The 47,277-nt window shown below is 70.1% G+C and carries 40 protein-coding genes, 2 pseudogenes and 1 riboswitch; of the genes and pseudogenes, 18 read left to right on the top strand and 24 right to left on the bottom strand.

The features are described from left to right. Positions 1 to 289: 289 nt before the first annotated feature. The 7 genes from FPZ41_RS15495 to FPZ41_RS15465 all read right to left on the bottom strand — a co-directional run bounded on the left by FPZ41_RS15495 (position 290) and on the right by FPZ41_RS15465 (position 8,472). Entirely contained in the window at positions 290 to 991 is a 702-nt protein-coding gene (locus FPZ41_RS15495; protein ID WP_152862996.1) for a response regulator, read from the bottom strand. Continuing rightward, positions 988 to 2,907 carry a PAS domain S-box protein gene (locus FPZ41_RS15490; RefSeq protein WP_152862994.1) on the bottom strand — a complete coding sequence of 640 codons (1,920 nt, stop codon included), beginning with the start codon at positions 2,905 to 2,907 and terminating at the stop codon, positions 988 to 990. The genes FPZ41_RS15495 and FPZ41_RS15490 overlap by 4 nt, the downstream gene beginning before the upstream one ends. Then, complete coding sequence (locus FPZ41_RS15485; protein WP_131566038.1) at positions 2,904 to 3,341, bottom strand: hypothetical protein; 438 nt, start codon at positions 3,339 to 3,341, stop codon at positions 2,904 to 2,906. Before FPZ41_RS15485 ends, FPZ41_RS15490 begins: the two co-directional genes overlap by 4 nt. A 113-nt stretch (positions 3,342 to 3,454) precedes the next feature. Beyond that, a complete protein-coding gene (locus FPZ41_RS15480; RefSeq protein WP_194236099.1) occupies positions 3,455 to 5,047 on the bottom strand; it encodes a hypothetical protein in 1,593 nt (530 codons plus the stop codon). A 23-nt stretch (positions 5,048 to 5,070) separates the two neighbouring features. Then, on the bottom strand, positions 5,071 to 6,819 hold the full coding sequence (locus FPZ41_RS15475; protein WP_322620270.1) for a glycosyltransferase family 39 protein: 1,749 nt from the start codon (positions 6,817 to 6,819) through the stop codon (positions 5,071 to 5,073). After that, the gene (locus FPZ41_RS15470; RefSeq protein ID WP_152862992.1) at positions 6,809 to 8,101 is read right to left on the bottom strand and encodes a glycosyltransferase; all 1,293 of its coding nucleotides are present in this window, start codon (positions 8,099 to 8,101) and stop codon (positions 6,809 to 6,811) included. The genes FPZ41_RS15475 and FPZ41_RS15470 overlap by 11 nt, the downstream gene beginning before the upstream one ends. Further along, on the bottom strand, positions 8,098 to 8,472 hold the full coding sequence (locus FPZ41_RS15465) for a GtrA family protein (RefSeq protein WP_228022752.1): 375 nt from the start codon (positions 8,470 to 8,472) through the stop codon (positions 8,098 to 8,100). The genes FPZ41_RS15470 and FPZ41_RS15465 overlap by 4 nt, the downstream gene beginning before the upstream one ends. A gap of 653 nt (positions 8,473 to 9,125) precedes the next feature. On the opposite strand from FPZ41_RS15465, the gene FPZ41_RS15460 reads away from it, so the two are divergent. From FPZ41_RS15460 to FPZ41_RS15445, 4 genes are all read left to right on the top strand, one after another. Further along, positions 9,126 to 10,241, top strand: a complete 1,116-nt coding sequence (locus tag FPZ41_RS15460; protein WP_152862988.1) for a S8 family serine peptidase — start codon at positions 9,126 to 9,128, stop codon at positions 10,239 to 10,241. Positions 10,242 to 10,254: 13 nt separating this feature from the next. After that, positions 10,255 to 11,322, top strand: coding sequence for a glycoside hydrolase family 6 protein (locus FPZ41_RS15455; RefSeq protein WP_228022751.1), 1,068 nt, complete (start codon positions 10,255 to 10,257; stop codon positions 11,320 to 11,322). A 271-nt stretch (positions 11,323 to 11,593) separates the two neighbouring features. Continuing rightward, on the top strand, positions 11,594 to 11,956 hold the full coding sequence (locus tag FPZ41_RS15450; RefSeq protein WP_322620269.1) for a response regulator transcription factor: 363 nt from the start codon (positions 11,594 to 11,596) through the stop codon (positions 11,954 to 11,956). 140 nt (positions 11,957 to 12,096) lie between these two features. Next, a complete protein-coding gene (locus tag FPZ41_RS15445) occupies positions 12,097 to 13,218 on the top strand; it encodes a glycoside hydrolase family 5 protein (RefSeq protein WP_228022750.1) in 1,122 nt (373 codons plus the stop codon). A 130-nt stretch (positions 13,219 to 13,348) separates the two neighbouring features. Here the strand turns inward: FPZ41_RS15445 and FPZ41_RS15440 are convergent, their stop codons facing one another. Then, positions 13,349 to 15,259 (bottom strand): glycoside hydrolase family 15 protein, encoded by a 1,911-nt coding sequence (locus FPZ41_RS15440; RefSeq protein ID WP_152863007.1) that lies wholly within the window; start codon positions 15,257 to 15,259, stop codon positions 13,349 to 13,351. Positions 15,260 to 15,594: 335 nt separating this feature from the next. Here FPZ41_RS15440 and FPZ41_RS15435 point away from each other — a divergent pair, with 335 nt between their 5' ends. Further along, positions 15,595 to 16,443, top strand: a complete 849-nt coding sequence (locus tag FPZ41_RS15435; protein ID WP_152862984.1) for a polyprenyl synthetase family protein — start codon at positions 15,595 to 15,597, stop codon at positions 16,441 to 16,443. Positions 16,444 to 16,558: 115 nt separating this feature from the next. On the opposite strand, the gene FPZ41_RS15430 is transcribed toward FPZ41_RS15435, so the two are convergent. From FPZ41_RS15430 to FPZ41_RS15395, 7 genes are all read right to left on the bottom strand, one after another. Continuing rightward, complete coding sequence (locus FPZ41_RS15430; RefSeq protein ID WP_131566059.1) at positions 16,559 to 17,239, bottom strand: response regulator; 681 nt, start codon at positions 17,237 to 17,239, stop codon at positions 16,559 to 16,561. A 170-nt stretch (positions 17,240 to 17,409) separates the two neighbouring features. Beyond that, positions 17,410 to 18,261: a phosphatase PAP2 family protein gene (locus FPZ41_RS15425; protein WP_322620268.1), complete on the bottom strand. Its 852-nt coding sequence runs from the start codon at positions 18,259 to 18,261 to the stop codon at positions 17,410 to 17,412. A gap of 286 nt (positions 18,262 to 18,547) precedes the next feature. Continuing rightward, positions 18,548 to 19,204 (bottom strand): pentapeptide repeat-containing protein, encoded by a 657-nt coding sequence (locus FPZ41_RS15420; protein WP_322620267.1) that lies wholly within the window; start codon positions 19,202 to 19,204, stop codon positions 18,548 to 18,550. A gap of 82 nt (positions 19,205 to 19,286) precedes the next feature. Then, the gene (locus tag FPZ41_RS15415; RefSeq protein WP_131566065.1) at positions 19,287 to 19,838 is read right to left on the bottom strand and encodes an RNA polymerase sigma factor; all 552 of its coding nucleotides are present in this window, start codon (positions 19,836 to 19,838) and stop codon (positions 19,287 to 19,289) included. 446 nt (positions 19,839 to 20,284) lie between these two features. Beyond that, positions 20,285 to 20,545, bottom strand: a complete 261-nt coding sequence (locus FPZ41_RS15405; RefSeq protein WP_152862975.1) for an anti-sigma factor family protein — start codon at positions 20,543 to 20,545, stop codon at positions 20,285 to 20,287. A gap of 234 nt (positions 20,546 to 20,779) precedes the next feature. Then, positions 20,780 to 21,043, bottom strand: coding sequence for an anti-sigma factor family protein (locus tag FPZ41_RS15400; protein ID WP_131566074.1), 264 nt, complete (start codon positions 21,041 to 21,043; stop codon positions 20,780 to 20,782). A 38-nt stretch (positions 21,044 to 21,081) separates the two neighbouring features. Next, complete coding sequence (locus tag FPZ41_RS15395; RefSeq protein WP_152862973.1) at positions 21,082 to 21,642, bottom strand: RNA polymerase sigma factor; 561 nt, start codon at positions 21,640 to 21,642, stop codon at positions 21,082 to 21,084. Between the two features lie 246 nt (positions 21,643 to 21,888). On the opposite strand from FPZ41_RS15395, the gene FPZ41_RS15390 reads away from it, so the two are divergent. Next, positions 21,889 to 22,443 carry a glycoside hydrolase family 25 protein gene (locus tag FPZ41_RS15390; protein WP_152862971.1) on the top strand — a complete coding sequence of 185 codons (555 nt, stop codon included), beginning with the start codon at positions 21,889 to 21,891 and terminating at the stop codon, positions 22,441 to 22,443. Between the two features lie 88 nt (positions 22,444 to 22,531). On the opposite strand, the gene FPZ41_RS15385 is transcribed toward FPZ41_RS15390, so the two are convergent. Then, a complete protein-coding gene (locus tag FPZ41_RS15385) occupies positions 22,532 to 22,744 on the bottom strand; it encodes an EF-hand domain-containing protein (protein ID WP_322620266.1) in 213 nt (70 codons plus the stop codon). A 63-nt stretch (positions 22,745 to 22,807) separates the two neighbouring features. Further along, a complete protein-coding gene (locus FPZ41_RS15380) occupies positions 22,808 to 23,722 on the bottom strand; it encodes a helix-turn-helix domain-containing protein (RefSeq protein WP_152862969.1) in 915 nt (304 codons plus the stop codon). A 107-nt stretch (positions 23,723 to 23,829) separates the two neighbouring features. Here FPZ41_RS15380 and FPZ41_RS15375 point away from each other — a divergent pair, with 107 nt between their 5' ends. Then, positions 23,830 to 24,468: a GNAT family N-acetyltransferase gene (locus FPZ41_RS15375; protein WP_152862967.1), complete on the top strand. Its 639-nt coding sequence runs from the start codon at positions 23,830 to 23,832 to the stop codon at positions 24,466 to 24,468. A 212-nt stretch (positions 24,469 to 24,680) separates the two neighbouring features. Here FPZ41_RS15375 and FPZ41_RS15370 read toward each other — a convergent pair whose 3' ends face one another. From FPZ41_RS15370 to FPZ41_RS15355, 4 genes are all read right to left on the bottom strand, one after another. Continuing rightward, positions 24,681 to 25,184, bottom strand: coding sequence for an ATP-binding protein (locus FPZ41_RS15370; RefSeq protein ID WP_131561189.1), 504 nt, complete (start codon positions 25,182 to 25,184; stop codon positions 24,681 to 24,683). Between the two features lie 322 nt (positions 25,185 to 25,506). Beyond that, positions 25,507 to 26,274, bottom strand: coding sequence for an enoyl-CoA hydratase/isomerase family protein (locus FPZ41_RS15365; protein ID WP_152862965.1), 768 nt, complete (start codon positions 26,272 to 26,274; stop codon positions 25,507 to 25,509). Positions 26,275 to 26,371: 97 nt separating this feature from the next. Beyond that, a complete protein-coding gene (locus tag FPZ41_RS15360) occupies positions 26,372 to 27,628 on the bottom strand; it encodes a L,D-transpeptidase (RefSeq protein ID WP_322620265.1) in 1,257 nt (418 codons plus the stop codon). 189 nt (positions 27,629 to 27,817) lie between these two features. After that, complete coding sequence (locus tag FPZ41_RS15355; RefSeq protein ID WP_322620264.1) at positions 27,818 to 29,044, bottom strand: L,D-transpeptidase; 1,227 nt, start codon at positions 29,042 to 29,044, stop codon at positions 27,818 to 27,820. A gap of 224 nt (positions 29,045 to 29,268) precedes the next feature. Here FPZ41_RS15355 and glgX point away from each other — a divergent pair, with 224 nt between their 5' ends. From glgX to FPZ41_RS50560, 8 genes and pseudogenes are all read left to right on the top strand, one after another. Continuing rightward, on the top strand, positions 29,269 to 31,545 hold the full coding sequence (gene glgX, locus FPZ41_RS15350) for a glycogen debranching protein GlgX (RefSeq protein WP_322620263.1): 2,277 nt from the start codon (positions 29,269 to 29,271) through the stop codon (positions 31,543 to 31,545). A 151-nt stretch (positions 31,546 to 31,696) separates the two neighbouring features. Beyond that, on the top strand, positions 31,697 to 33,532 hold the full coding sequence (locus tag FPZ41_RS15345; RefSeq protein ID WP_152862961.1) for an ABC transporter ATP-binding protein: 1,836 nt from the start codon (positions 31,697 to 31,699) through the stop codon (positions 33,530 to 33,532). After that, positions 33,529 to 35,391 (top strand): ABC transporter ATP-binding protein, encoded by a 1,863-nt coding sequence (locus FPZ41_RS15340; protein ID WP_152862959.1) that lies wholly within the window; start codon positions 33,529 to 33,531, stop codon positions 35,389 to 35,391. The genes FPZ41_RS15345 and FPZ41_RS15340 overlap by 4 nt, the downstream gene beginning before the upstream one ends. Before the next feature lie 44 nt (positions 35,392 to 35,435). After that, positions 35,436 to 37,163 carry an ABC transporter transmembrane domain-containing protein gene (locus FPZ41_RS15335; RefSeq protein WP_152862957.1) on the top strand — a complete coding sequence of 576 codons (1,728 nt, stop codon included), beginning with the start codon at positions 35,436 to 35,438 and terminating at the stop codon, positions 37,161 to 37,163. After that, positions 37,160 to 38,914, top strand: coding sequence for an ABC transporter ATP-binding protein (locus FPZ41_RS15330; protein ID WP_322620262.1), 1,755 nt, complete (start codon positions 37,160 to 37,162; stop codon positions 38,912 to 38,914). Before FPZ41_RS15335 ends, FPZ41_RS15330 begins: the two co-directional genes overlap by 4 nt. Next, positions 38,877 to 39,334, top strand: a pseudogene (locus tag FPZ41_RS15325) (proprotein convertase P-domain-containing protein); the annotation flags it as partial. The gene FPZ41_RS15330 and the pseudogene FPZ41_RS15325, both read left to right, overlap by 38 nt. A 71-nt stretch (positions 39,335 to 39,405) precedes the next feature. Continuing rightward, a complete protein-coding gene (locus tag FPZ41_RS15320) occupies positions 39,406 to 39,909 on the top strand; it encodes a GNAT family N-acetyltransferase (protein ID WP_152862955.1) in 504 nt (167 codons plus the stop codon). 271 nt (positions 39,910 to 40,180) lie between these two features. Beyond that, positions 40,181 to 40,300, top strand: a pseudogene (locus FPZ41_RS50560) (transposase); the annotation flags it as partial. A 337-nt stretch (positions 40,301 to 40,637) separates the two neighbouring features. Here the strand turns inward: FPZ41_RS50560 and FPZ41_RS15305 are convergent. Together FPZ41_RS15305 and FPZ41_RS48265 are read right to left on the bottom strand one after the other, a co-directional pair. Beyond that, entirely contained in the window at positions 40,638 to 42,389 is a 1,752-nt protein-coding gene (locus FPZ41_RS15305; RefSeq protein ID WP_228022749.1) for a zinc ribbon domain-containing protein, read from the bottom strand. After that, on the bottom strand, positions 42,331 to 42,648 hold the full coding sequence (locus FPZ41_RS48265; RefSeq protein ID WP_228022748.1) for a hypothetical protein: 318 nt from the start codon (positions 42,646 to 42,648) through the stop codon (positions 42,331 to 42,333). The genes FPZ41_RS15305 and FPZ41_RS48265 overlap by 59 nt, the downstream gene beginning before the upstream one ends. A gap of 517 nt (positions 42,649 to 43,165) precedes the next feature. On the opposite strand from FPZ41_RS48265, the gene FPZ41_RS15300 reads away from it, so the two are divergent. Further along, entirely contained in the window at positions 43,166 to 44,812 is a 1,647-nt protein-coding gene (locus FPZ41_RS15300; RefSeq protein ID WP_322620261.1) for a M4 family metallopeptidase, read from the top strand. A 75-nt stretch (positions 44,813 to 44,887) separates the two neighbouring features. Next, complete coding sequence (locus tag FPZ41_RS15295; RefSeq protein WP_152862951.1) at positions 44,888 to 45,433, top strand: DUF1990 family protein; 546 nt, start codon at positions 44,888 to 44,890, stop codon at positions 45,431 to 45,433. Between the two features lie 68 nt (positions 45,434 to 45,501). On the opposite strand, the gene FPZ41_RS15290 is transcribed toward FPZ41_RS15295, so the two are convergent. Then, the gene (locus FPZ41_RS15290; RefSeq protein WP_152862949.1) at positions 45,502 to 46,707 is read right to left on the bottom strand and encodes a cytochrome P450 family protein; all 1,206 of its coding nucleotides are present in this window, start codon (positions 46,705 to 46,707) and stop codon (positions 45,502 to 45,504) included. Positions 46,708 to 46,844: 137 nt separating this feature from the next. Then, a riboswitch (guanidine-III (ykkC-III) riboswitch) is annotated at positions 46,845 to 46,906 on the top strand. A gap of 9 nt (positions 46,907 to 46,915) precedes the next feature. Here FPZ41_RS15290 and FPZ41_RS15285 point away from each other — a divergent pair. After that, positions 46,916 to 47,230, top strand: a complete 315-nt coding sequence (locus FPZ41_RS15285; RefSeq protein ID WP_152862947.1) for a DMT family transporter — start codon at positions 46,916 to 46,918, stop codon at positions 47,228 to 47,230. The last annotated feature ends 47 nt before the right edge of the window (positions 47,231 to 47,277 follow it).

The following is a 47,277-nucleotide window of genomic DNA, read 5'->3' as shown; positions in this document are numbered from 1 at the left end:
CGGATAGGGGCCACAGGCGCCGATCGGCAGCAACGGCTCGACCAACGCCCACTCGTCGTCGCTGAGTTCACGCCTCGCCACACGAGAGTTGTACCAGCAGGTGATCACGACTCCGTACAGGCCCTAGGCCCTGTCGTCAAACTCCCGCCGTCCGCCCGAAGGGCGGGCCCCGCGGCGTCTGGTGCGTGCGATCGCAAGGCGCCGGAAAGTCCTCGTAGCGGAGCTACTAGGGCTTTCTGGTAACGCGGCGAGCGTGCGGGGCGGGCCGGCGGTGCCTCGGGCCCGGCCGTCAGGATTCGTTCGTCTCCGCCGTCGGGTCGGGCTGCGCCGGGCGGAAGCCCCACTCGGCGGCCTTGGCGACCGCCTCCAGCTGGGATCGTGCGTCCAGCTTCTCCAGGATTCCGCGTACGTGGGTACGTACGGTGGCGTAGCTGATGGTCAGACGGTCGGCGATGGCACGGTTGTCGACGCCCTGGGTCATCAGGGCGAGGATCTCCTGTTCCCGGCTGGTGAGGCTCTCCAGCCGTTCCGTCTGCTGGGCGAAGACCCTGGTGCTCTCGCGGTGCCGGGCGAGGACCTCCATGAGGGTGCGGGCGGGGATGAGGGTTTCGCCCGCGGCTGCCGCGCGGATGGCGGAGGCGATCTCGTCTCCGCCCGCCGACTTGAGCAGGTATCCGCTCGCGCCCGCCTCGACCGCGGCCAGGAGGGCGGCGTCGCTGGTGTCGGCGCTGAGAAAGACGACCGCGACGGTGGGGTCGAGGGCACGGATGCGGTCCGCCGCCTCGGCTCCGGTGCCGTCGGGGAGCCGGTAGTCGATCAGCGCCACCTCCGGGTCCAGCTGCTCCGTCATGGGCACCGCCTCGGCGACCGAGTCGGCCCAGCCGACCACGGTCAGGTCGTCGTACTCGTCGAGCAGGGCCCACAGCCCCTCCGCCACCACCCGGTGGTCCTCGACGAGCAGCACCTTGGTGAGGTCGGGCGCGCTCTTCATGGCTCGGTGTGCCGTTCCGGGGGGCCGCTGTTCTCGTCCCGACAGAATTCCGTGGGAGGCAACGGAGCCTCGGCGAGCGGCACCCAGAACTCGACGGTCGTACCGGCCCCCGGCTGGCTCTCCACGCGGCTCCAGCCACCCGCCATCTGCGCCCGCTCATGGATGAGGGTGAGGCCCAGGTGGCCGGGACGGGACTCCACCTCCATCGGGTCGTAGCCCACGCCGTCGTCGACGATCCGCATCAGGCAGCCGTCGTCCACGCCCAGCAACTGCACGCGGACGGTCTTCGCCCGCGCGTGCTTGGTCACGTTCATCAGGGCTTCCTGTGCGGTCCGGTAGATCAGCACCATCGTCTCGACGGGCAGCACGGCCTGCAGCCGGTCCTCGAACTTGTAGTGGGTGCCGGTCTCGGCGCGCATGCGGTCCAGATACGTCTGCAGGGCCGTGGCCAGGCTGCCGTGCTCCAGGCTGGAGGGCCGCAGGTCGAAGATCAGTTGCCGCAGGCGGCTGAGCGACAGTTTCAGGGTCTCGTCCAGCCTGTCCATCACCTGCACGTCCTTGGGGTCCGTCAGCCGCCCGCGCAACTGCTGGAGGCGCAGGCCCACGGCGGTGATGACCTGGATGGTGTCGTCGTGGATGTCGGCGGCTATGCGCCTGCGTTCCTCCTCCTGGGCGTGGATGAGATGGCTGAGCAGGGCCTGCCGGTCCCGGCCGGTTCCCTCCATGAGTTCCAGACTGCGTTCGAGGACGAACTGGGCGCGCTGCACCTCGGTGATGTCCCGGACGGTCAGCACGGTGAACACGCCGTCCGGGGTGCGCAGCGGGCTGACGCTCACATCGGCGGGGAACTGCTTGGTGTCCTGGCGCCGGCCGACCAGTTCCACGCTGTGGCCCGCCCGTTCCTGCCAGGGCTCGGTCCAGTCCCGCAACGAGACGGTCAGCGGCTGGTCGGGCAGCAGCGTCTCGACGAGCATGCCGAGCAACTGCTCCCGGGTGTACCCGAACAGGGTCTCGGCCCGGGGGCTGGCCTGGCGGACACGGCCCTCGGCGTCCAGGAGCAGCATGGCGTCCGGCGAGGAGTCGACGAGCTGGCGCAGCCGGTCCCCGCTCGCGCCGGCCTCGCTGAGGTCCGTCACGTACACCACGTAGCGCGGGCGCCCGTTCCGCAGCCGGCCGCCGACGATCCGCGCGGGAAACTCGGTGCCGTCCCGACGCAGCCCCGGAGTCGCCGACGTGGGTGCGATCAGCTGTCCGGCGGCCGTCGCGGCACCCGGATGCTCGGGCAGCAGGTCACGCAGCCGCTTGCCGCGCATCTCGGCGCCGCTGTAGCCGAACATGTGCCGGGCCTGGGCGTTGGCGAGTTCGACGCGGTCCTGGGCCCCGGTGACGAGCACGCCGCACGGGGCCTGTTCGAGCAGGTCCAGGCACGCCTTCTCGTCGACGCGCGGGGCCGCGGTTCTCACGCCGGGGCCGGACAACGGCCTCGGCTGCCGCTTCAGGGGTTCCAGGCAGGCCTCGACGAGCTTGGCCGACATGCTGAACTGGCCGCGGGCCGCACGGGTGATCGCCTCCAGGATCTCCTCCGCGGGCGCGCCCTTGACCAGGTAGCCGACGGCTCCGGCGGCCAGGACCTGCAGCACGGTCTCGCTGTCCGCGTAGGCGGACAGGGCCAGGATCCTCGTGTCCGGTGCGCGGTCGCGCAGGGTCCGTATGGTGCCCGCGGCGTCGCCCTCGGGCATCTGCACGTCCAGGACCAGGACCCTCGGGCGCGTCCGGCCCACCGCCGACACGGTCTGCTCGTGGTCGGCGGCCAGGCCGACGAGTTCGAAGGCCGGGTACGACCCGATCAGGTCCGCGAGCGCATCCCGGACCTCGGCGTCGTTGTCGGCCACCATGACGGGGATTCGGTGGTTCATGGCCGGCGGCTCCCCCCGAGTACGGCGTCCGGCAGGTGGTGGGTGCCGAGCTGGTCGCGTCGGCACACGCCCAGGAACGGCATGACGGAGGCGACCGGGGCGATCAGGGTGTCGTAGTGGCCGCCGATCCGGTCGCAGACGGCGATCGCCATCACCGCGTCCCAGACCGCCGCCCAGAAGGCCCAGTCGTGCCGTTGGTGGCTCTGTGCCGTGTCCAGGGCGGCCCGGCGGGCCACGGACGCCGCCACGAGGATGCGGTAGCGCTCCTCGTCGGTCGTGGTGTGCCGGACCTCTGCCCATGCCTCGGCACGGGTCTGGCTGGAGGTCTGCCGCCACACGCCGGCCACGCGGTCGATCTCCTGGGGCGACAGGTCCTCGATGTGGGTGAGGAACTGAAGGACTCTTCGGGAATTTGGCCCAAAAATGGTAGTCATGGTGCACTCCATGATGTTTCTACCCACAACTATGGAACACCGGGGTGCCTGACGGGCCGCCTCGGGAGCTTGCAGTTCGGGCATCTCCGGCGAGGCAGCCCACAGGCCCTGGGCTACTGGCCTTGAGTGCCCTGGTCCCCTTGGTTTCCGCCTTGATCCCCGCCTTGGTTTCCGCCCTGGTCTCCGCCTTGGTTTCCGCCCTGATCCCCGCCCTGATCCCCGCCCTGGTCTCCGCCTTGGTCGCCGCCCCCGCCTTGGTCACCGCCCTGGTCTCCGCCGCCCCCGCCGCCGCCCCCGCCGTCGCCCTGGCCCTTGGAGTTGTTGATTCCCGCCTGGGCGGTGCTGCCGCTCTTCAGACCGACGAGCTTGAAGGTCACGCCGCTCTCGTCCGCCGCGGTGAGCCGGTAGGAGCCCGCGGGCCCTGCCTTGCCCCGGCTGTCCACCTGGAAGGTCGCGATCTTCCGTCCGCCGCCGCTTTCGTTGCCACCGACGTACAGGGCCACCTCTTCGTTCGGGGCGAAGCCGCTGACGTAGAAGCTCAGCGTGGTGCCCGCGCGGCCGCCGTAGGTGCTGGGCTCCGCGGACGGGGTGTACGGCATCACGCGGAACGCCGAGTTCGCCTTCGCCCGCGACTGCTCACCGACCAGGAGGAGGCTCTGCTTGCCCTTCAGACCGAACGGCACCTCGAACGCGACATCCTGGATCCGGCCCCGCCCATCGGCGTTGGAGGTGAAGGCCGGGACACCTGAGGCGCTGTTGATGTAGATGAGCACGCGCTCGTCCGGTGCGAACCCCCGCGCGCTCACGGTCAGTTTCTGCGCGGCCTTGACGGCCCACGGCGTGGACTTGACCGTGGGGTACAGCCCCAGCATCTGGAACGGGGCCGTTGCCGTGATCTTGCTCTTCTGGCCGACCAGCACCAGGGTGCTGGGGCCCACCGGGGCCACCCCCACCTTGATGCTCGCCTGGCCTATGCCGCCCGACGAGTCGGCGCGCAGCGTGGTGACGGGTTCGCCGCTGACGCGTCCCCAGTACACCGCGATCGACTCCCCGGCAGTGAAGCCGCGACCGGACAGCGACACCGTGTCGCCCGGCTTGCCGACCGCCTTGTTGATCGCCACGGTTCCGATCCCGCCCCCGCTGACCACCTGCGCCTCGGCCGTCTTCCCGGGCCTCTTGGCGGTGCCGCCGCGCTCCTGGGCGACCACGGTCGTGGGCGCGCTGCCCGAGTTCTGCGGCAGGCGGACCTGCGCTACGAACGCGCCGGACCCGTTGGACTTGACCGTCGCGGCCGGCTTGCCCGCCGCACCGGGCTTCTGGCCGCCCTCCAGCCGGAGGTCCACGGTGGCCATCGCACTGAAGCCCGCGCCCTGGACGGTCACCTTGCCGCCCGGCGCGGCCCGGCCCTGACCGACCACGATGATGGGCTGCTTGCTGCCGAAGTTGACCTCCTTCGTCGGACGGCCCTCGGGCCTCTCGGCCTCGTGGGTCTCGGACTTCTTCGCGCCTCCTCGCTCACCGGTGGTACTGAGAGCACCGCCGAAGCCGCCGGTCCGGACGACCACCTGCGCCAGAGATCCGACGACCGCGAGGATGATGACAGCCATCAGGACCTGCTTCACACCGAAACGCTTCTTCTTGTCGGGACCGCCGGGGACGTTCTTTTCCTCGTTCTCAGGCACGATCCCGTTCTCGTTCTCAGGCACGACCTTCACCTCCCGCCCTGAGGCTATTCCACCCGGTAGATTTCCAGCTTGATATCGCCGCGTTGGATGTACCAGACCCTCTTCGAATTGCGCAGGCCCTGGAGGATCCAGTTCTCCCGGCCATCACCGTTGTTGTCGTCGATGGACTTGCGCATCTTGTTCGACATGATGATGTAGTCGATGTTCTGCCATTTCTTGCGGAACAGTTTGTCCCGCACGGCCGGGTCGGACGCAGCATTCCAGTGGGAATGCGCATACGGATAGAACGGGCGCACATCGTGCAGCATCATCCATATGTCGTCGTCCGTGATGATCCTCGCGTCGGGCGGGATGTGTTTGCGTATCCACTCGACCTGTTGCCCCTGCAGGGCGGTCAGGTTGAGCTTCGGGTCGTACTGGTCCGCAAGTTTCACGCGTCCTTCGGTGTTCGTCGTCATGAGGTATCCCGAGGTCGGTGACATGATCAGCAGGGCGATGACGAAACAGGGCAGCCCGACCCGCAGCCCGCGATAGACCGGGCCACCCTGCTTCAGCATGGGACGCATCCACTTCATCACCCGGTCCGTCGCCATTCCGATGTTGATGGCGAACATCGGAATCAGCGGAGCCACGTAGAAGTCCAGGACCACGCTGCCTCGCAGCAGGTAGAAGAAGTAGCCGAAAGAGAGCGCCCCACTGATCAGGAAACCCAGATCGCGATTACGGTCCTTCAGGCCCCAGAGCAGGCACAGGGCCATGGCGACCACTCCGACGTACAGGAAGAAAGCGTCCCGGAAAAGCCAGCTCTGGTACAGGAGCCCTTCGTGACTGAACAGTTTTCCCTCGGTGCGGTTTACCTGCCACCAGGCGGTGTAGAGGAGCGATACGTGCTCGGTGGGTGGGCTGTTCAGATTGAAGCTGAGTCCGCTCGGCAGGAGCTCGTTCTTGAGCGTCGCGTACATGAGGTACCCGCCGACCGGAATCAGCATCGTGAACGGCCAGAACATCTGCGTGAACCGGAGGTTGGACGTGCCCTTGATCCTGCGGTGCAGGAGATACAGGAAGGCCGGAACGAAGAAGAGAGCGTTCTCCTTGGTGATCAGGCCGATCCCCAGGGCCATCCCGCCCCCGACGGCGTCCTTGATACGGAACTCCGGGCGCAGCAGGGCGAGCAGCCCCAGCAGCACCCAGAACATCATCATGTTGTCCAGCAGGACCTGACGCTGGAAGTAGACGGCCAGCGGAGAGACGTTGTAGAAGAAGGCGGACACCGAGGCGGCCAGCACACTGCCGGACAGCCTGCGGGTGACCTCGAACAGCAGGTAGACGCTGGCGATGTGCACCAGCAGCATCAGGAACCGGCCGGTGTTGATCGCGTTGCCGAAGGTCTCGAACTGCTTCGGCAGCGGATACGCCCACCCGGCGAGGGTGATCCAGCCGCCCGGAGCGTGGTCGTAGGAGTAGGTGTACGGGGAGAGTCTGGTCTCCCGTATCAGCGACCACGCCCGCTGCATGTAGATGCCCTCGTCGGTGAGGTACAGCGGGTACTGGAACAGATGCCAGGCGTGCGTGACGAGCCCGGTGACCATGGCGAAGACCAGCGACATCCTGCCCTTCCGCCCCAGCGGGGGGAAGCGGCCTTTCGCCACGGACAGGTTCTCGTCCGGGCGCTGCTCGGCCTGCGCGGTGGTCTCGGGTGACGCGGCGGTCTCGGCCGGTGCCGTGGCCCCGTCCGGCGCCCCGGCCTTCTCGTGGACCACACTGAGCCGCGGTTTCTGCTGATCATGCGACACGGGACTCAGCTCCCTCGGCCTGGGCCCGGTGGGCGCCTACGTGCGCTGTCTTCTCCCAGTCGTGCCGCCCCTGCATCTGCCTCCGCATGGCGCGCATCGCGGCGTAGCACAGGACCAGTTGGTACGGGTACCAGGCGAGGGCCATGCGGAACACGGTGCTCGACGTCGCCTGCAGCCCGTGGGCTTCGGCGAACTCGTACAGTCCGACCACCGCGGTCAGGAAGTGCGCCACGAGCATCAGCACGGGCAGGTACGAGATGAGCGCGACCAGCACCGGCACCTTGAAGAGGAGGATCATGCCGAGGGAGAACAGCAGATACACGCCCAGCAGCGCCTGCCCGTGCGGGAAGGCCAGCACATAGAAGGCGAGCCAGCGCTGTTTGCGGGTGGGCATCTGTTTCCAGGTGCCCTTGCGCAGGGTCTGCATGAAGCCCTGGCTCCACCGGGTGCGCTGGCGGATGAAGTGGCCGAGCGTGGGCGGGGTTTCCTCCTTGGTCACGTAGCGGTCGTCGTAGACGACCCGCACCCGTTCCCCCGCGGCGGAGACCCTCAGGCCCAGGTCGGCGTCCTCGGTGAGGTTGTGCTCGTCCCAGCCGCCGAGGCGCACCATCAACTCCCGTGTGAAGAACACCGTGTTGCCGCCGAGCGGGATGGACCCCCAGCGGGCGTGGTAGTGCAGACGGCTCTTGAACCAGAAGAAGTACTCCAGGACGTTCAGCGCGGAGTACCAGGTGGACTGATAGTTCATCAACTGCACGCCGGCCTGGACGACATTGACCTCGTCCTGGATCATCACGGTGTTGACCAGGTCGAAGATCGCGGGGTGGATGTCGTCCTCGGCGTCGAAGATGGTCACCACGTCGTGGCTCGTGTGCGGCAGAGCGGCGTTGAGCCCGTGCGGTTTGTTGATCGGCTTGTCGTCGAAGACGATGACCTCGACGTTGTGCAGCCCCTCCCGGCCGAGTTCCTCGATCTTCTCCTCGGCCTTGGCGATGGTTCCGGTGTCGTCGGCCGAGCAGATCACGAAGACCTCCAGCAGATCGTCCGGATAGTCGGCGCGCACCACTCGCTCGATGGTCGTCTGGATGACGTCCTCTTCATGCCGTGCGGGCAGCAGCACGCTGAACGACAGCTGCGGCGGCAGGAAGGTCTCCGGTGCCGCTGCCTTCCGCTCGGCACCGGGCTGGTCCCAGGTGTAGAGCATCAGATAGAGCACATGGGCCGACTGCACGGTGAGCAGGACGGAGATCAGGACCAGTCCTGAGTTCAGGAGGAAGGTCATCGATTCCTCCCCCAGGTCCCGTGCCACACCCAGAGCGCGCTGGAGGTGTAGTTGACCGCGAAGGCGACGCCGATGGCGACCACGTTCGCGAGCACGAGATGGCGTCCGCCGTGCACCAGGGCCCACAGGACCAGCACGTTGACGGCGAGGCCGGCGAGCATGGACGCGTTGAACTTGCCGAACCGCTTCAGTGAGAGGGCTCGCATCCCGAAGGTCCACCGGTCGTTCAGCACGTAGTTGTGGATGACGGCCAGTTCGACGGCCGCGGCCGAGGCAACGACGAGCGGCACGCGCAGCAGACGGTGAAGTGCGTACAGCGCTACCGTGTTCACAACCGCACCCGCGCAACCGACCAGCGCGAACCTCAGCATGCGGCTTGCGGCAAGTCCTCGGAACCTGCCGACGCGCGCCGGGGACTCGGGAGGACTCCCGGAGGATTCTCCGTCTGATGTGCGCGGCACGTCGGCTCGTACGGGTGCCGTCCGAGAGCGGTGCATCAGGTGCATCGCGACTCCTCCAAGCGAAGAGAATGCCCCTCGGTCCCGCGCGGCGAGACCACCGCAGACCAGCGTGCGCTCATGGACGGTCGCGTACATCACGTGAACGGGTGAGGGGTCTTCCCCGCCTTCGGGGGAGGCGTCGGCTCCCCCATTTGGGGGAGAGAGGGCCAGTCGGCCTCAGGTATCGGGCTCACCGGGCCCTCGCGATCCCCCGAAGAGGGGACCAGCTTCTCCCCCATTCGCGGGTGCAATGCCTCGCGCGGGCCCCGGACCATGGGCGGGCAGGCGAGTTCCCGCCGGGTGCTCCGGTCGGGAGCCCGGGCCGGAACGGCCGGGGCCGCCCCATCACCGCGGCCCGGCCCCACATCCACCAGCACCAGGGAGCTTCTGACGGATCTCCGTGGAAGAAGGAGCGGCGTTCGGTGCGTGCTCTCGGCGCTCGGCGCGGAGGGCGTGCCGGGCGTCGCGACGCCGCGGAGATCCGTCAGAAGCCCCCTGGGGGTAGCAGGGGTAGGTGCTTCGCCATGACAGGACGTACAACCTCGGGCTCCGCGCTCGCCGGACGCGCCCTGGCCGCCGTCGCGGCGCTGGCGCTCACTCTCGCCATGCCGGGTAAGGCGGCTCCGGCGGTCTCCGGGGCGCTCCGCGACTCCGAGTGGGCTCTGACCTCGCTCAAGGCCGAACAGGCATGGAAGATCACCAAAGGTGAGGGCGTGACGGTCGCGGTGATCGGCACCGGGGTCGACGCGTCCCATCCTGACCTCAAGGGCCGCGTCATCAGTGGCTCGGACGTCTACAACACGCGCGACGAGGGCAGCGAGGCGTTCCAGGGCACCTACGCCGCGGGCATCATCGCCGGAACCGGCCGCAACTACCGCGGCGACGGCCTGGTCGGGCTCGCTCCCGAGGCACGCATACTTCCCTTCCGGGTCTTCCTGGACAACACGAGCCCCACCAACGCGACCGCGAAGTCGATCAGGTCGGCCGCGCGTCAGGGAGCCCGGGTCATCGACGTCACTGTGGGCTTCCGCCGTTCGAGCCCCGCCCTGAAGGCGGCGGTCGAGTACGCGGTCCGGCAGGGCGCCCTGGTCGTGGCCGGTGCGGGCGACACCGGCGGGACCGGCAACGCGCAGACCTACCCGGCCGCGTACCCGGAAGTCCTCTCGGTCACCGCCATCGACAAGAAGGGCGCTCTCTGGCCGGACGCCCACCGCGGCAAGCAGGTGGACCTGGCCGCACCGGGCGTCGACATCCTGACCACCGCCCGGAACGACGACTACTGGACCGGTTCCGGTACCGGGTTCGCGGCGTCCTGGGTGTCGGCCTCCGCCGCGCTGGTGCGCGCCCAGCACCCGAAGTGGACCGTGGACCAGGTCACACGGCGGCTGACCGAGACCGCCACCCCCCGGGGCCGGGGCCAGGGCTCCGCGGTCGTCGCCCCCGCGGCGGCGCTGCCGCAGCGGGCGGCCCTGTCCGACTCCGCGTCCACGGTGTCCGCCGACAAGGGCGCCGCTGCCGCCCGCTCCTCGGACACGGGACCGATCATGGTGGTGTCGGCCGCGACGGGCGCGCTGATCGTGCTGGCCGCCCTCTCCTGGTTCCTGATCCGGCGCACTGTGTCGACCACGGACGACGACTGACGGCGGCAGCGGCTTGTACACCTCTGCCTCCGCGTACACGCGCCCCGGAGCACCGGACCCGGGGCGCGCGTATCAGCACGCCTGGCGGGTGCGGATGACGGCTCTGCTGTCCGCTCTCGGCCTGCTGGTGACCTTGGCGACGGCGGCGACCACCGCGCCGTTCTTCTCCGCTCCAAGCATCGGTGCCGCGGCGCCGCTCGTCCTGCCGCCGCCTCGTTTCCCCGCCGACACGCGCCTCTACACCGACCCCGACACTCCGGCCGCCCTCTGGGTGCACGAGAACGCCGGGGACCCCCGGGCGGCCGTCATCGCCAGGCGCATCGCGGACCGGCCGCAGGCGTCCTGGTTCACAGACCCGGACCCGTTGAGGGTGACGGAGCAGGTGCGGACGGTGATCGACGCAACCCGGACCCGGGACACGCTGCCGGTCCTCGTCGCCTACGCGGTGCACCGCCGTGACTGCTCCGGACACAGCAGCGGCGGCACCGGGGACCCCACCGCCTACCGGGAGTGGATCAGTGCCTTCGCCCGGGGAATCGGCCCCGGCCGCGCCGCGGTGATCCTCGAACCGGACGCCCTCGCGCTCGCCGACTGCCTCAGCCCCCGGGACCGGCGGGAACGATACGCGGCCCTGGCCTACGCGGGCCGTGTGCTCCACCGCGAAGCCCCGAACGCCCGGGTGTACTACGACGCGGGCAACTCCGCCTGGCACCCCGCGCGGACCATGGCCGACCGGCTCCGGCGCGCCGACGTGACCCGCTACGGGGACGGCATATCCCTGAACGTGTCGAACTTCAACAGGACGGATGACGAGATCCGCTACGGCCTCGCGGTGATCGGGGACCTGGCCGAAGCCCGGCTGTCCATGGTGATCGACACGAGCCGTAACGGTGCCGGACCGATCCGGGGCCATCACCCCTGCGATCCGCCGGGCCGGCGTCTCGGCCATGTCCCCACCACCGACACCGGTGTCCGTGGGGTCGACGCCTATCTGTGGGTGAAACCGCCGGGCCAGGCCGACGGCTGCGCCGCGGCCCCGGGGACGTTCGACGCGCAGTACGCCTACCTGCTGGCCCGCTGACCCGTTGAGCCGCTGACTCGCTGAGTCGCTGACCTGCGCGCTCCGGGCGGCACAGGGCTGCGTGCAGCACCGCGAACGCCGCCATCACCAACCGATCCACAGCCACATCAAAGAGCTCAAAACGGCCGAATTCGGGCTACCTCAATTGAGGTAGCCCGAATTCGGCCGTTTGGCGTGCGCGGATTTCGATCCGTCGTACGTCGATTCGGGAGGGGCCTCTTTTCTAGCCTTCTGGGCATGGCAGAAAAACGCTCGAAGGAGTTCCCCGCCCGTGAAAAGAGTTCTCGTCGTGGAGCCCCATCCGCAGGTAATGGCTGCTCTCGCAGATCTCGTCACGGAAGCGCCGGGATGTGAACTCATGGGCGCAGTGGCCACCGTCTGTGAGGCAATTTCGCTGGTCAGCGGAGTAAGCCCGGACGTGGTCCTGGTCGACACGGACACGCCGCACTGGCCGTACTGGCCGTCGCATCAACTCGGCAAGGCGCTCGCCGCACTCCTCCCCATGGCCGTTCTCGTCTTCATTTCCACGGCCACGGAGCCGTACACGGAGTGCCCGGAAGCGTCGGCGACCACGCCCCCCATCAGCATTCTCAAAACTGCCGTACCCGAATTCCTCAGGAGTATTACCGCATGAATTCCCCCATGGAAAACCAGGCCGAACCGACCACGACCGCGACCGAAAAGAAGCGAGGTCTCAGCCGCCGCATGATTCTCGGCGCCGCAGGGGCGGCCGTCGCGGTTGCCGCCGTCGGAGGGACCGTCTCCGCGTTTACGATGGATTCCGTGAAGAGCGGCAGCAGCTCCAGCGCCGAGGCCGGGAGCCAGGGCCCGCTGCGCACCTCCGGGGCCAACATCGTGGACTCCAAGGGCAAAACGGTGACCCTGACCGGCGTCAACTGGTTCGGCCTGGAGACCGGCACTTTCGCACCGCACGGCCTGTGGACGCGCAACCTCGACTCCATGTTCCAGCAGATGGTCGACACCGGGTTCAACACGCTCCGGCTGCCTTACTCCAACGAGCTCTTCGACGCCAAGAGCAAGCCCAACGGCATCGACCTCAAGCAGAACCCGGATCTCAAGGGGCTGAACGGGCTCCAGCTCATGGACAAGGTCGTCCAGAGCGCCACCAAGCACGGGCTGATGGTCATTCTCGACCAGCACCGCCCGGACCAGTGGGGTCAGAGCGAGCTCTGGTACACCGACAAGCTCCCCGAGAGCAAGTGGCTGTCCGACTGGAAGATGCTGGCCCAGCGGTACAAGAACAACGACCTGGTCATCGGCGCCGACCTGCACAACGAGCCGCGCGGCCAGGCCACCTGGGGCGACGGCAACCCCAAGACCGACTGGAAGATGGCCGCCGAGAAGGCCGGCAACACGATCCACTCGGTCAACCCCAACTGGCTGATCTTCGTCGAGGGCAACGACAAGTACAAGGACGAGACGACCTGGTGGGGCGGCGAACTGCGCCACGTCAAGGAACACCCGGTGAAGCTCAAGGAAGCCAACAAGGTCGTGTACTCCCCGCACGAGTACGGACCGGGTGTCTACAACCAGAACTGGTTCATGGACAAGGACTTCCCCAACAACATGCCGGCCTTCTGGGACAAGCACTGGGGCTACCTGAAGAAGGACAACACCGCTCCGCTGATGCTCGGTGAGTTCGGCGGCAGGAAGTCCACCGGCAACAGCACCGAGGCCGTCTGGCAGCAGAGCCTGATGAAGTACCTGAAGAAGAACGGCATCAGCTACACCTACTGGTCCTGGAACCCGAACTCGGGCGACACCGGTGGCGTCCTCAAGGACGACTGGAAGACCCTGGACCCGGGCAAGAAGGCGCTGCTCGGGGACTACCAGGCACCGCTGCTGAAGGGTAAGCCGGAGAACTCGTCGAAGTAAGCCGAAGTAACTCGGAGTAAGTCGAAGCAAGTCGGAGCAATCCGACGTACACCCCGGAATGACGTACGCCCGAAGTGACGTGCACCCGGAGTGAGCGGCGAGAGGCCGCGGGCGAGAGGCCCGCGGCCTCTCAGCCGTGTCCGCCCGCTTCTGCCCGGCCGATCGCCCAGGCCGCGTTGACCAGGCCGATGTGACTGAGCGCGTGCGGGAAGTTGCCGCGCAGCTGACCGTCGTCCGGGTCCGCCTCCTCGGCCAGCAGCCCGACGTCATTGGCGCAGGAGGCCGCCCGCTCGAAAACCGCCCGCGCGTCCGCGACCTCGCCCATCAGGGCGAGCGCGTGGGCGAGCCAGAAGGTGCACATGAGGAAGGGACCCTCCCCGCCCGCCGGGCCGTCGCCGAGGCCCTGTACCAGTCCCTCGTCGAAGCGCTGTCCGTCGTCGAGGCGCTGACAGCGGTGGACCAGCCCGCTCGGGCCGGTCAGCCGCTCCCGTACGGCGGCGACCGTGGCCCGCGCCCGCACGTCACCGGGCGATGTGAAGCCGGTGATCGGCAGCATCAGCGCGGAGGCGTCCAGCACGGCGGATCCGAACGCCTGGCTGTACGCCCCCGCCCGGTCGCTCCAGCCGTACGCCTCGATCGCCACGCGGATGCCGGCGCGGGCCGCGGTCCAGGCGCGCACCCGGGCGGTGGCCTGGAGTTCGTCGGCCAGGGCGATGGCGCGGTCGAGCGCGACCCAGCACATGAGCTTGGAGTACAGAAAGTGCTGCGGGTGGCCGCGGAACTCCCAGATGCCGTGATCCGGCTGGGGCCAGTGCACCGCGGCCGCGTCGGCCAGGCTCGTCAGAAACCGCCGTCCGTCCGCGTCGAGCCGGTGCAACCGGCCACGCAGCCGGTACGCGGCGTCCAACAGCTCGCCGTAGATGTCGAGCCGGCGCTGACGCCACGCGTCATTGCCGACGCGCACGGGCCGGCTGCCGCCCCAGCCGGCCAGATGGTCGAGTGTGCGCTCGGTCAGCTCCCGTTCGCCCCCGACCCCGTAGACCGCCTGGAGGGGGTGGCCGTCGGCGGGGCCCTCCGCGGAAGCGGTCCGCGCCATCCAGGCGAAGAACGCCTCCGCCTCCCCCGGACAGGCGGCCACCGACAGCGCGTGCAGGGCGAAGGAGGCTTCCCGCACCCAGGAGAACCGGTGGTCCCAGTTGCGCTCGCCGCCCGCCGCCTCGGGCAGCGATGTCGTGGGTGCCGCGACGACCGCGCCGGTCGGGGCGAACGTGAGCGCCTGGAGCACCTGGCCGCTCCGGCGGACCGCCTCCCGCCACGGTCCCTCGTACCGCTGGTTCCGCGCGGCCCAGGACCGCCAGGCGTCGAGCGTGGTGGCCAGAGCCGCCTCGATCTCGGCCTGGGTCCACAGCCTCCGCCGGGCGCCGGCCGGCACGTACTGCAGGGCGAAACCGGCCCGGTCCCCGGCGTTCAGCGCCAGCTGTCCGCGGGCCGTGGCGGCCCGCCCCTGGAGCCGCACCGGTGAGGACAGCAGAAGCGATCCGGAACCGAACGGGCAGAGCAAACCCCCGTCGGCGGGCGCCAGCAACGGCCGTACGGCGCCGTACTCCGGCCGCGGAACGTACTCCACCGCCATCCTGACCGACCCCCGGGTGCACTCCACCACCCGCAGCAGCGTGTGCGGCACCTCCCGGCCGAGGTCACGGCCACTCGCGCACGCCCCCACCTGCAACGCGTCGGTCACCACGACCGTGCCGGTGTCGGTCCGGAACTCCGTACGCAGCACCATCGACGCGTCCACGTACGCCCGGCGCACGGTGAAGACACCGACCGGACGGATCCACCAGTGACCGGCGGAACGGTCCAGTAACCGGGCGAACACGGACGCGGAGTCGAAGCGGGGAAGGCACAGCCAGTCCACGGACCCGTCACGCGCCACCAGTGCCGCGCCCTGACGGTCCGACAACAGCGCGTAGTCGGCTATCGGCCGCGCCTCCGTTCCGACCGCGGCGGCGGGAGCGGGGTCCCTCGTCCACTCGGACATCTCAGTCACGGCATCTCCATGAACACCAACGAAGCGACACCGGCGAACTAGAAGGAAACCCGCCTCGCAACCGGCGTATTCCACCATCCGGTCCCCGGCGTGAACCCGCGCGTGACGCCCGTACGTATGCAAACCCCTGCAAAATCATGTCAAGCGAGCGCGCACGTGGAATCCGCTGCACGTGCCGCCAGGTTTCCAGCCGGGCCCGGCGCACCGGGCCGGCCCCGGAGCCAGGAGACGTTCACGGTTCACGGCGCGCGACGCACGGCGGAGCAGATCTCGGCCGCCGCCGGCCACCGCCCGTCCCACGCGGCCATGCACAGGCAGGAGCGCCCATGACCATCGCCCACGTCTTCGGCCGGAACCTACGAGACCGCGTCCTTCGGGCCGACCTCCTGGCCGGGGCGGAGGCCGTCGAGGAGGGCCTGCTGGCAGCCGTGAAGAGCGACGTCCCCTTCATCGCCGAGTCCGGCCGGAGCCTTCTGCGCAAGGGAAAAGGGTGGCGGCTGCGCCCCCTGCTGGTACTGCTGGCCGCACGGTTCGGCGACCCGCACGCTCCCGGGGTCGCGCCCGCGGCGGTCGCCGCCGAACTGACGCACCTCGCCGCGCTCGGGCACGACAGCGTGTGCGACGCGGAGGCGGCCGCGCACCCCGGGCCGGGCTCCGGCGTCCTCGGGGCCACCTCGGTCGCGGTTCTCACCGGCGACTTCCTGTTCGCCCGCGCCTCGCAGATCGTGGCCGCCCTCGGCCCCGACGCCGTACGCGCCCAGACGGCCGCATACGGGCGCATGGTCACGGGCCAGATGCTGGCCCGGACGGGCCCGGGTGAGGGATGCGATCCGGTCGCGCACCATGTCGAGGTCGCCGCCGCCCGGACGGGCTCGCTGACCGGCGCCTCGGGGCGGCTCGGCGCCCTCGCGTCGGGTGCCGACGCCCGCGTCTGCGACGCCCTCGCCCGGTACGGCGAGCGGCTCGGCACCGCCCTCGGGCTCACGGACGACGTGCTGGGGGCCGCCACCGTCGACCCGCCGCCCACACACCCGGCGCCGCGGCGGGCCCTGCGGGACGCTCGGCGCCGGGCTCACCATGCACGGTCGGCGCTCAGGGACCTCCCGGACTGCGCGGCCAAGGACACGCTGGCCGAGCTGTGCGACACGGTGACCGCCCGTGGGGCCGGGACGTGACCGGCCGGGGGGTGACTCGCCGTAGAGCGGTCACCGAGCCATTGAGCAGTCACCGGTCCGTAGAGCGGTCACCGGTCCGCAGAACAGTCACCGGCAACCGCAGGACGACGGTCCGTCAGGCGGACCACCGGTATTCCTCGTTCACGACGAGACCACGGGCGAGTTCGCCGGGCGGCACCAGCCCCAGCCGCAGGGCATGCGCGACAGCCTGGGTCCGGCTGTGCACCCCGAGCTTGTCGAAGATGTGGCTGACGTACGTCTTCACGGTCTGCTGCCCGATGTGGAGGTCGCGCGCGATCTCCTTGTTCGCCTTGCCCCGGGCGAGCATGACCAGGACCTCCGACTCGCGCTCGGTGAGACGCGCCGGCCCGGTCGGGCCGCTGACCTGGTCCACCAGACGGGCGACCGCGGCGCTGGAGACGTACGTCCGCCCCGTCGCCGCGGCCTTCACCGCGTGCCGCAGTTCGTCGGCCTCCGCGTTCTTCAGCAGGAAGCCCGTCGCGCCCGCCCGGACGGCCGCCATCACCATGCCACCGTCGAGGACGCCGGTCAGCGCCACGACCCTGACCTCGGGCAGTTCCCGGCGGATCTGTTCTGTGGCCTCGATGCCGTCCATGACGGGCATCATGAGCTCCATCAACACGACGTCAGGACACAGCTCCCGGGCCAGGCGTACGGCCTCCCGCCCGTTCGTCGTCTCACCGGCCACCGCGATGTCGCCGTCAAGGCTCAGAAAGTCTCGCAGGCCCTGTCGGACCACCGCGTGGTCCTCTGCGATCAGAACTTGAACTGCCACTGGTGTTCTCCGTTGTCGAGCACCGGCTCACGGGCCGCCACCACGGTTCTCCCGCGGTACGCGTCCCGCGACCTGCGCGGCCCGCATCGCCCCAGGCGTTCATTCCGCCGGCACCGGACACAGCCGGCACCGGGCACAAGGGAATGACACAAGGGAATGCTGTGGGGAATTCAAGACATATCGGAAACCCGCGGCGGCCCACGCTCATTCCATATCCGGGGATGGAATGCGGCCGTCGCCGCAGCCGGGTTCAGCCACCGCGACGCGAACGCACGGAACGCGGAGGCCGCCCAGCCACCCGGCCCTCTCGGCCCACGAACCGCCCGAACTGCCGGAACTGCCGTACCCACGGCCACCCCTGGGCCCAACCATGACGCCGGGTCAGCACCCAGCCGCGCCCCCAGCCTCCTGACCCGAACCACCACCCACTCGGCGAACGGCTCGCAGCACGGAAGGGCCAGCAGCACGAGCGCGCCGGCCGCCCAGCCGCCCAGCACGTCGCTGAACCAGTGGGTGCCCAGGTAGACGGTGGCCAGGCCGACCACCACGGCGGCCAGAGCGGCCGCCACGGCCGCCGCGGTGCGATGGCGCGTGGCGAGGTGGGCGAGCGTTCCCCAGATGACGAGGCAGTTGGCCGTGTGGCCGGACGGGAAGACATCGCCGCCCCGGAGGAACTCGGTGGAGCCGATGGTGTGCGCGGAGCCGGGCCCCAGGCGCCCGGTCCCCAGCTTGACCGCACCGACGCTCACGTTGAGCAGCACCAGCGCCGCGAGGAAGACCAGCAGCGGGCGCGGGTTCCTGCTGCGCCAGTAGCGCCACCCCAGCCAGGCCAGCGCCGCCGTCATCGTCGGCCCCCGCTGCCCGGCGACGACGAGGATGTCCAGGAGCTCCCGCAACTCGGGCCACTGTCTGTACGGCCGCCACATGGCCAGGCGCCAGTCCAGCCGCAACAGGGGCGACCGGGCGAGCAACGCCACGAAGACGGCCGCGTACACACCGGCCACCAGAGCGAAGAGCGTCACCGCGCGGCGACGACGCAGCCGCCGACCGCGCCCGCGCGGAACGGCGCGGCGCGCAGGAGCGGCTTCGCGTAATCCGGGAAACCGTGCTCGCCCCAGCGGAAGACCCATGATGCCCAAGTCGTCCTCCCGGCCCCTCGGGAACTCCGGCCACGCTCTCCGGCACGGAGTCCGGACACGACGTGACCGAACAGCACTCGGACAGGAAACCCGACCCCCTCCGCGCGACATTCCCTTTTCGTGAAATACGACCTCAAATGTCCGGGAGGGCGGGCCGGGCCCCGGGGCTTCAGGATGCCGGGGTGAAGTGCCCCTTGCAGGAGCGGGTGCCGATGGATTTGGTGCCGTCCGGGCACACGACGTTCTCCCAGCTCGCACCCGACAGATCGGCCCCGTCCAGCCGCGCACCGCGCAGTGTGCTGCCGGACAGCTCCGCGTCCGACAGATCCGCGTCACGCAGGTCAGCGTGGCTGAAGTCGACGTTGGTGAGGGAGGCGGAACGCAGGTTCGTACCCCGGAGCCGGCCTCCCCCGAAACTGACGTTGGTGAGCATGGTCCGGTCGAGCGACGCCCCACCGAGATCGGCACCACGCAGGTCGACCTCGGCGAGGGTGCCGGCGGTCAGACGAGCGCGGCGGAGATCCGCGTCACGCAGGTCCACGCTCTCCAGGGACACATCGGTCAGCCGCGCCCCGAAGAGGTTGCCTCGGCTCAGGTTCGCCTCGGAGACCGAACCCGTCAGCTCCGAGCCCTCCAGGTTGATGCACCGGAGCTTCTTCTGCCACAGGTCCACCCCGTCGACGGTGCGGCCCGAGAGGTTCCTGCCCGCCCCGCCGGGACAGCTACGGCCCCGCTCGTCCTCCTCCTGCCCGCAGCCGACCGCAAGGGCGACGGACAAGGCGAGCACGGTCGCCCACAGCCCCGTACGGGACACACACACGTTCACGAGCCACCTCGGGCGCGGTCGGGCGGTGCACATGTGTGCACTCGCAGCAGACGGCAGTCGCCCTGTCCATGATCAGGGCCGTTCACGTCCTGCGCCTCCTCTTCGGCGCGAGCCCGGCCGCCACCAGCTGGGTCCTTATCCGCTTGCGGGCCCGGTGCAGGCGGCTCATCACCGTCCCCTCCGGCACATCCAGCACCTGGGCCGCCTCCCCGTAGCTGAGCCCTCCGATGTCCACCAGCCGGACGACCTGCTTGTGCTTGTCGGGCAGAGCGGCGAGCGCTGCGCCGACCACCGCGTCGAAGCTCTCGCCGAGCACCAGTTCCTCGGGCGATTCGACCACCCCGGCCGAACTCAGCCGGTCCAGGTCGGCGTCCGGGTCGTCGAGCAGACGGGGGGTACGGCGACGGTGCCGGTTGATCTCGGCCCGGCGCATGATGGTCAGCAGCCAGGCGCGCGGATGCTCGCCGTCGAACCGGCCGATGGCCCTGTAGGCGCGCAGCAGGGTCTCCTGCACCAGGTCCTCGGCGTCGGCGGGCTGCGCGGTGAGCGTCATCGCCACCCGCAGCAACACTTCCACCTCGGGCAGCACGAACTTCGCGAACGCCTTGTCCCGCACCTCCGGCGGCTGCGCCATTGTGTCTCCCACGGGCTGGTGAAAACCCTCCGGACCAATCGGAGCATTCCACGGAATGTCCTGCCTTTTAACGCGGGTTTCCGATACATGACGAAGCTGAGTACCCAACGGCCGAACAGACTCTGGTGGGAATGCCGCGAAAAGCTGCGCCATCTACGGCTGCACGGTGCGGTCGGGGCGTTCGCGGACGGGCAGCTCACCGGAGTGCGACACACGCGTGTCGCGGCTCATGTGGCCCACTGCTGGGCGTGCAGCGGCGAACTGATCGCCCTCCGGCTCATGAAGGCGTCGATACGCGGCCATCCGCACCGGGCACCGACCTCGCCGGCCTAGGCCCTGCCGTCGAACCCCCTCTCCCACTGTCCGAAGGGCGAGTGCCCAAAAGGCGCGGGAGGTACCCCCGGCCCCGGACTCCGACAGCTCACGGAGGGCGCCGGCCGGGGCGCTCACCCACCCGGTGTCCGATCGTGCTGGTCACCCGGGGCAGGGTCCAGCAGGGACTCGCCGAAGCCGCGCAGACGTGCCACCGCGCGGGCGTCGGGCTGCTCCTGGCGTACGAGCGCGTTCTTGATCTCACGGTAGGTGCGGGCCTCCAGCCCGCAGTCGCGGCAGCCGTCCAGGTGCGCCCGTACGCGTCGGGCGGTGACGTCGTCCGTCTCCCCGTCCAGGTATTCCTGAAGGACGCGGAGCACCTGGGCGCAGCTCATCCTCCCCGTCGGGTCCCGTCGTCTCGGCCACACCCTCATCGCTCACCTCGGTTCCGGACCGGCCACCGTGTCGAGTCGTCACTCGCCGTGGCGGCTGCGGCGCCCGGACCTCCGTCGGCCCCGCTCATCGCTCGGGACCGGCCCGGTCGCCCGGCTGAGGCCTTCCCACGCGCAGGAAACCCGCCGACGGCACCGCAACATTCCCGTCCACCCGCTGATACACCCGAATGCTCCTCAGGCCACCGGAGTCTGCTCCTCCCCCTCGCCCTGCGTCTCGTGCTGCAGCAGTCCCCGCGCGAACCCGCGCAGACGCTCGACCGCGTCCGGGTCCGGCTCCGCCCGGCGGACGAGGGCGTTCTTGATCTCCCGGTAGGTCCTGGCCTCCGGGCCACAACGGCGGCAGTCCGCCAGGTGTACCGCGACCCGGCACACGGTCGCGTCGTCCGTCTCCCCGTCCAGGTATGCCTGCAGGACCCGGCCCGCCTGCATACAGGTCATCGTGCGCTCAGCCGGTTGTCTCCGCTTGGACCACATGCTCACCGTTCACCTCGTCCCGGCACCAGCCCGGCTGCCGCCAGCCGGACGCGGATACGCCTGCGCGCACGGCGCAGGCGGCTCTTCACGGTCGCCTCGCTCGTGCCCAGCGACCCGGCCGCCTCCGCGTACGACAGACCGTCAATGTCCACCAGACGTACCACTTGTCGGTACCTCACCGGCAGGGCCGCCAGAGCGAAATCCACGACTTCGTGGAACGACTGCCCGACCACGACTGGTTTCGCCGCCTGCCCGGAAACGCCCGCGGGTGACGGGCGGGGGCCGGTTTCCCGGTCACGCCGCGGACGGGATCCTCGGGCACGACGCCGGTCGGTGCGCTCTTCGTACATAAGAGTGAGGAGCCAGGTCCGCGGCTGCCGGCCGTCGCACCGCTCGAAGGTCCGGTACGCGCGCAGCAGGGTGGCGCGCACGAGCTCCTCTGCGTGGTCCGGTCGCGCGGTCAGCGTCGTCGCCACCCGGAGCAGCATCTCCACCTCGGGCAGCACGCACTCCGCGAACTCCCGCGTTCGCTCCGCCCGGTCATGCGGCGACCGTTCCTCCATGTGACGGAAACCCTTCGTTCCTGATTCGGCATTCCGTTCTCTTGCCCTGCGGAGCGGAAATCCGCTCCGCGGGATCGTCTGTTCGGGCGCACAGGACCACGCGGAGACCGCGCACTACCGGAAAGGAACCTTCTGAACGTTGGCCCACAAGGGGGTGAGGCGGGGCGAGCGAGGGAAAGGCAAAAGTAGGTTCGCCCCCCACAGGTACTGTCGATTGCCCTGTCCCCCCATGCCCGGAGGCGCCTCATGCTGCGAGGCATCGACGTCAGTTCGTACCAGTCGTCCTCGTACGACACGGACGGCCTTTCCTTCGTCTTCATCAAGGCGACGGAAGGCCGGACGTACACCAACCCCAAGCTGGCCGCACAGACGAAGACCGGCAGAGACGCGGGCCTCGTCGTCGGCTTCTACCACTTCCTCTGGCCCGGCAACCTGACCGCCCAGGCCGAGTACTTCGTGAGCAAGGCCCCCGAAAAGGGGGGCGACATACTCGCCGTCGACTGGGAGACGACGGGTGACGGCACCCACGCGAGCAATGCCGAGAAGGACCGGTTCATACGGAAGGTGAAGGAACTCCGGCCGAACCACCGGGTCATCCTCTACACGAACCGCAACTACTGGTTGAACGTCGACACGACCTCCTACGCGGGCGACGGCCTGTGGATCGCGGACTACGTGACCGCGGGCAAGCCCCGCATCCAGGCGAAGTGGCGTTTCCACCAGTACACCGACGACCCGCTGGACAAGAACGTCGCCGACTTTGCGAGCAAGTCCGCGCTGCGGACGTGGGCAGAGGCCTGACCTTCTCTCATCCCGGGTCCTTCCACCCGAGAAGGGAGAAAGAGGGTGCCCGCCGCGCAGCGCGCATGGGCACCCTCTCCTTGCGGGCTCACTTGTTGAGGTGGCCCCAGAACTCCTCGAACGAGAGCAGCTTGTCGCCGTTGAGGTCCTGGGCGGCTATGACGGCCTCGGCCACCGACTCGGTGACGTGCCAGTCGCCCTCCTGGGCCAGGGCGGTCTTGAACTCGGCGGCGGTGATGAACCCGTCACCGTCCTTGTCGATGCGCTGGAACTGCGTGCGTGCTTCCTCGATGTCCGCCACCGGTCCGCCCCTTCATCATGCTTCGTGCTTTCGTGCCATACAGCCTTGGTCGGCAGGCTCAGACTAACCGGCGAGCCTGGCCCGCAACGCGGCGACCACCCAGGCGAACTCCTCGGCGTGCGCGGGCAGCGGCTCGGTGCCCCGGACGAGCGCGGTGAGCTCCCGGAAACGGGCCATTTCGGCGTGCGCGGCGGACTCCATGCGTTCGAGTACGGCGGCCCGGTCGGCGTTGCCGAGCAGCGGGCCCAGCACCTCCTCGGCGCGCGGCGACTCGGGGGCGATTCCCTGTTCCCGCGCCTGTGCCGCGAGCTGCACCAGGCGGCTCATGAACCACAGGGACGTGCCGGGCGGCACCTCCGGCCCCCGGTCCGCGGCGTTGAACTCGATCGTCCTGCGCATGCGTGCCCGGAATCCGGGGTCCTGCAACAGCTCCGCGAGCTCCACCCAGGCGTCCACCTGCTCGGGCGTCGGGTCATCGGGCAGATCGGCGACGCTGAACCTCATCCGGGTGCGGATGTCGGGGTCCGCGGTGTCGAGGCCCCCGAAGGTCTCCTCCATGAAGTCGTCGATGATGCGTGTACGTTCGGCGGCCGACAGCCGCGCCAGCTTGTTCATGAGTGTCATCTCCTCCGCGGTCGAACCGCGTCGCGCCACGGTCGACAGCACCGCCCGGGTCAGCTTCAGGGCGCGGATCTGAGCGTCCAGGGCCGCCACATGCGTGACCGCGACCTCCGCGATCGTCGTCTCGCCCGCCACCACCCTGCGTACGTCGTCCAGGCCGAGGCCCAGCTCCCGTAGCGTGCGGATGAGTTCGAGGCGGGCCACCGAAGCCGCGTCGTACAGCCGGTAGCCGCTCTCGCTGCGGGTCACCGGGTGCAGGACGCCCGCGTCGGACCAGTAGCGGATGGTGCGCACGGAAAGGTCCGTGGCCCGCGCCAGCCGGCCGATGGTGAAAAGTCCGGTGCCGTCGTCGATCATGTCTGAGAGTCTGGGCCCTCCAGTGGCTGGAGACTCAAGCGAGCGCAGCCGCTTCCGAGCGACTTCTTGCGTCTTCTCTTGATTTCTTGCGAAGGGGAACAGGCGTCTTGGCCGGCACTCTGCGGGACATTCTGGATGCGGCGGCTCGTGGGAGCTTCCCTCCCGCCGACGGGGGCGTGACCGTCGTCCGCCAGCACTCCCACCGCGACGCCGGCGTCCTCGCCTTCACCGCGCACTCGGTGGTCTTCACGGACGAGGATCCGGAGTGGGTGCACGAGACACTGGGCTCCCTGGGATGCGATGCGCTGGCCGCGACCATGAACCCGCGGTTCCTGGTGGCGTTCATGGAGCGTACGGGGCGGTCGAACGACACCATCGACATGCTCGCCGTCGCGTCTCCGCTGCCCGGGGAGCCGTCGGTCGCGCTGACGGAGATCAGCGATCCCGAGCATCCCCGGGTCGTCCGGGCCCGGAAGTACCGTGACGACGTCCGGGTGTGGGCCGCCGACGGCGGTGTGCTCGTTCTGGGGCGCGGGGTCGCGGGGCGGCTGGAGGCCGCGGTCGAGGTGGCCGAGGAGGTACGGCACCGGGGGCTGGGGCGGACGCTTGCCGCGGCCGCGCGGCAGTTGGCGGGCGGGGAGCCGGTCTGGGCCCAGTCGGCACCGGGGAACGCCCGCAGCGTGCGAGCGTTCCAGGCGGCGGGTTACCGCCCCGTGGGGGCGGAGGCGCTGCTTGTCGCCCACTGAGCCGCAAAGCCGCGAGTTCCGACCCCGGACACCCGGTCGGTGGCTTGGGGGGTGGGTTGTGTGCGGGTGGGTGGGTGGTTCATCGGCCTGAACGGCCTCGTCCTCAAACGCCGGACGGGCTGGAAAACCCAGCCCCTCCGGCGTTTGAGGAGCGAGGGTCCAGGGGGCGAAGCCCCCTCGGCACGTGCACAACGCACACCCTGGTGTGGCCGCTAACGGTCCGGCACCCGCATTTCGAACCATGTCGTCTTGCCGCGAGGCAGCAGGTCGACGCCCCAGCGATCCGAGAGTTTGTCGACGAGGAAGAGGCCCCGGCCGCTGATGTCCAGCTCCTGGACGGGCATGAGACAGGGAAGGCCCCGCGAGGGGTCGCGCACCTCGATCCGGATCCACCGGCGCTGGCGGCGCATGCGCAGCCCGAAGACACGGGCGCCGGTGTGGCGCACGGCGTTGCCGACGAGTTCCGAGACGAGCAGCACCGCGTCCTCGGTCATCTTCGGCGAGAGCCCCCAGTGGCGGAGCACGACGACCTGGGTCAGCCGCCGCGCGGTGGCCGCGGACTCGGGGCGGGACGGCAGAGGAACCTCGGCCTCGGCGGGATTGCCGAACAACTCCAGCGCCTTCAGAGCCCGTTCGTCCTCGACGGCAGGCGACCAGCGCGCCGCGGTCGCACTCCCGTGCCGCCGCGGCTGTTCGACACCCTCCAGCCCCGCCATGCCCCCATCATGGCCGCCCAGGGCTTGGTTCGGGGCCGTTCCTCAGGAATAGGCCCCCTGGGACCTCCCTCCCCACGGGGTTTATCTGGCATATGCTGGAGGCAGGGAGGAGGATGCCGCACACCTTCCGAGCTGCGGCGATTCACCGGAATGGGGCAATCGCCGGCCGACCGCCCCAGCGTTTACTTAAGACTGTCTTAAGGCTCCGATAAACCGCCCCATTGAGGGACGCGGGTAAGACACCACGTCAACTGCAAGTCGATCAGCGGGACTTGGGGAGTGGAACGCATCACGGCACAGCACAGCACAGCACCGGGCGGGATCACACGAACTTCGCCTTGCCCGGCCCCTCCTCGACGAAGCTCCGCATCCCGCGCTCCCGGTCCTCCGTCCCGAACAGCCCCGCGAACCAGTTCCGTTCCACGGCGAGCCCGGTCTCGATGTCCGTCTCCAGGCCCGTGTCGATCGACTCCTTGGCCGCGCGGAGCGCGATCGCCGGGCCCTGGGCGAGCTTCGCGGCCCACTCGTGCGCCTGTGTGTAGACCTCGCCCGCCGGTACGACCCGGTCGACGAGGCCCAGCGTCAGGGCCTCGTCGGCCTTCACCATGCGGCCCGTGAAGATGAGGTCCTTGGCCCTGGACGGGCCGATCAGCCGGGACAGGCGCTGGGTGCCGCCCGCGCCCGGGATCAGGCCCAGCAGGATCTCGGGCTGGCCGAGCTTCGCGTTCTCCCCGGCGATGCGGTAGTCCGCGCAGAGCGCGAGTTCACAGCCACCGCCCAGCGCGTACCCCGTGACGGCGGCCACGACCGGCTTGGGGATACGGGCCACGGCCGTGAAGGAGTCCTGCAGCGCCCGGGAGCGCACGACCATCGCCGCGTGGTCCATGGCCTGCATCTCCTTGATGTCCGCGCCCGCCGCGAACACCTTCTCCCCGCCGTACAGGACCACCGCGCGCACGTCCGCACGGTTCGCGGCCTCCTCGGCGAGTTCCTTGAGGCGGTCCTGTGTGGCGATGTCCAGCGCGTTCATGGGCGGGCGGTCGAGACGGATGGTGCCGACGCCTTCTGCGACTTCGAGATGCACTGTCATGCAGGCAGGTTAACGGGCACTAACGGCATACGGCCCCGGTGCCGTACCTCACATGCCTCGCACCGGGGCCGTATGCCGTCGAAATGCCGTCGAGGGCTCAGGCCTTCCACTTCTCCCACGACATGTTCCATCCGTTGAGCCCGTTGTCCGGGTCGACGGTCCGCTCGTTGGCGTTCTTCACGATCACCACGTCGCCGGTCATCGAGCGGTTGAAGAACCAGGCCGCCGAGATGCTCTTGTCGTAGCCGCCGCGCACGTCGCGCAGGCCGATGCAGCCGTGGCTGGCGTTGTAGTTGCCGAAGGCGCCGCCGCCCCAGTAGTTGCCGTGGATGAAGGTGCCGGAGTTCGTCAGGCGCTGGGCGTGCGGGACGTCCTTGATGTCGTACTCGCCGTCGTAGCCGACGGTGTCACCGTTCATACGGGTCACGGTGAGACGTTCGCTGATGACCATCTGCCCGTTCCAGGTGTCGTAGCCGGGCTTGCCGGTGGTGACGGGGATGGTCTTGATGACCTTGCCGTCGCGCTTGACGGTCATCTTCTTGGCCTTGACGTCGACGGTGGAGATCTGGCTGCGGCCTATGGTGAAGGAGACCTTCTTGTCCTGCTCGCCGTAGACGCCGGGGCGGCCCTCGACGCCGTCGAGGTCGATGTCGACCGTCACCTTCGTGCCGGGCTTCCAGTACTTCTCGGGGCGGAAGTCGAGGCGGTCGTTGCCGAACCAGTGGCCCTCGACGTCGACAGCCGGCTCGGTCCTTATGGTGATGGCCTTCTCGACGTCCTCGGGAGCCGTGATGCCGCGGGTGAAGCGGAGCGAGAACGGCATGCCGACGCCGACCGTGGAGCCGTCCTCGGGTGTGAAGGTGCCCACGAAGGTGTTCTTCGGCTTCAGCGTGGTGAACGAGGACTCCTCCGTGGCCTTGCGGCCTTCCTTGTCCTCGGCGACGGCACGGACCGTGTACCTGGTGTCCGAGGCGAGGTGGGTCGACGGCGCCCATCCGGCACCGTTCTCCGTGATCTCCCCCGCTATCTCGTCGCCCTTGGAGTCCTTGACCGTGACCTCGGTCAACTTGCCCTTGGCGGCGGTGACCTCAAGGGCACCGCTGGTCTTCACGTCGTCGGCGCCGCTCTTCGGAGCTATGGTCACCACGGCCGCGGAGGCCTTGCTCTCCGCCGTGCCGGAACCCTTGTCCCCCTTCCCCCCGCCGGACCCGGAGTCCGACCCTCCGTCTCCGCCGCCGCACGCGGTCACCGTGAGGAGCAACGCTCCCAGCAGCAGCGCCGGTATCCCCTGGCTGCGCCGGCTCCTCCGCGTCCGCACACCAACCGACGCCCCCGATATCGGTCGCCCGTTCACGTTCGTGTCTCCCCTCGCACGGCCTGTTCAGGCCCGCACCCCCAACGCGTCCCGCGCGTTTGTGCGTACGTTAACCGCAAGATCGGCATGGTGGGGGCCTCACGACGGTCACTGTTCCGTCCCAAGTAGGACCGTCGTGGGCGCCATTGCGTTCCGTCCGGTTCCCCCCCATGTCGCCGCCCTGTCGGCCTACTTCACCGCGCCGCCCGCCTTCCACTCCTCCCAGCCCATGTTCCATCCTCCGAGCCCGTTGTCGGGAGAGACAGTCCTGTCATGGCTGTTGACGACCTCGACGACGTCTCCGATGAGGCTGCGGTCGAAGAACCAGCCCGCGGGCGTGCTCGAACTGCCGCCCTTCACATCGCGCAGGCCCACACACCCGTGGCTGACGTTGGTGTTTCCGAAGGCGTCCGGCGCCCAGTAGTTGCCGTGCAGGAAGGTGCCCGAGCGGGTGAGCCGCATGGCGTGGGGGACGTCCGGGATGTCGTACTCGCTCTTGCCGTCGGCCTTCCTGAAGCCGACCGTGGCGCCGTCCATCCGGGTCACCTCCAGCATCTCGGTGACGACCATCTTCCCGTTGTACGTCTTCGTCGTGGGCGCCCCGGCCGTGATGGGGACCGTGGCGAGGAGCCCGTCGGCGCGGGACACCCGCATGGTGTGGGCGGCGGCGTCGACCAGGCTGGCCTGGTGGCGGCCGACGGTGAACGAGAACGTCTTGTGCTGCAGGCCGTACATGCCACGCGAGCCCTCGACGTCCCTCAGCCGCAGACCCACGGTGACCCGTGTGCCGGGCTTCCAGTAGTGCTCGGGGCGGAAGTCCATCCGGTTCGGGCCGAACCAGTGCGGGCGGATCTCCACGGGGGGCCGTGCGGTCACGGCGACGGCCCGCTCGACGGCGGCCCGGTTCTGGATCGCCCGGTTGAACTCCAGGGACACGATCATGCCGGTGCCGACGGTCGCGCGGTTCTCCGGCATGGCGTAGGCGACGAAGCGCTTCTCGGGGACGTACGTCGTGAAGGTGACGTGGCGGGCCGAGCGGCGGCCGCCTCCGTCGAGGGCCACCGCGTCGACGGTGTATCTCGCGGCGAGCGCGAGTCCCCCGGGACCGGTGGGGCGCCAGGTCAGGCCGTCGGTGGAGATGCGCCCCCGTACGGGCGACTCCTGGGCGTCCCTCGACACGACGACCTTCACCGACTCCAGGCGCCCGCTGGGCACCCGCACCTCGAACGGCTCGTCGGCGTGCACGTCCTTGCTTCCGTCCGCCGGTGTGACGCGGATGGTGCCGCTCGGTGCTCCGGGCTTGCCGTCGAACCCCTCCGGCGTGCACCCGGAGGCCGCGGCCACCAGTCCCACCCATGTCAGTACGGCAGCAAGCGTGACCCCGGCGCGTCGGGGAGCATGTGTGGTGATGGGCACTCGGACCTCTGTTTTTCCGGCCGGGGGCGGGCAGGGTGTCCCCCGGAAAAGTGCAGTACGTGCGGCCCAACGACGGCGCACGCCTCGGGGAAACGTGAGTGCGAGCCACCGTCTGGGCAGAACTGTGGGGAGAACGACACGAGGGGGAACCGAGGCCGGGACGCCTCAGGGGTCCTTGCACTGTGCCCGCCCGGTCGTTCCGCCGAGCCGCAGGAGGCCGTGAGGTGGCGAGCGCACCCGAGCAGGAGGCAGTCCAGGAGGGACGCGGACCGTCCGCGCGCCCGGCCGCCGTGCTGAACGGCAGGCGGCGGCGCACGGTGGACGACACCGCGCAGACGCCCGTGTGGCCGGGGGCTCCCATGCCGCTCGGGGCGCGGTTCCGGGTGGGGCCGGACGGAGTGGCTGGGACCAACTTCGCGCTGTGGTCGGGCGGAGCAGAGGCGGTGGAGCTGTGTCTGTTCTCCGCCGAGGGCGTGGAGACGCGCGTCCCGCTCACCGAACTGACGCACGAGATCTGGCACGGCTTCGTGCCGGGCGTGCTGCCCGGCCAGCGGTACGGCTACCGGGTGCACGGCCGCTGGGACCCCTGGACCGGCGCCCGCTGGAACCCGGCGAAGCTGCTCCTCGACCCGTACGCCCGCGCCGTGGACGCGGGCGCGGGGAACGACTACGGCAGGCTGCCGCCCGAGGTGTACGGGCACGTCCGTGACTGGCCGCAGCAGCAGGTCGCGGACACCGTGCGCGACGACCGGGACTCGGCGCCGTACGTGCCGAAGGGAGTCGTCGTCCACGACGACGCGCCCGACGACGAATGGGTCGACGACCGCCGCCCGAAGACTCCGTGGGCGGACTCGGTGATCTACGAGCTGCACGTGCGCGGCTTCACGAAGCTGCACCCGGGAATCCCCGAGGACCTGCGCGGCACGTACGCCGGGCTGGCGCACCCGGCGGCGATCGAGCACCTGGTGAAACTGGGCGTGACGGCCGTCGAGCTGCTGCCCGTCCACCAGTTCGCCCACGAGGACCATCTGCTGCGGCGGAACCTGCGCAACTACTGGGGCTACAACTCGATCGGCTACTTCGCGCCGCACGCGTCGTACGCGGCGTCCGGCACGACCGGCCAGCAGGTGGGCGAGTTCAAGCGGATGGTGCGGGCGCTGCACGCGGCGGGCATCGAGGTGATCCTCGACGTGGTCTACAACCACACCGCGGAGGCGTCCGAGCTGGGCCCGATGCTGTCGCTGCGCGGGATCGACAACCGCGGCTACTACCGGCTGCAGCACGACGCCCGCCGGTACGCGGACTACACCGGCTGCGGCAACACCCTGCACGTGGTCCAGCCGCACGTCCTGAGGCTCATCACGGACTCGCTGCGCTACTGGGTGACGGAGATGGGGGTGGACGGCTTCCGCTTCGACCTGGCCGCGGCCCTGGCGCGCTCGATGCACGACGTCGACATGCTGTCGCCGTTCCTCGCGGTCATCGCCCAGGACCCGGTGCTGCGGCGCGTGAAGCTGATCGCGGAGCCGTGGGACGTGGGGGCGGGCGGCTACCAGGTGGGCGCGTTCCCGCCCCTGTGGACGGAGTGGAACGACCGGTACCGCAATGCCGTACGGGACTTCTGGCGCGACGCCCTGCCCGACGTACGGGACCTGGGGTACCGCCTGTCGGGGTCGAGCGACCTGTACGCGTGGGGCGGCCGGCGCCCCTACGCGTCGGTCAACTTCGTCACCGCGCACGACGGGTTCACGCTGCGCGACCTGGTGTCGTACGAGCGCAAGCACAACGAGGCGAACGGCGAGGGGAACCGGGACGGCACCGACGACAACCGCTCGTGGAACTGCGGCACGGAGGGCGAGACGGACGACGAGCGCGTCCGCGCCCTGCGCCGCCGCCAGTTGCGCAACCTGCTGACCACCCTGCTGCTGTCGACGGGCGTGCCCATGCTGGTCGCGGGCGACGAGCTGGGGCGGACGCAGGGCGGCAACAACAACGCGTACTGCCAGGACAACGAGACCAGCTGGCTGGACTGGGGGCTGCTTCAGGAGTCCGGCTGGAAGGCGCTGTTCGACCTGACGTCCCGGCTGATCGCGCTGCGCCACGAGCACCCGGTGCTGCGCAGGCGGGCGTTCTTCTCCGGGCGCGCGCACTCGGCGGACGGGCTGCGGGACCTGGCGTGGTTCACGAGCCGGGGCACCGAGATGACGGAACAGGACTGGTACGCGCCCGCCGCCACCCTCGGCATGTACCTCTCCGGCCGGGACATCCCGGGACGTGACGCGCGTGGTGTGCCGGTGGTCGACGAGAGCTTCCTGGCCGTGCTGCACGCGGCGGACCGCCCGGTGTCCTTCGTCCTGCCGGGTCCGCCGTGGGCCGAGCGGTACGAGGTGCTCGTCGACACCTCCCGCGAGGACCAGGAGGGTCCGCCGGGGGTGGAGCACCGGGCGGGGACGGAGATCACGGTGCCGGCACGGGCGGTGTTGTTGCTGCGGGTTCTCTGAGAGCCGGGATGGTCGGATGGCGCTGTGGGCACCCCGGTTCGAGAGGTCGAACACGAGTGCCTCGAACATACGGGTCGTAGGGCGGGGGACCGAATCCGCTCCGGCCAAAACTCGGTGGGCAGTGTCAGTGCCGGTCCGTACGCTCCGAGTGATGCCCACACAACCCGCACCCGCCAAGGACCCCTCGGACCGGTCCACCGTCCGTACTCTCCTGCGTCTGTGGCCGTATGTACGGCCCGTCCGCGCCCGGCTGTTCAGCGCCGCCGCGGTCGCGATCCTCGCCTCGTGCGTGGGCCTGGTGATCCCGCTCGTCCTGAAGTGGATGGTGGACGGCCCGATCGCCGACCGCGACCCGGCGGGCGTGTGGCTGGGGGCGCTGTACCTGCTGCTGCTCGGGCTCGCCGAGGCGGGGCTGTTCGGGTTGCGGAGGTGGCTGGTGGCGCGGCCGCTGGCGGGCGTCGAGGCGGGGATGCGGGCGGATCTGTACGGGCATCTGCAGCGGCTGCCGGTCGCCTTCCACGACCGGTGGGCCTCGGGACAGCTGCTGTCCCGGGGGACGACGGACCTGATGCTGCTCCGTCTGTTCCTCGCCTTTCCGCTGACGTTCCTGCTGGTCAACGGGGTGACGATCCTGGTCGGCCTGATCATCATGCTGATGCAGAACTGGACGCTCGGGCTGCTGATCCTGGGTCCGGCCATCCCCGTCATCGTCACCTGCTCCGTCTTCGAGAAGCGGTACGCCACCGTGGCACGGCTCGCCCAGGACCAGGTGGGCGATCTGACGACGGTCGTCGAGGAGAGCGTCCTCGGGATCAGGATCATCAAGGGGTTCGGGCGGCACCGCAGCCAGGCACGGGCCTTCCGTGATCTGGCCCTGACCCTGCGCGGGACCGAGCTGCGCAAGGCACGGCTGCTCTCGGCCATCTGGGCCGTGATCATCACCCTGCCCGAACTGGCCATCGGCGCGGCGCTGGTGCTCGGCACGATCCAGGTCGCGGACGGTGAGCTGTCGGCGGGCACGCTGGTCGCCTTCCTGTCCACCGCGCTCGCCCTGCGCTGGCCGATCGACTCGATCGGCTTCCTGCTGGCGCTGACGCAGGAGGCCGCCACGGCCACGGAACGGTACTTCGAGGTCATGGACGCGGAGCCGGAGTCGGAGACCACGGGGGGCGCCGCCGCGGGTGCGGGCGGGGCGGCGGACACGAACGCCGGGCTCCGCTTCCACGACGTCCGATTCCGTTATCCCGACGCCGACGAGGACTCCCCTCCCGTCCTCGACCTCATCGACCTCCACATCCGCCCCGGCGAGTCCATGGCCCTGGTCGGGGCGACCGGGAGCGGCAAGACGACGCTCACGGCCCTGGTCCCCCGTCTGCACGAGGTGACATCGGGGCGGATCACGCTGGACGGGCGGGACATCACCGCGATGCCCCGGCAGACGCTGCGTGAACTCGTCGCCGTCGCCTTCGAGGAACCCACCCTCTTCTCGGCGAGCGTCGGGGAGAACGTGCTGATGGGAGCCGACGACAGCGCGGGCAGGAGTGAACTGGACCGGGCACTCGCCGTCGCCCAGGCCGACTTCACGCACTCGCTGCCCCAGGGCACGGACACCCAGGTCGGCGAGCAGGGCCTGAGCCTGTCCGGGGGCCAGCGGCAGCGGCTCGCACTGGCGCGGGCGGTCGTGGGCCGCCCGCGCTTCCTCGTGCTGGACGACCCGCTGTCCGCCCTGGACGTCCACACGGAGGCCGCGGTCGAGGCGGCCCTGCGCCAGGTACTCGACCGGACCACGGCGCTGATCGTGGCGCACCGCCCGTCCACGGTGCTCCTCGCCGACCGCGTCGCCCTGCTCTCCGGGGGCCGCATCGCCGCCGTGGGCACCCACCACGAACTGCTGCGCACGAACGCCGAGTACGCCTGGCTGATGTCGGGCGCGGACACCCCGCACACCTCTCAGACCGCCGACGGCCGCGAGGAGGCCCACCGATGACGGCGCCCACGACGCCCGCGCCGACCACCACCGACGACGACCCGGACCTCCCCGAACGGGACACCGCCGGCGACCCGTTCGACCACGACGCGCTGCCCACACCGCCCGGCGCCACAGCCACGCTCCTGCGCTCCCTGCTGGCCCCGATGAAGGCCCGCGTCGCCCTCACCACGTTCCTGCTGCTGCTCCAGCAGGCGGCCGTGCAGGCGGGCCCGCTGCTCGTCGCGTACGCCATCGACAGCGCCGTACCCGCGTTCCGCCGCGCCGACCACGGTCCGCTGATCGCGGTGGCGGTGGCCTATCTGCTGTGCGCCGTGGCCTCCGGCGGGCTCCAGTACGCCTTCTTCGGCGTCGCCGCCCGCGTCAACCAGGATGTGCTGCTCGACCTGCGCGGCCGTATCTTCCGGCACGCCCAGGCGCTGAGCATCGACTTCCACGAGCGCTACACCTCGGGCCGGCTGATCTCCCGGTCCACGACGGACGTCGAGTCGCTGCGCGAGCTGCTGGACGAGGGCCTGCAGGAGCTCGTCACCGTCATCCTGTCCTTCGTCTACATCTCGGCGATGCTGCTCTGGCTGGACCTCTCTCTGGGTGCGGTCGCGGTGGCGTCGTTCGTCCCGCTGTACGCCCTGGTACGGATGTACCGGCGGCGCGCCGCCCGGGTGTACAAGCTGCGCTCCACCGCGATCGCCGCCGTCATCGTGAAGTTCGTCGAGACGATGAACGGCATCCGCCCGGTGCGCGCGTTCCGCCGCGAGAGCGCCAACGACGCCGAGTTCCAGGTGCTCAACCGGCGTCACGAGCACACCAACGGCGACGCGATGCTGGAGATGGCCCGCTATGTGGTCGGCTCGCGCATCGTCGCCAACATCGCGGTCGCGGGCATCGTGCTGTGGGGCGCGTACCGGGTGGCCGACGGCACGCTGGCCCTCGGTGTGCTGGCGGCCGCGGTGCTGTATCTGCGCCGGCTGTACGACCCGATAGACCGGCTCGGCATGTTCCTGAACTCCTACCAGTCGGCGGCGGCCTCGCTGGAGAAGATCGCGGGCCTGCTGGCCCAGACGCCCTCGGTGCCGGAGCCGTCGACACCCAAGGAACTGCCCGCTCTTCAGTCCGCGTACCCGGGCCGCGAGGTCGTCTTCGACGGGGTGCGCTTCGCCTACCGCACCGGCGGCGAGGTACTCCCCCGCTTCGACCTCACCCTCCCGGCCGGGCAGACGGTCGCCGTCGTCGGCTCGACCGGCGCCGGAAAGTCCACGCTGGCCAAGCTGCTGGCCCGCTTCTACGACCCCTCCGACGGCCGAGTCCTCCTCGACGGCGTCGACCTGCGCGACCTCGCCGTGCCCGAACTGCGGCGCGGCGTCGTCATGGTCACCCAGGAGGCGTTCCTGTTCTCCGGCACGGTCGCCGAGAACATCGCCATCGGCCGCCCCGACGCCACACGCGCCGACATCGAGCGGGCCGCGAAGGCGATCGGCGCCCACGACTTCATCAGCACCCTGCCGGACGGGTACGACACGGACGTACGCAAGCGGGGCGGCCGGATCTCCGCCGGGCAGCGCCAACTGGTCGCGTTCGCCCGGGCGTTGCTCGCCGACCCGGCGGTGCTGATCCTCGACGAGGCGACCAGCTCACTGGACGTGCCCGGCGAGCGGGCCGTCCAGCGCGCCATGTCGACCGTGCTCAAGGGCCGCACGGCCGTCGTGATCGCCCACCGGCTGTCGACCGTCGAGATCGCCGACCGGGTGCTCGTCATGGAGCACGGCCGGATCGTCGAGGACGGCGCACCGGCCGAACTCGTCGCGGACACGGGCCGGTTCGCGGATCTGCATCGCGCCTGGCGGGAGAGCCTCGCCTAGGCCCTGTCGGACCGGAGATCGTTCGGGAGAAGAGGGGGTGGCGGATGGTCGACGCGTACGGGGATCCGGGGGTGCCCGGCTGTCGCAGTGGTGGTGGGTATCTGTGGTGGCTGGTCACCCGTCAGTGGAGGAGATCCCTCGCCGGTGCGGTACTCGCCAGCGTCTGGATGGGGCTGCTGGCGCTGTCGCCGTATCTGCTCTCCCGCGCGATCGACGACGGTCTGGAGCCCTCGGACGGGGCCGCGCTGGCCGGCTGGACCACCGCTCTGCTGGCCGCCGGGACGCTCAACGCCTTTCTGGGACTCCTGCGGCATCGCACCATGACCCAGCTCCGGATGGACGGCAACTTCCGTACGGTCAAGGTCGTGGTCGACCAGGCGACCCGGCTCGGGGCCGCGCTGTCTGCGCGGACCGGCGCCGGGGAGGTCGTCACGATCGGCGTCGGCGACGTCCAGACGATCGCCTTCTCCCTGACCGCCGTCGGGCCCGGTGTCGCCGCGATCATCGTGTACGGCATCGTGGCCGCGCTGCTGCTGTCGGTCTCGCTGCAACTCGCCGTGGTGGTGCTGCTCGGGGTGCCCCTGATCGCCGTACTCGTGGGGCCTCTGATGGGCCGGCTGCAAGGGGCCGAGACCGAGTACCGCGAGCGGCAGGGCGTGCTGACCGCCCGGATCGGCGACCTCGCGGGCGGTCTGCGGGTCCTCAACGGCCTCGGCGGCAAAGGGCTGTTCGCCGACGCGTTCCGGCGTGACTCGGGGGCCCTGCGGGCGCAGGGGTACCGCGTCGGGTCGGTGACGAGCTGGATGCAGGCCCTCGGCCTCGGACTGCCGACGCTGTTCCTCGCCGTGGTGACCTGGCTGGCCGCCCGTCTGGCGGCCCAAGGGGAGATCTCCATCGGTGAGTTGGTGGCGGTGTACGGCTATGTCGCGGTCCTGGTGGTACCGGTGGCCTTCTTCGTCGAGTGCGGTTACCAACTCAGCCGGGGCGTGGTGGCCGCGCGGCGCGTCGTACGGTTCCTGGCCCTGGAGCCCGTCGCCAGTGGCCCCGACGCGCTGGACGCGCCGTCGTCCGAGGCGGTGCTGTGCGATCCCGAGTCCGGTGTGCGCGTGGTGCCGGGGCAGCTGACCGCGCTGGTCGGCGCCCGGCCCGGCGACCTGGCCACCGTGGTCGACCGCCTCGGCCGGTACGCCGAGTCGGCGGCCACCTGGGGCGTTACGCGCCTCGACGGGATCGACCTGGCGCAGGTGCGCGAGCGGATCCTGGTCGCGGACAACGAGGCCGACCTGTTCGCCGGGACGCTGCGCGACCTGGTCTCCGGCCGCCGGGAGCACGGGGCCGGCGACGACGACATCGCCCGCGCCGTGCGCGCGGCCGTGGCCGACGACATCGTGCGGGGTCTGCCGGACGGTCTCGACTCGGCCGTCGACGCACAGGGCCGCAATCTCTCCGGCGGCCAACGGCAGCGCGTACGCCTGGCCCGGGCTCTGCTCGCGGATCCCGAGGTGCTGCTCGCGGTCGAACCCACCTCGGCGCTCGACGCCCACACCGAGGCCACCGTCGCCGCCCGGCTGCGCGCCGCCCGCGCGGGCCGTACGACCGTCGTCACCACCACCTCTCCGCTGCTGCTGAACCAGGTGGACACCGTGTGCTTCCTGGTCGACGGCAAGGTCACCGCCACCGGATCCCATGACCGGCTCCTCGTCGAGGAGCCGGAATACCGTGCGCTGGTGGCCCGGGACACGGAAGCGGGCATCGAGGAGGGCTCCCGGTGAGCGCGCAGCTTCCCGTCGCCGAACCCGCCGAGGTGCGCCGCGCCGCGTTCCGGCTGGTCCGGGCCGACCGGCGAGCCTTCGTCGTCGTGCTCGGCCTCAACTCGGCGGCCGCCGGGGTGGGGCTGGTCGGGCCCTGGCTGCTCGGGCGGATCATCGACGAAGTCCGGGCCGGGAGCGGTGTGGACGTCGTGGACCGGATGGCGCTCGCCATCGTGGTGTGCGCGGTGGCGCAACTCCTGCTGGCCCGATGGGCCCGGTACATGGGACATCGCTTCGGGGAGCGGACCCTGGCGCGCATCCGCGAGACGTTCGTCGAACGCGCGCTGGCTCTGCCCGCCTCGGTGGTGGAGCGGGCCGGGACGGGCGATCTGACCGCGCGCGGCACCGCCGATGTCACCACCGTGGGCACCACCCTGCGTGACGCCGGCCCGGAACTGCTGATCACCTCGGTCCAGGCGCTGTTCATCCTGAGCGCGGTCTTCGTACTCGACCCACTGCTCGGCGCCTGCGGAAGTCTCGGTCTGGTCGGCATCTGGTTCGCCCTGCGCTGGTATCTGCGCCGGGCGCGTACCGCCTATCTCGCCGAGGGCGCGGCCACGTCGGAGGTCGCCGAGATCGTCGCGGCCACCGCGTCCGGCGCCCGCACGGTCGAGGCGTTCGGGCTGCAGCGGCGCCGGATCACCGCGAGCCGGGAGGCGCTCGAGACGTCCCGCCGCGCACGGATGCGGACCCTGTTCCTGCGCAATGTGTTCTTCCCTGCCGTGGAGATCTCGTACGAGATCCCGGTGGTCGCCGTGCTGCTGGTGGGCGGCGCGCTGCACGCGGGGGGCGGGATGAGCCTGGGCACGGTGGTCACCGCGGCGTTGTATCTGCGGCAGCTGAGCGAGCCGCTGGACCTGCTTCTGCAGCGGGTCGAGCAACTCCAGTCCAGCAGCGCCTCGTTCGCCCGTGTGGAGGGCCTGGCCCGGGCCCCACGGACGGGTTCCGACCGCTCTCCGGCTCCGGCGGGCGACCGTATCGACGTGACCGGTGTGCGTTACGCGTACGACCGTGGCGGCGAGGTGCTGCACGGGGTCGACCTCACGGTGAAACCCGGCGAGCGACTGGCGGTCGTCGGGCCCTCCGGTGCCGGGAAGTCCACGCTGTGCCGGCTGCTCGCGGGCATCGACGCGCCGCGTTCCGGATCAGTGACGGTGGGCGGGGTGCCCATCGCCGCGCTGGACCCCGAGCAGCTGCGGCGGCAGGTCGTGCTGGTCACCCAGGAGCACCATGTGTTCCTGGGCACCGTCCGGGACAACCTGCTCATCGCCGAACCGGGCGCCACCGACGGCGAGTTGTGGGCGGCGCTGGCCGCGGTGGGCGCCGCTGACTGGGCGGGCGAGCTGCCGGCCGGCCTGGACACCGAGCTGGGCTCCGACGGCCACCGGACGGACGGCTCTCAGGCACAGCAACTGGCCCTGGCGCGCGTGGTCCTGGCCGATCCGCACACGGTGATCCTCGACGAGGCGACCGCGCTTCTGGACCCGACGACGGCACGGCACACGGAGCGCGCGCTGGCCGCCGTACTCGAAGGGCGCACGGTGATCGCCATCGCCCACCGTCTGCACACGGCGCACGACGCGGACCGGGTGGCCGTGATGGAGGACGGCCGCCTGACCGAACTGGGCTCGCACGACGAGCTGGTGGCGGCGGACGGCGCGTACGCGGCGCTGTGGCGGTCGTGGCACGGGGACAAGCCGTCACCGGGCTGACGGCTGGCGGCTGTATGGCACGACGAGCGCCGAGTACACGGCCGTGCAGAACGCGTGGGCGGCCGTTAACGTGGGCGCGTGGCCCGGCGGTGGCAGCGGCGGCGGTACGACATTCGAGAACAGGACCGCCGCATCAATTCCGGACAACGGCGGCGCGGTCACCTCGTCGATCACCGTCTCCGGCCGCACCGGCAACGCGCCCTCGAACCTCGCGGTCGCGGTGGACATCACGCACATCTGGCGCGGTGACCTCGTCATCGATCGGGTGGCCCCGGACGGCAAGGCATACCGACTGAAGAACGTTCCCACTCCTCCGACTCGACGGACGACGTGAATGAGAAGCCGTTGCCATACCGATCATGGAGTCTGTCGATCGAACGGGAGTCTCGATCGGGTGATCGCGGGCCCTGCCCGGCATGAGAGCAGGACCTGGCGGTATACGGGGAAAATCCAGGGGAGCGGACGGCCGCGCGCTGCTACGGTCGGGCGCCATGAGCTGGCTTCCCGATGACTTCGTCCACCCCGTCCTGGTACCGCTGCCGGGCGGTGGCCATCACCTGCGGCCGATCCGGGAGGCGGACACCCCGCTCGACTATCCGGCTGTGATGGGTTCGCGCGAGCGGCTGTGGGCCATCTTCGGCCCGGCCTGGGGCTGGCCCGCGGCCACCATGACCTACGAGGCCGACCAGGCCGACCTGTTGCGGCACGAGAAGGAGATCGCCGCACACCAGTCCTTCAACTACGCGCTGTTCGACGCGGCGGAGACAGCTCTGCTCGGCTGTGTCTACATCGACCCACCGGAGAGGGCCGGCGCGGACGGCGAGATCTCCTGGTGGGTGGTGGACGAGCTGGTGGGCAGCAAGGTCGAGCAGGCCCTCGACGCGCTGGTGCCGCAGTGGATCGCCGCCGACTGGCCGTTCGAGCAGCCGCGCTTCCTCGGCCGCGAGATCTCCTGGTCGGACTGGCTCGCCCTGCCGGAGCATCCCGACACGTAAGTGGTTGTTGCCCGTACCGATCTCGAAGGCTGTCGATCGAACGGGAGTCTCGATCGGGTGACTGCGGCGGTTTCCGCGCGTGAAAGCAGGCCCTCCAGGTAGCTCGGGGGTGCGATCCCATTCCGAGTGGTTCCCGGTGGCTCTGTTGTCTTTGTTGTACGTGCCCGAGCATGTTGACCTCAACTCGCCCACCGTGTCGTGCGATTGCCTCGCGCACGTGTACGGCAACGCGGCCGACCATCCGGACCGGGTGCGCCGGTATCCGTCGGACATGACGGACGCGGAGTGGGCGGCCGTCCGGCCGTTGCTGCCGGTGCCGGCCTGGTTCCAGGGGCGGGGTGGACGGCCCGAGGGCTACTGCCACCGGCAGCTGTTCGACGCGATCAGCTGGACCGGCGGGTGAACCTCAGCCAACCAGGCGACTTCCTCCCGTAGCCCTTCCACCCGCACACGGGCCGCTGTCTCCCGCCCCTCCAGCATTCCCAGCACCGACGCCATCGCGCACCCCTCGCTCACGGAGCGGAAACGAGACGCCGGATGTCTCTCTCATTCCGAGCTACACCATGCCTGACCAGCAGAAATCAACGGATCACGTTCGGTTGAGATACGGCTTCTGAGGCCAACTCGGTCAACGCATCATTCGACGTCCCCCAGCGGACCTGGCAGTTGAGGATCCAGGACACGGCGGCCCAGGACATCGGGCGGATCAACGGCTGGAGCGTCTCTGATCAGCTAAGCGAACCTATGCGAACCGTAGGGTCCGGTGTGAGTTCTGCCCACCTGGGCGGGGAAGCATGAGCGTGCAGATGGAATCCCGCGCCCAGTGCTGCTCCTCGTGGCCGATGTCGGCTGGATGGGGGTCCTCCCGGACGAAGTCCGGGGGAGGGGGTGCTGATCGTCGTCACGTCCTGGTGCCGGTGGGCTGCACGGGGCAGTGTCCTCCGGCCCGGTGGTGCGTGTCCCTCCGGACGCTTGCCCGCCGGACCCGAGGGGCCGGTGGGGGAGGGTGCCCCGCGTCGCCTGGGCGCGGGGCGTGTGGTTCGGCGCCGGGTGGGGCCGGTCTTGGACCGGTCGGCCCGGCTGGTCTCGGTGGTCGCGGTGATGACCGCTGCGGTTTCGAGTGTGTCCACCACCGTGCGGATCACCATCTGCCCGGTGGCCCGGTCGGTGATGGTCTTGGCCTGATGCGTGAGGCCGCGTGCGGCGATGCGCTGCCAGGCGCCGTGGTCGCGGTCGCCCTGCCAGCCGCATCTGGCGCGGTCCGGGCAGATTGCCCATTTCCAGCCCGCTACGGTAGGCCGGTCGGGGGCTTTGCGGTGCCGCAGGGGGGTGAGGCACTGGGGGCAGTGCCTGGCGGTGTTGCGGGGCGGGACGGTGACGACGGCGATCCCGGCCTCGGCGGCCAGATGCCGGATGCGGTCGGCGATCTGCCCGCGCACGGTCTGGGACATGCGGGTGTTGTGGGTGCGCCCCATGCCGCCTGCTTCCATCGACCGCAGGTCTTCCAGGTAGATCACCGTGGCGTGGGCGGCGATGGCCTGGTCCACCGTCCAGCGGGCGGCAGCCCAGGCCAGGGCATCGTTGAGGTGCGACCTGCGGTCGGACACGAAGCGGATTTCGTCGCGCAGCACCTCGTGCTTGCCGGACAGCTCGTGCCGCTGGTCACCTGCGATGAGCTGCTCGATGTGGTTGACCTTGGCGTGCAGGTGTTCCGACAGGCGCCGCAGGCGGTGCTGCCTGGCCAGGACACCGGCGGCCCGGAACTGGGCGCCGTGTCCGAGCGCGGTGATGTGCCCGTCGTCGTGCAGCCGGGTTGCACCTGCACTGAGAAGGGTGTTCAGGCCCCAGTCCACGCCGAGGCCGACCGTGTGGCCAGTACGGGACGCCTTGGGGACGACGTGGGTGTAGGCCAGGTCGGCGCGCACCTTCCCGCCCGCGAGGCGCAGGGTGGGCAGGTGCAGCACCGCACCGGCCGGGACCGTGGGCGGCAGCGTGACGGGGCAGGCCACCCATGTCCAGTCCCGGTAGGAGCGCGGGTCGGGCCGACTGGGAAGCTGCAGGCGCAGCAGCGCGCGTTGCGGGTCGCCCTCACCGCGTTCGATGGTGGCCTGCTGGCCGTCACACGCCGACAGCAGCAGCATCCGCGCGGCCCGGGGCGGAGCCTCCAACTCGAACACATCAGCCGGCAGACGGCCGTTCTTCGCGGCGAAGGCGGTGATCTGCCGTGTGCGGGAGCGGATCACACCCGAGGGGAGACACCGGCCGCCCAGGGCCGCCTCCCGCACCTGGTCCCACTCCTTGGGCGTGCGCTTGCCCGGATCACGCGGCCACGTCTCAAGGACAGCGGACGTCAGCCCGGCCCTCCAGCCGGCCGAGCGCAGAGCGCGCCCGGCCTGCTCCTGGGCCATGCGCACGATCCGGTCATTGACCGTCACGCCCCCGGCCGGACCGGCCGTCCAGCCCAGTCGGCGCAGCGCCATCCACGCGTTCGACGGCAGCTTCCGGCCCGCCCGCGTCCTCACCCGAGGAGAGTACGGCCACATCCGCGGCGTTCCAGTGCTCGGCCAGCAGTTCGCCAGCCATGCCGGACACCGGATCAGCGACCCAGCCGACCCGCTGTGCCAGCACCACGGCGGACAGCACCTCGCCCGTCCTCTCCACCACGCCCGCACGCAGCAGCCCGCGGGCACAGGCGGTCCGGGCCGTCTCACCCTCGCCGAGCGGCAGCTTCCGGCTCACCGCTCCCCCCTTCCCCGCCCGTGGTGCTGTCATCCGATCAACGACACTCCCGCGAAAAGGTCACGCATTCGAACAACGCACTCAGATACGACACCGACACCGGTACCGGACACACGGCATGAGACCGACGGACGACACATCACTACGGATCCCAAAGGAAACACATGAGCCTGACGTTCCCGTAGGCCGCCGTCCGGACTCCCCAGGACTTCCCAGGACTTCCTGAGAGACGGCTGAGAGACAGGGGGCGCCGTCGCTGTGGGCCAACCCCCTGGGCAGCGCCCTCTTTTGCGCTTCACAGGACTCGCCTTGGTTGCCTCTTTACCGAGGTCAGGGTCGGTTCACGCAGCCGCAACATTCATCGGGCCGTCACTTTTCAGCCAACATCACATCGAGGTCCTGACATGTACGCGCCCCTGGTGCAGTCTTCCATCAACCACCGCACCAGCACGGCAACTTCACAACTGTGCCGGGCAGTCACCCCATTCCGCCCGGCTCCCCCACACAAGGAGCTCGTGTGACCCCCTCGTACGCGCGTCACAAGCGCACCGCTCTGGCCATCGCGACCGCCGTTGCCGCCGGAGCACTGCTCACCACCGGTCTGACCACCGGTGCCTCCGCCCAGACGGAGCCCTCCGGCACGACCAAGGCCGCCGCCGTCCCGGTCTCCCTGACGCCGGCCGCGCGCACCGCCCTGATCAAGAAGGCCGACGCCGCCGCGAGCGAGACCGCCGGCGAACTGGGCCTGGGCGCCAAGGAGGAGCTCGTCGTCCGCGACGTCATCAAGAACTCCGACGGCACGACCGCCATACGCTACGAGCGCACCTACGCCGGGCTCCCCGTCCTCGGCGGCGACCTGGTCGTCCGCCAGTCGGAGTCCGGCGAGACCGCGGGCGTCACCAAGGCCACGAAGGCCACCATCAAGGTCGCCGACCTCACGGCGGACGTCACCAAGGCCGCGGCCGAGAAGCAGGCCCTGAAGGCCGCCAAGGCGGAGGGCTCCACCGAGTCCGTGGCCGACAAGGCCCCGCGCAAGGTGGTGTGGGCCGCGAGCGGCAAGCCGGTCCTCGCCTACGAGACGGTCGTCGGCGGTTTCCAGGAGGACGGCACCCCGCAGGAACTGCACGTCATCACCGACGCGACCACCGGCGCGAAGCTGTACGAGTGGGAGGCCGTCCAGACCGGCACGGGCAACAGCCAGTACAGCGGCAGAGTCACGATCGGCACGTCGCTCTCGGGCTCGACGTACCAGCTCAACGACACGACACGCGGCAGCCACAAGACGTACAACCTCAACCGTGGCTCCTCCGGCACCGGCACCCTCTTCACCGACGCCGACGACACCTGGGGCACGGGCGCCGCCTCCGACGCCCAGACCGCGGGCGTGGACGCGCACTTCGGCGCCCAGGTGACCTGGGACTTCTACAAGAACGTCCTGGGCCGCAACGGCATCAGGAACAACGGCGTCGCCGCCTACTCCCGCGTCCACTACGGCAACAGCTACGTCAACGCCTTCTGGCAGGACTCCTGCTTCTGCATGACGTACGGCGACGGCGCGGGCAACGCCAAGCCGCTCACCTCGATCGACGTGGCGGGCCACGAGATGAGCCACGGCGTCACGTCGAACACGGCGGGCCTCAACTACAGCGGCGAGTCCGGCGGCCTGAACGAGGCGACCTCCGACATCTTCGGTACGGCCGTGGAGTTCTACGCGGCGAACTCCTCCGACGTCGGCGACTACCTCATCGGCGAGAAGATCGATATCAACGGCAACGGCACACCGCTGCGCTACATGGACAAGCCGAGCAAGGACGGCGCATCCCGCGACTCCTGGTCCTCGACCATCGGCTCCATCGACGTCCACTACTCCTCGGGGCCGGCGAACCACTTCTTCTACCTCCTCTCCGAGGGCAGCGGCAGCAAGACGATCAACGGCGTCACCTACAACTCGTCCACCTCGAACGGCTCCACGGTCACCGGCATCGGCCGCGACAAGGCGGTCAAGATCTGGTACAAGGCGCTGACCGAGTACATGACGTCGACCACCAACTACAAGGGCGCCCGCACGGCGACCCTGAACGCGGCGGCGGCGCTGTACGGCTCCGGCAGCACGGAGTACAACACGGTGAACGCGGCCTGGGCCGGGGTGAACGTCACCGCGTGACCCTCGCGTAGCCGAGTGTCCCGGGCGGTACCCGAAGGGAATGACGCTTCGGGTATCGCCCTAGGCTGTGGCCCCATGCCCCCCAAGGACGGCCTCCCCCAGAACCACTCCCCCGACAGTCCCTTCACCTACGCGGACGTGGGCGCGACCCGCTCCGGTCACTGCCCACCCGGCTTCAGGCCGCTGGACGTCAGAACCCGCATCGGCGAGGGCACCGACGTCTTCGACCGGGCCGCCCGTCTGCTGTTCACCTGGGAGCTGCACCGGGCGGTCGGCGTGGGCATCACCACCGACGCCCCCGAGGCCGCACCCGGCGTCGATGTCACGGTCACCCTGGGAGGAGTCATCACCGCCCCCTGCCGCGTGGTCTGGACTCTGGACGAACCCCGCCGCAGGGGCTGGGCCTACGGCACCCTCCCCGGCCACCCCGAGTGCGGCGAGGAGGCCTTCGTCCTCGACCGCACGGGCGACGGCACGGTCTGGCTGACCATCACCGCGTTCAGCCGCCCGGCGAAGTGGTACACGCGTGCCGGCGGGGCGGCCACCCGCGGCCTGCAGCACGCGTACGCACGTCGCTGCGGGGCAGTGCTGCGGAAACTGTGCGAGGACCTCGACGACTGACCCCGGAACGGGGCCCGGCGATCGGCCGTACCGGCTCCTTCACCAGCGCACCCGCAGCTCCCGCTCCCTTACCAGCGCACCGGCAGTTCCCGCACGCCCCTGATCAGCAGCCCCGGCACCCAGGGCAGCACGGCCTCGTCGGCGTCCGGCGCGAGGTCGGGGCAGCGCTCCAGCAGGGTGCGGATCGCGATGCGGCCCTCCAGCCGCGCCAGCGGCGCGCCCAGACAGTGGTGCAGGCCGTGGCCGAAGGCCATGTGGCCGCGGGCGTCCCGGCGGATGTCGAACCGGTCCGGCTCCTTGAAGCGCTCGGGGTCACGGTCGGCGTCCGCCATGGCGATCAGGACGGTGGCGCCCGCGGGGATGGTCACACCACCCATCACCACGTCTTCCAGCGCCAGCCGTTCCGTGCAGTTCTCCACCGGCCCGTCGTAGCGCAGCATCTCCTCGATCGCCCCGTCGAGCAGCCCGAAGTCCGCACGCAGATCGGCGAGTTGATCGGAGTGTGCGAACAGCGCCCGCACCCCGTTGCCGATCAGATTGACCGTCGTCTCGTGACCGGCGACGAGCAGCAGGCTGGACATGCCGATGAGCTCGTCCTGCGAGAGCCGGTCGCCCTCCTCGTCGGCGGTGTGGATCAGCGCACTGAGCAGATCGTCGCCGGCGTTCGCCCGCTTGGCCTCGATCAGCTCGACGAGATACCCCGTCATCGCCTGGTAGGCCGGCCCCTCCCGCTCCGGACTCGTCCGCGCGACGATCTCGTTGGACCAGCCGCGGAAGGCGTCCCGGTCCAGCTCGGGCACGCCGAGGAGTTCACAGATGACGGTCATGGGCAGGGGGAAGGCGAACGAGTCGATCAGATCGGCCCGCCGCTCCGGTGCCGCCAGCATCGCGTCCAGCAACTCGTCGGTGATCTCCTGGACGCGCGGGGCGAGTGTGTCGACACGACGCGGGGTGAACTCCCGGGCCACCAGCCGGCGCAGCCGGGTGTGGTCCGGCGGGTCCGACATCAGCATGTGCATGAGGGCGGGCGTGCTCTCCCCGGTGTTCTTGATCTGTTTGATGTCCGCGGCCCCCAGCCAGTCCCGGCTGAGCCGCGGATCGGTGAACGCGGCCCGGCACGCCTCATGGCCGACGACGAGCCACACCTCCTCCCCGTTGGGGGCGAGCACACGGTGAACCGGCCCTTCCGCACGGAGCCGGGCGTAGACGGGATAAGGGTCGCGGGTGAATGCCGTACCGAGTTTCTGCAGGTCGACGGCGGGTTGGGTGACCATGCTGTTTTCCCCCTGTCCAAAGGTCGAACAGCACGTTAACCGGCATCAGCGGCTGATCAGGGTCGGTTTTCGGTCGGCTGTGCGCCTGCCACCGAGGCTGCTGTGCCGAGGCTCCGGGCGATGTGCGATCGTGGGTGGCAGAGCCCGACAGGCTCCTGGACGAGGTGCGCCGTACCCAGTCATGACAAGACGACGCGAGGAGTCTGTCATGGCGTGGATCATTCTGGTGGTGTCCGGAGCACTGGAAGCAGTGTGGGCGACCGCACTGGGCAAATCGGAGGGTTTCACCCGCCCCGTGCCGAGCGTCGTTTTCGTGCTCGGGCTGGTGCTGAGCATGGCGGGTCTGGCCTTCGCGCTCCGGACGGTGCCCGTGGGCACGGGCTACGCGGTCTGGGTCGGCATCGGGGCGGTGCTCACCGCGACGTACGCCATGCTCTTCGACGGTGAATCCGCGGGCTTGCTGAAACTGCTCCTGCTGGCCGGCATCGTCGGCTGCGTGGCCGGCCTGAAGCTGACGCACTGAGACCTCCCCGCGCCCGCCCGCTTCCGCCCCTCACCTCACCGCATCAG

The organism is Streptomyces acidicola (genome assembly GCF_009377235.1).
Classification (GTDB): domain Bacteria; phylum Actinomycetota; class Actinomycetes; order Streptomycetales; family Streptomycetaceae; genus Streptomyces; species Streptomyces acidicola.
This window is presented reverse-complemented; position numbering and strand designations above follow the sequence as displayed.

Bases quoted from the DNA above. Each gene is read 5' to 3' on its own strand.
- FPZ41_RS15495 (WP_152862996.1), bottom strand. From the start codon at position 991: ATGAAGAGCGCGCCCGACCTCACCAAGGTGCTGCTCGTCGAGGACCAC.
- FPZ41_RS15490 (WP_152862994.1), bottom strand. From the start codon at position 2,907: ATGAACCACCGAATCCCCGTCATGGTGGCCGACAACGACGCCGAGGTC.
- FPZ41_RS15485 (WP_131566038.1), bottom strand. From the start codon at position 3,341: ATGACTACCATTTTTGGGCCAAATTCCCGAAGAGTCCTTCAGTTCCTC.
- FPZ41_RS15470 (WP_152862992.1), bottom strand. From the start codon at position 8,101: ATGACCTTCCTCCTGAACTCAGGACTGGTCCTGATCTCCGTCCTGCTC.
- FPZ41_RS15465 (WP_228022752.1), bottom strand. From the start codon at position 8,472: ATGCTGAGGTTCGCGCTGGTCGGTTGCGCGGGTGCGGTTGTGAACACG.
- FPZ41_RS15460 (WP_152862988.1), top strand. From the start codon at position 9,126: ATGACAGGACGTACAACCTCGGGCTCCGCGCTCGCCGGACGCGCCCTG.
- FPZ41_RS15445 (WP_228022750.1), top strand. From the start codon at position 12,097: ATGGATTCCGTGAAGAGCGGCAGCAGCTCCAGCGCCGAGGCCGGGAGC.
- FPZ41_RS15440 (WP_152863007.1), bottom strand. From the start codon at position 15,259: ATGTCCGAGTGGACGAGGGACCCCGCTCCCGCCGCCGCGGTCGGAACG.
- FPZ41_RS15435 (WP_152862984.1), top strand. From the start codon at position 15,595: ATGACCATCGCCCACGTCTTCGGCCGGAACCTACGAGACCGCGTCCTT.
- FPZ41_RS15415 (WP_131566065.1), bottom strand. From the start codon at position 19,838: ATGGCGCAGCCGCCGGAGGTGCGGGACAAGGCGTTCGCGAAGTTCGTG.
- FPZ41_RS15405 (WP_152862975.1), bottom strand. From the start codon at position 20,545: ATGAGCTGCGCCCAGGTGCTCCGCGTCCTTCAGGAATACCTGGACGGG.
- FPZ41_RS15400 (WP_131566074.1), bottom strand. From the start codon at position 21,043: ATGACCTGTATGCAGGCGGGCCGGGTCCTGCAGGCATACCTGGACGGG.
- FPZ41_RS15395 (WP_152862973.1), bottom strand. From the start codon at position 21,642: ATGGAGGAACGGTCGCCGCATGACCGGGCGGAGCGAACGCGGGAGTTC.
- FPZ41_RS15390 (WP_152862971.1), top strand. From the start codon at position 21,889: ATGCTGCGAGGCATCGACGTCAGTTCGTACCAGTCGTCCTCGTACGAC.
- FPZ41_RS15380 (WP_152862969.1), bottom strand. From the start codon at position 23,722: ATGATCGACGACGGCACCGGACTTTTCACCATCGGCCGGCTGGCGCGG.
- FPZ41_RS15370 (WP_131561189.1), bottom strand. From the start codon at position 25,184: ATGGCGGGGCTGGAGGGTGTCGAACAGCCGCGGCGGCACGGGAGTGCG.
- FPZ41_RS15365 (WP_152862965.1), bottom strand. From the start codon at position 26,274: ATGACAGTGCATCTCGAAGTCGCAGAAGGCGTCGGCACCATCCGTCTC.
- FPZ41_RS15345 (WP_152862961.1), top strand. From the start codon at position 31,697: ATGCCCACACAACCCGCACCCGCCAAGGACCCCTCGGACCGGTCCACC.
- FPZ41_RS15340 (WP_152862959.1), top strand. From the start codon at position 33,529: ATGACGGCGCCCACGACGCCCGCGCCGACCACCACCGACGACGACCCG.
- FPZ41_RS15335 (WP_152862957.1), top strand. From the start codon at position 35,436: ATGGTCGACGCGTACGGGGATCCGGGGGTGCCCGGCTGTCGCAGTGGT.
- FPZ41_RS15320 (WP_152862955.1), top strand. From the start codon at position 39,406: ATGAGCTGGCTTCCCGATGACTTCGTCCACCCCGTCCTGGTACCGCTG.
- FPZ41_RS15305 (WP_228022749.1), bottom strand. From the start codon at position 42,389: ATGGCGCTGCGCCGACTGGGCTGGACGGCCGGTCCGGCCGGGGGCGTG.
- FPZ41_RS15295 (WP_152862951.1), top strand. From the start codon at position 44,888: ATGCCCCCCAAGGACGGCCTCCCCCAGAACCACTCCCCCGACAGTCCC.
- FPZ41_RS15290 (WP_152862949.1), bottom strand. From the start codon at position 46,707: ATGGTCACCCAACCCGCCGTCGACCTGCAGAAACTCGGTACGGCATTC.
- FPZ41_RS15285 (WP_152862947.1), top strand. From the start codon at position 46,916: ATGGCGTGGATCATTCTGGTGGTGTCCGGAGCACTGGAAGCAGTGTGG.